We start from the raw sequence: 57,671 nt of genomic DNA, 5'->3' as shown, positions 1-57,671 counted from the left end.
CACTGCTCACTCCTCCCGGGCCAGCTCGGCGCGGAGCCGGCGGGACTGCTCCAGCAGATCCCGCGTCGGTTCCGCGAGCACGTGCGCGAACAGTTCCTCCGGCGGGACGTCCGGTGCGTCGAACACGGCGTCCCGCAGCCCGGTGCACATCCGCGCGGCCCGGGCCTGCGCGCGCTCCTCGTCCCGCTGGTGCCAGATGCCCAGGTGGGTGAGGTAGCGGCGGTAGCGTGGCAGGGGGTCGAGCCGTTCCCAGCGGTCCACCTCCTCCTGCGGGCGGTACCGGGTCGGGTCGTCGGAGGTGGTGTGCGGGGCGAGCCGGTAGGTGACCGCCTCGACGAGGGTCGGGCCGCCGCCCTCCCTGGCCCGGCGGACGGCCTGTTCGGTGACCGCCCGGCAGGCGAGTACGTCGTTGCCGTCGACCCGCACCCCCGGCATGCCGTAGCCCACGGCCTTGTGCGCGAGGGAGGGGGCCCGGGTCTGCTGGGACAGGGGCACGGAGATCGCCCACTGGTTGTTCTGGATGTAGAACACGCACGGCGCGGAGGCGACCGCGGCGAAGTTCAGCGCCTCGTGCACGTCTCCCTCGCTCGTCGCGCCGTCGCCGATGAACGCGACGGTCACCGAGTCCTCGCCGAGCCGGGTCGCCGCCATGGCGGCGCCGACCGCGTGCAGGGCGTGCGTGCCGATGGGGATGGACATCGGTGCGCAGGCGTGCTCGGGAAAGCCCCAGCCAGCGTGCCAGGTGCCGCGCCAGGCCGAGCCGACCGCGGCGGCCGGCACCCCGCGCACCAGGAACACGCCGAGTTCCCGGTACTGCGGGAAGAGCCAGTCGTCGGGGCGCAGGGCGGCGGCGCAGCCGATCTGGGCCGCCTCCTGGCCCCGGCACGAGGGGTACAGGGCCAGCTGCCCCTGCCGCTGGAGGTTGACGAACTCCTCGTCCACGGCCCGGGTGACGACCATCCACTCGTACAGGCCGGTCAGTTCCTCCGGTGACAGCGCCGCGTCGAACGGCGGGTCGTGCACCGGCAGGCCCTCGGGGGTGAGGAGCGCGACCGGTTCCGGATCGAAGGTGCTGGGTGCTGCCTGCATGAAGGCCCTCCTTGGGCGCTCGGTGCGCTCCCCGCGCGGCACAGGTTCCGGTTCTCCGGGCGGTCGCCGGTGAGGAGGCCGACGAGGTTCCTCATCTGCGCCCGGGTGTAGGCGTCCTCGTCCTCGTCCTCGCTGTGGCAGAACTCGTGGAAGCAGTTCCGCCGGCGCGCCGGCCGCGTGGGTGCGTGCCACGGGCCGGCGGCCGGGGGCGTGGTCATCCCAGCGGGGGCCAGGTGAGGACCGCCTCGTTCTGGCTGGTGAACTTGGACAGGGGCGCGAACCGGAAGTAGAGGTCGCGCATCGGGGCGGCGACCGGGCCCTCCAACTGTTCGGTGAGGCTGAGCGCGCGGGCCGCGGCGACCAGTGCCTCGGTCCGCGGCCGGCGTTCGTCCTCGTAGCCGCGCAGCGCCGCGGACAGGTCCGGGGCGTCCTTGAGGTGCCGGGCGAGGACGACGGCGTCCTCGATGGCGAGCGCCGCGCCCTGGCCGAGGCTCACCAGCATCGGGTGCGCCGCGTCCCCGAGCAGGGTCATGCGTCCGCTGCCCCAGCGCGACAGGAACGGACGGTCCTGGGCGGTGATGCTGACGATCGTCTCCTCCGGGGTGATCCGGATCGCCTCCCGCACCTCGTCGGCCCAGCCGGCGAAGAGGCGGGTGACCCCGGCCTTGCCGGGCCGCCGGCTCGGGGAGATCCCGGCGGGCACGTTCTTCGTCGCCCACCAGTAGGCGCGGCCGTGGCCGATGTCGGCGAGACCGAACCGCTGGCCCCGCCCCCAGTAGTGCGCGGCGTAGCCCTTGGTCATCCGGGGATGGCTGAAGGGGACCGTGGCCAGCCAGCACACATAGCCGCCGGGCCGCGGCTCGTCGGCGGCCGCCACCTGCCGGCGGAGGGCGGAGTTGAAGCCGTCCGCGCCGATCAGGAGGTCGCCCGTGGCTTTCCGGCCGTCCTCGAAGGTCACCTCGACCCCGTCGTCACCGGTGACGAACCCGGTGGCCGTGGCGCCGAGTTCGATGGCCAGGCCGGGTCCGGCCGCGTCCAGCAGTGTCTGCTGGAGGTCGGCCCGGTGGACGGCGTAGTTCGGTGCGCCCAGCTTGTCCGCGAGTCCGCGGAACGGCAGCGCCCTGATCAGCCGGCCCCGCTTGGTGAGGAACCTCAGCTCGTCGAAGACCACGGCGCGCTTGTCCAGGCCCGGGGTGATGTCGATGCCCGCGCTGCGCAGTGCCAGGATCGCGTTGGCCATCAAGGAGACCGCCGTGGTCCCGGGCCGCAGCTCGGGGGCCCGTTCGAAGATCTGGACCTCGACGCCGGCCCGGCGCAGCGTGGCCGCGGCGGCCAGCCCGCCGATCCCGGCCCCGATGACGAGGGCCTTGCGTGTGGGGTGCTGGGTCATGTCCCGCTCCTCTCGGCCTGCCGCCCGTCGGGGCGGCCGTCCACCACTTCTGCGACTCGTCGGGCGACGTCGTTCACGTGCGGTTCGTCCAGGAGGACCAGGTGGTCGCCGGGCACGTCCACCACCTGGAGCCGGCCGGTGGTCAGGGCTCCCCAGCCGTTGGTGGGGTCCTCGTGCAGGCTCTGTGCGGCTCCGTGCATCGGCCGCAGGATCTCCGGGAGTTCGGAGGTGGCGCGCAGCAGGACCACGTCCTCGTCGCCCGGTCCGGGCTGGTAGGTGAGGATCGCCCGCCAGTGCGCCTTGAACATCGTGAACAGGCGCCGCACGGTGGTGCGGGAACTGCCCGTCGGCAACACGCCCGCGCGCGTGGCGTGTTCGACGATGAAGTCCAGCTTCGCCTCGTCGTCCAGCCCGTCCGGCAGCGAGACCACCGGCGCGGTCCCGTCGCGTCCCGTCCACAGCAGCTCCCAGAAGAACCACTCCAGCAGCGAGTGGTCGGCGACGTCGGGCCGCTCGCCCTGCCGGACGAAGATCGGGTCGATCAGCACGGTGCCCTGGAGCGCCTCCGGGTCGGTGCGCCGTAGCTGACGGGCCATCTCGAAGGCGACGAAGCCGCCGAACGACCAGCCGCCGATGACGTACGGGCCGTCCGGGCAGGCCCGGCGCATCGCCTTCAGATAGCTTGCGGCCAGCTCGGATACGGAGTCGAGCGGTTCGGTGCCGGGGACGGTCCCGGCGGCCTGCAACGCGTAGACGGGCTGGTCGTCCGGCAGGTGGCGGGCGAGCCGTACGTAGCACAGCACATGGCCGCCGAGCGGGTGGACCAGGAACAGCGGCGGCTTGCCGCCCTCGGTGCGGATCGGCACCACGGGGTCGAACTCCGCCGCCGGGTTGCCCGACCGCAGCCATTCCGCCAGCCCGGCCACGGTCGGCGCCGCGACGAACGCGGAGAGCGGGACGGTGACGCCGTACCGCTTCTCCAGGGTCATCACCAGCCGCATCGCGGTCAGCGAGGTACCGCCGATGTCGAAGAAGTTGTCCCGCACCCCGAGCGTGGGCAGCTCCAGCAGTTCCGCCAGGATGCCCACCAGGGCCTTCTCGTGCTCGTCGGCCGGCGGGGTGGCGTCCGTCGCGGGCGCGGCGAGCGGCATCCGGCGCAGCAGCGCGTCGTCCCGCTTGCCGCTGGGCGTCAGGGGCAGGCGCGGCAGCCACTCCAGGTGCGAGGGCACCATGTAGTCCGGCAGCGCCGTGCGCAGCCGGGTGCGCACCTCGTCCAGGTCCACCGCGTCCGGGTCGCCGACGAGGAACGCGGCGAGGAACGCGTCGGCGCCCTCCCGGCGCCGGGCCACCACCGCGGCCTCCCGGATACCGGGCTGCTCCTCGGCGATTTTGGCGATCGCGAGCTCCACCTCGGCCAGTTCGACCCGGAAGCCGCGCACCTTCACCTGGGAGTCGGCGCGGCCCAGCCACACGAGGTTCCCGTCCGGCATGACCCGGGCCAGGTCTCCGGTGCGGTAGAGGCGGGCGCCCGGCGCACCGGAAGGGTGCGGGACGAAGCGCTGCTCGGTCAGGTCGGGCCGGTTGCGGTAGCCGTGGGCCAGGCACACCCCGCCGATGTAGATCTCCCCCTTCGCGCCAGGCGGCACCGGCCGCATCAGCCCGTCGAGCAGGTGGATCTCGATGCCGTCGACCGGGATGCCGATGGGCGGCAGGTCGGGGAAGCCGGCCGGGTCGCCGGTCATCGTGTGATGGGTCAGCAGATGCGTCTCGGTCGGCCCGTACTGGTTCTCCAGCACGGTGCCCGGCAGCGCGGCGCAGAACCGCCGGATCTCCTCGGTGATCCGCAACTGCTCACCGGAGGAGATCACCACCCGCAGCGCGCGGGGCCGGATGCCCAGCGCCTGGGAGGTCTCCGCGAGCTGCTGGAGCGCGACGCACGGCATGAAGGCCCGCTCCACCTCCTCGCGGTCCAGCAGGCGCAGCAGCGCCGGCATGTCGCGCCGCTCCTCCTCGGAGATCAGCTGGAGGGTGCCGCCGCCGCACAGCGTGGAGTAGATCTCCTGGAACGCCACGTCGAAGCTGAGCGGCGCGAACTGGAGGGTCTTGCCGCCCGCGGCGCCGCTGGCGGAGGGGATCTGCCACTCCATGTAGTTGGCGAGCACCCGGTGCGGGAGTTCGACGCCCTTGGGCTCGCCGCTGGAGCCGGAGGTGAACAGCAGGTAGGCGACGGTCTCGCCGGTGATCTTGGGCAGTGGCGGGCCGTCGGGTGCGGGCTCGGCGGCGAGCAGGTCGTCCACGGACAGGAGCCGGTCGGAGTCCGCGAACAGGTGCGCGTGGGTGTCGTGGGTGATGATCCGCAGCGGGTCGGCCTGGGCGACCATCGCCGCGAGCCTGGCCGGCGGGTAGCTGACGTCGAGCGGGACGCAGGTGGCGGCGGCCTTCCCGACTCCGAGCACGGTGGCCAGCGTCTCGGGCGAGCGGTCCATGGCGATGCCGATGGTCGATCCGGGCCGGGCACCGGCCGCGATCAGGCCGCGGGCGATCCGGTGCGCGGCCTCGTCGAGCTGGGCGTACGTCCACTGGCGCGCACCGCAGGAGACGGCCACCGCGTCCGGGGTGCGGGCGACGTGCTCGTCGATCCGCCGGATGACGTCGGGAAGCGCGTCCCCGGCGGCGCCGGGGGCGGAGCCGGTCCGCAGTGCCGCCTCGTCCCGTGGGTCGCACAGGAAGGCGAAGTCCACGTCCGCGTCGGGGTGGTCGGTGATCTGCCGGAGCACGGCGAGGTACGTCCGGCCGATGCTCTCCACCTGCGCCCGGGAGAAGGTGCGTCCGTCGCCGTCCATGCGCAGCCACAGGCGTTCGTCGACCGGGTCGACCACCGCGTTGACCAGGAGCTTGAAGTTGGTCTCCTCCCAGGTCCGGAAGTCGGTCAGCTCCAGGCCGGTGTCCTTCAGAAGGGAGTTGAGCACGCGCAGGTGGACGTAGTTGAAGGCGGTCTCGAAGATGACGTCCCCGCCGCGGTCCTCCTGGATCGCGCTGAGCGGGTAGTGCCGGTGCGGGTGGCTGTCCCGCTCCTGCCGGTAGACCTCGCGCGCCGCGTCCAGCCAGGTGCGCGGCCGGGTGTCCAGGCGCAGCGGCAGCGTTTCGAGGAAGAGGCCGGTGATCCGTTCGGCGCCGGCCTGTTCCGGCCGGCCGCCGGTGACCAGGCCGGTGGTGATGTCCCGCGTGTCGGAGAGCAGCCGCAGGGTGAGGCAGTGCGCCGCGAGCAGCAGGGCCTTCACCGGCAGGCCGTGGGCGCGCGCCAGGTGGCGCACCCGGGTGCCGAGGCCGTCCGGCAGCTCCACGTGGTGGACGATGAGTTCCTGGTCGCCCGCGGGCTCGTACGGCCGGAATCCGTCGATCTGGACCAGTTCGGCGCCGGTGAGGAGCCGTTGCCAGTAGCGCCGGGAGTCCTCGGAGGCGAGGGCCCGCCGTTCCTCGCGCACGTAGAGGGCGGGGGACGGCAGGTGGCCGGTCGGGACGGCGGCGACGGGCCGCCCGGCGTGGTGCAGGTAGTCCTGGAGCAGTTCGCTCACCAGGGTGGCCACGCTCCAGCCGTCCAGGATCGCGTGGTGGAAGCTGAACACCAGTTCCACGGAGTCGCGCAGGACGTGCGCGCGGAACAGGTACAGCGGCGGGCGGTCCAGCCGGTACGCGTGGTACCGCCGTTCCTCGACGTGCCGGGCGACCTCGGCCTCGGCCTCCTGGTCGCCGAGGCGGCGCAGGTCCGCGATCTCCAGTCCGCCGTGGGCCTCGCGGTGGACGAGTTGCAGGGGTTCGGAGTAGCCGCCCAGGTCGAACGCGGAGCGCAGGACCGGGTGGCGGCCGACCAGGCCGTCGAAGGCGCGGCGCAGCGCCTCCTCGTCCCAGACCGTCTTCAGGGAGTAGCGGAAGACGTCGTGGTACACGGCCGACCGCTCGCGTTCCCGGCTGTGGTAGAGCAGGCCGAGGTGCAGCCGGGTCGCCGGGTAGGCGTCCGCCAGGCCGGCCAGCCGCGCGCGGTCGACCCCGGACACGAGCGCGAACGGTTCCAGCGGGGCGTCCTGTCCGTCCGGCGAGGTGGTGGTCGCCGTCGCGGCGAGCGCCGCCACGGTGGGATTGCGGACCATGTCGGCCAGGGTGAAGTGGACGCCCGCGCGCCGTGCCTCGGCCTGGATGCGGAGCATCATGATCGAGTCGCCGCCCAGGGAGTAGTAGTCCTGGTCGACGCCGATCACGTCGGTCTCGAGGACGGCCGACCAGGCGGCGGCGATCTTCGCCTCGATCTCGTTGGCCGGTGCCGCCGTCCGGGTGTCCGCCTCCACGGCGGGCGCGGGCAGCCGCCGCCGGTCGGCCTTGCCGTTCGCGGTGAGGGGGATCCGGTCGAGCCGGACGAAGAACGCCGGGATCATGAACTCCGGTAGTACGTCCAGGAGTTGGGCCCGCAGGTCGGTGAGCGGCACCTCGTCGTCCGCGACGTAGTAGCCCACCAGGTGGACACCGCGCGACGGTGAGGTCCGGTCCACGACGAGGGCGTCCCGGATGCCCGGGAGGGCGGCCAGCCGGTTGCGCACCTCGCCCAGTTCGACCCGGTTGCCCCGGATCTTCACCTGGTCGTCCAGCCGTCCCAGGTAGGCGAGGGTGCCGTCCGCGAGCCAGCGCGCCCGGTCACCGGTGCGGTACATCCGCCCGCCGGGGGTGAACGGGTCGGGCACGAACGCCGCCGCGTCCAGTTCGGGCCGGTCCAGGTAGCCGCGCGCCACGCCCACGCCCGCGATGCACAGCTCACCGGGCACCCCGGTGGGCTGGAGGTCGCCGTGGGCGCCGACGACGTAGAGCCGTATGTTGTCGATCGGCCGTCCGATCGGTACGCGCCGTATCTCCTCGGCCGCGTCGCCCGGGCAGTCGTAGTAGGTGACGTCGACCGTGGCCTCGGTCGGGCCGTAGAGGTTGACCAGCCGTGGCGCGTCGGCGCCGGCCGCGGCGAAGACCCGGTTGAACCTGTTCACGTGGGCGGGCGTCAGCGCCTCGCCGCTGCAGAACACCAGGCGCAGGGACGCGAGGTCGTGCAGCAGCGCCGGGGTCTCTTCGAGCAGGTCGAGGAAGGGGCCGAGCATCGAGGGCACGAAGTGGGCCACGCTCACGCGGTGGGTCTTCACCGTCTGGAGGATGGCTCCGGGATCCCGCTCGCCGCGGGGCGGGAGCAGTGCGAGTCCGGCGCCGGTGATCGCCCACCAGAACAGCTCCCACACCGAGACGTCGAAGGTCACCGGTGTCTTCTGCAGCAGGACGTCCCCGGCGCCGACCGGGTAGCCGCGCTGCATCCACTCCAGCCGGTTCACCACGGAACGGTGCTCGACCTGCACGCCCTTGGGCCGCCCGGTGGAGCCGGAGGTGTAGATGACGTAGGCGAGGTCACCCGGGCCGCCGGCGGGTGCGGGCGGTGCGGGCGCGGCCTGCGGGGTGCTGTCCAAGCGGCGCACGGGCACCGCGTCGCCCACCAGGGAAGCGGGCACGGTGCTGCCGAGCAGGACGGCCTTGGCCCCGCTGTCGGCCAGCAGGAACCCGACCCGTTCCGCGGGGTGGCCCGGGTCGACCGGTACGTACGCGCCGCCCGCCTTGAGCACCCCGAGGACGGCCGCGATCAGGTGCGGGCCGCGCTCGGCCACGACGGCCACCCGGTCGCCGGCGCCCACGCCGTCGTCGCGCAACCGGTGCGCGATGTGGTTCGCCCACGCGTCCAGCTGTGCGAAGGTCAGTGAGGCGGCGGGGTCGTCCGCGACGACGGCCGGCCGGTCGGGCGTCTCGGCCGCCTGCCGCTCGAACAGCGCGTGCAGCGTGGTGTCGTCGGAGAAGCCGGTCACCGGGCCGCTGCCCGTCGCGATCAGGGCGGCGCGCTCGGTGTCGCCGATCATGGGGATCTCCGCCAGCGGGCGGTCCGGCCGGGCCAGGGTGCCCTTGAGGATCGCCTCGATGTGGGTGGCCACCGACTCGATGGGGAAGTCGGCGTCGAAGACGTCGAGGGCGTAGTCCATGTCGACCAGGACGTCGCTGACGTCGTCCAGTTCGTTGACGACGACCGCGAGGACGTCGTCGTCGTGGGCGCGGGCCTGCACGACGGTCTCGTACGTCACGCCCTGCACGTCGAGCGGGCTGGGCCAGCGCAGATAGGCGATGGTGGTGTCGAACAGCCGCTTGGGGCCGCTGTCCTGGAGCGGTACCGAGCGCAGCAGGTCGCCCAGGGAGAAGCGCTCGTGGGACTTGAGGGTCCGGGTCGCGCTCTGCACCCCGGCGACCAGGTCGCTCATCGTGCGCTGTCCGCCGGGAGCCACGCGCAGCGGCAGGGTGTTGGCGAAGTGGCCGACGGTCTGCTTCTGCCCGGCGGTGGGCCGGTTCAGCAGCGGCACGCCGAGGACGACCTCGTCGCTGCCGTGGATCCGGGACAGATAGACGGAGAAGGCACTGGCGACGAACGCGAAGACCGAATGGCCGCGCTCCCGGATGGCTTCGATGACGGCGCGCTCGATGAGGAAGCTGTGGCGGGCGCTGCGCCGGGAGCCGGCCGGCGCGGACCGGCGGAAGAAGGCCGGGGCGACGTCCCGCAACTGCTCCTGGAAGTAGGCGCGGTCCTGTGCGTGGTCGTCCGACGCCTGGTAGCGGCGCTCCTCCTCGACGAAGTCCAGGTACGACGGCACGGGCCGGTCGTCGAACCGCCCGGTCCGCCGCACCTGGTCGTACTCGGCGCGGACCTGGGACATGAACAGGTTCAGGCCCCAGGCGTCGGCGACGATGTGATGCACCTTGACGTAGGCGTGGACGACGTCCTCGCGCTCCTTGAGGACCGCGATCCTGAACAGCCGGCGGCGCTCCACCTCGAACGGGACGTCGAACTCGTCCCTGATCCAAGCCTCGCAGGCCGCGCGGGGCTCCTCGGCTCCGGAGAGGTCGATGGTCGGGATGTCGTACGTCTCGTCCTCGGCCCACTGGCGCGGGGTGCCGTCCTCCGGGTCGATCCGGAGCCGGAACGCGTCGTTGCGGTCGGCCGCACGGCGCAGGCACTCCTTGAGCAGGTCGACGTCGACCTCACCGGTGAACCGGTCGGTGATGAAGCAGTTGAACTGCGGGAGATCCGGGAACAGCGAGTTCGCCGCCCAGATGTCCTGTTGATAGGCCGTGAGAGAGCTGCGCCCCCGGAGATTCACGATCGCTCCATTTTTCTCGGCTTTTCTCGGCTTTTCTCGGCTGTTGCCTTCGGTGTCCGAGCCGTACGACTGCCTCAGCCGGCCTGCTCCGCGGCGATGGTGCTGCCGTGGTACCAGGGGTTTCCGGCGGCCTCGGAGATCAGGTTGCGCGACTTCGTCTCCCGCGCCTTTCCGAGATCAAGGGTCATGTACTGGACGAATTCCAGCGCGGTGAAATACTGGCGCATGAACGTCGGCTGGTCGAGTTCGATCTCCGTGACGGTGACGTTGGCGTTCTGCGGGATCGGAGCGGTCAGCAGCGCCACCAGGTTCTTGCGCTTGGCGCGGGTGTAGTCGTCCTCGTCCGGGTCGGTGAAGAGGAGAATGCTGTGCCGGCGCTCGGGGTCGGTGAGCGTGGCCACCTCGCTGTGGCAGAACTCGTGGAAGTAGTTCCGGGTGGCCGGCACCATGGCGATCTCGTTGAAGTGCATCTTGGCCAGCTTCAGCAGGCTCTCGTGCCACTTGGGCGACCCGAGCATGATGATGTTGGCGTTCTCGCTGCGCGCGGCGGCGTCGGCGGCCAGCTCGCGCAGGGCGGGTGTGAAGTCGGTTTCCAGGGTCTTCGCCAGGGCCCGGACCTCGGGACCGTGGTCGGTGTCGAGAAGCCCCAGCTTCAGGAACATGTCGACCAGGATCGAGAAGTACTGGCCGACGTGGAACAGCGGGTACTCGCGGTCCGGCTTGCTGAGGGTCCAGCGCGCGATGGACACCCCGTTCTCCTCGCCCAGTTCGCCGAGCCGGCCGCCGGAGGTGAGCAGCAGGACCCGGTCGTGCATCGGGCGCAGTGCGTGGAAGGCGCGGATCGGCTCGTTGGAGTGACCGCTGTAGGAGCTGAGGATGATGAGCGTGCGGTCGTCCTCGATCACCGAGCGCGGGATCAGGTACTCGAAGTCGTAGTCGTTGAAGACATGCACTTCGAGGCCGCTGCGGATCGAGGTGAAGAAGACCTTGATCACGTCCGACACGATGGCCGAGCAGCCCATGCCGCTGAACACGATGCGGGTGAACCGGCCGTTGCGCAGTTGTTTCGCCAGGTCCTCCGATATACCGGAGATGTCGTACTCATCGTACTTCGTGAAACCGGAGCGGTACTCCTGCTCCAGGAACTCCTGGTAGCGCTCAAGGCGTGATCGCATGACTGTGCCTCTCTTCCTCGGTTGCCGGTGCTGTCAGATGGTGCTGATGCGCGGTCTCCAGGGAACGGCCGGAGGTCTTCACCACATGAACTGGCCGCCGTCCACGATCAGTTTCTGGCCGGTGACATAGGCGGCGCCCTCGCCCACCAGGAATTCCAGGGCGTCCGCCATCTCGTCGGTGGTGCCGATCCTGCGCTGCGGAATCTCGTCCAGCAGCGCGCTCAGGTATTCCGGTTCGGCCACGCGGTAGCGGGTCCGCATCTCCTCCGTGTCGATCATTCCCGGGATGAGGCAGTTCACCCGGATGTCCGGCGCGAGTTCCATGGCCAGGCATTTGGTCAGATGGAGCAGACCCGCTTTGCTCGAACAGTAATTGGCGCCGTTCAGCCGGGGACGGATCGCCGTGGTGGCGCCGATGTTGACGATGGAACCGCCGCCGCTCTCCCGCATGGGCGGAGCGAACGCCCGGGTCATATAGAACGGCCCCGAGAGATTCGTGTCCAGTACCCGGCGCCAGTCCGAGTCGGAGATGTCGAGCACCGGCCGGTCGATGTTCAGGCCGGCGTTGTTGACCAGCACCCGCGGAACTCCGTGTTCGGCCCGCACGAGTTCGGCCAGCCGTGCCACCTCGTCGGGGTCGGACACATCCGACCGGACGACGGACAGGCCCTTCTCCATCTCCCTGACGGCTTGGTCCGCGGACTCCTGGTCACTGTGGAACGTCGCCACCACCCGGTATCCCAGCCGGACGAGCCGGCGGCTGAACGCGAGCCCGATCCCCTTCGTTCCGCCGGTGACGACGGCCAGCTTGTCGGGTGTTCCACTCACACTCTGTCGCATCAAACACTGCCTTCCCGTCGATATGTCCGTCTTCCAGGAAGTGAGCGCTCCGGCCCGGCGCCGGCAGGGCGCACCGTGGAACGCCGTTCGGGCCCTCCGGTGGCGCGGGTGGGGCGGCGCGGCCCCGGCACCCGGGCGTCCGCGCCGGCGGCGCGACCCGGACCCGGCGTTCCGTGCCGTCGCAGCGTGTGGCGCGTGCTCCGCGGCCCGTGGCGGGGCATCACAGCGGCCCGGGTGCGCCTGCCGCACCCGGCCGTGAGCGGTGCGCCGGCCGTGGCGGAACGCCCCCGCCACGGCGCCCCGGCCGCCGGCGACGCGGTCAGGGGCGGTGCGCTCCTCCCGTCGGTGGCTCATCCCGGTCGTGCGGTCCTCACGTGGGCATGGAGACCGTTGGTGTGTCCGCCGCCCGGCCCGGAGGGCGCCGCCCTGTCCGGCCGGCCGGCGTGACCTGCACTGGTGCGGGCCGCGGCGGCTCAGCCGGCCAGGGGCTTGCGGGCGCGGAGGATGACGTCGAACCGCCCGGGGTACTGACGGTCCAGGGGCTCGAAGCCCGCTTCGGTGTACCACTGCTCGAATTCGCGGGGCGTGTAGATGCGGCCCTCGGGCGACGCGACCGTCTGGACGTACGCCGACATGAACGCGGCGTGGGCGGGACCGGTCTCCTCGTCGTTCTGGGCGCAGGCCACGATCACCAGATGGCCGCCCGGCTCCAGTGCCCGGTAGCTCTTGGCGAAGAGGTCGCGGACCTGCTCCGGGGACCAGATCTCCAGGAACCGGGAGAACACGACGCAGTCGTGGGACGTGTCCGGCGTCGGGAACGCGTCGTTCATGACGTCGGTGCCTATCGCGCGGACCCGGTCGGACAGGCCGGCCTCGGCGATCCGGTCGTTCGCCATCGCGGCCACGTTCGGCAGTTCCAGGATGGTCGCCTGGAGCTGCGGCCACCGCTCGGCGAAGCCGATGGCGTTGGTCCCGGTCCCGCCGCCGACGTCCAGGACGTGGTGGTACGACGAGAAGTCCACGGAGTCGACGAAGTCCTCGACCACCGAGCGGCTCTGGTGCTCCATCATGGCCGTGAACACCTGCTCGAGGTTCTTGTCCTCGGCGAGGAGTTCGTAGAGCGTCGTCGCCGACGATCCGGCGAGCAGCTCACGGTGCAGACCCTGGTTCTCGTTGTCCACCAGCGATTCGTAGAGCCAGCTCATCGGCCGGTACAGCATCTCGTGGGTGTAGCGGACGATGACGGGCATGAAGCCGTCCGGGTCGCCCGCCAGGAGATCGGTCGCGGCGGTGTTGTGGTACCCGTCGCCTTCCTTGCGTACGAGTCCGAACGCGCTGCATCCCAACAGCAGTACGTGTCCGGGGCGTTCTTCGAGGCCCAGTTCGCGGGTGATCTCGTCCAGGGTGCTGCCCGGCCGCTCCTTGAGCAGGGTGAACAGTTTCAGACGGAGTGCCGCGTGCAGGAACGGGAAGCGGAAGCTGGTGTACACCAGCTGCCACAGCTCGTCCAGGGCGGTCGCCGACGGTTCGGTCATGATGATCCCCTTCACGGTTTCGCGGGCCTCGGGTGCGCACACCGTCGGCCGAGTCGTGGTGAAGTCCAGCATCGTCCGGTTCTGCTGATCGATCGCCGTTCGGGACATTCGGGAAAGTCGGGAAAGAGGACGGGAGCGGGCGCCGCGGACCGCCGTCCGCGGCAGGCTGTCCTACCGCTCCGTTTCGGACATGGAGTACGCCTTGTGCGTCATCCGGCGGGCCGGCGGGCGGCGTTCGCCCTCACAGGTACGCGCCGCGGCCGCGGCATCGTCGGCCCCGGCGATGTGCGGTGGCCCGTACAGCGGCGTCTTCTTCCGGGAGCCCGGTCCCCCGGTCCGGCGACGCCGGCGCCGAACGAGTGGCGCCGTCTCTCCATGGTCTGCTGCATCGCCGCCACCTCCCCCGCCCAAGAGGCAACAGCAAACCTGGAGGTCACACAAGGCCTCTCCAGCCACCACCCCGCCCCCGGGTGGCGTGAAACGTGCGGTACTCGCGTCTGCCTGCCTCCCCTTCAGGCCGCCGGGAGCGCCGAAGACGACCAGAACCCGTTCGGTTACAAGGCCGAAATCTTTCCCTCGAAGAAAACGGGGGGAGCTGGACCATTTTCCTGACCCGGACAGAACGCCGGAACGACGACGGCCGGCAATGCGCTAAACGCGGTGGTGACAGGGGCTGCCGGCCGGACCGCGACGGCCTGCGGACCCGCACCCCGCCGGATACGCCGGACACAGGGGCGACTATGGCACGAGGCATCCCATAAGGGACCGGACCGCTCTCGCACCATGGGTCCGGAACAAGCCGATCGCCCGCATGGCCGGAACCGAGCCCGGGGCCGGGGGCGGATCCGCCGACGACATCGATCACCGCGCCAACACGTCCTGACGTACCGTCAGATAAGGCAAGATCAATAAGCGCGGGGACCGGCGAGGACGGACGCCCTTACCCTGCGCGCACCCAGGATGGGCAAAGCTCTGCGACATCTGACTGAAATGCATCGCTGTTCGTCCGAGACCTGATGGCACCCGTCGGCGATTTGCGGTCAAACCCCCAACGGCCCGTGCGCGCAGGGACGTTGAGGCCCTGCCTCCGCTCTCAGCGAACGGCAGGCGGAGCCGCTCTCCGTGGCGTGTGAGCGTGTTAGCTTCGAACGAGGCTGGGGCAGGCGATTTCGATCACCGCTTGCCCAACGCAGTTCCCCGGGGCGCCTGGGGCTCGGTCAAGAACAGGGGAAAGACATGAGTGACGCGAAATTCCACCTCCCGGCATCGTCGATGGCACCGTCGGCCTACAGCCCCAGCGGCGGCGTCGCGTTCGGTGACCAGATCTTCAACCGCCTGCTCGGTGACCGCATCATTTTCCTGGGCAAGGAAGTCGACGACGAGATCGCGAACCAGATCACCGCGCAGATGCTCACGCTGGCGGCCGATTCGGAACAGGACATCTACCTTTACATCAACTCCCCCGGCGGCTCGGTGATGGCCGGTCTCGCGATCTACGACACGATGCAGTACATCCGCAACGACGTCGTCACCATCGCGATGGGTTTCTGTGCGTCCATGGGCCAGTTCCTGCTCACGGCCGGCACCCCGGGCAAGCGGTTCGCGCTGCCGCACACCCGGATCCTCATGCACCAGCCGTCGGCCGGGCTCGCGGGCTCCGTCACGGACATCAAGATCCACGCCAAGCAACTGCTGGAGACGAAGCGGGAGATGGCCGAGCTGATCGCCCATCACTCGGGTCAGACCTTCGAGCAGATCACCAAGGACTCGGACCGGGACCACTGGTTCACGCCGGCCGAGGCCAAGGCGTACGGCCTCATCGACGAGATCATGACCCATGCGTCGGGCGCACCGGGCAGCGGTGCCTACCCGAGCACGCCCGCCGGCTGACCGCGCGGTTGGAACCACAAGCCCGTTCGCATGGAGGTGTCACGCTCAGTGAAGCCGATTGATTTCTCGTCCCCAGACCGAGGCCTGCCCATGGAAGGCCGCTACGTCGTTCCGAGCTTCGTGGAGCGCACCTCACAGGGAACCAGGGAACTGGACCCGTACGGCAAGCTCTTCAGCGAGCGGGTGATATTCCTCGGACACCAGGTCGACGACGTGTCGGCCAACGACATCATGGCGCAGCTCCTCTGCCTGGAAGCCATGGACCCGGACCGGGATATCTCCCTCTACATCAACTCGCCGGGAGGCTCCTTCACGGCCCTCACGGCCATCTACGACACCATGCAGTTCGTCAAGCCGGACATCCAGACCGTCTGCCTGGGCCAGGCGAACTCCGCCGCCGCGGTGATCCTCGCCGCGGGCACGGCAGGCAAGCGGCTGGCGCTGCCGAGCGCTCGGATCCTCATCCACCAGCCGTACAGCCAGGGCAGCCAGGGTCAGGTGTCCGACCTGGAGATCCAGGCCGCGGAGGTCGAGCGGCTGCGTGTGATGATGGAGCGGGTCCTGGCGCAGCACACGAAGCAGCCGCTGGAGCGGATCTCCCAGGACGTGGAGCGGGACAAGATCTTCACCGCCCCGGAGGCCAAGGAATACGGACTGATCGACCACGTGGTGATGCCGCGGTCGATCGCCGGGGTGTCCTGACACCCGTCCGGTTCCCTCCGGTTCCCTCGGGTTCCCTCGGGCGTTGACGCACCGGGGCCGGGACAGCGTGTCCCGGCCCTGTTCCTGCCGTTGCCGTGCGCGGACGGCGCCGTACGGAGTCGTACGCCGTCAGCGGTAGTCGGTGTCGGCGATCACGTGCATCGCCGCTTCCTCCGCCGACGCACCGGCTCCGTCCAGCCCGACGTCGGAGGCGAACACATCCGACTCGGTGTTCTCGCGGCTGCCTTCGTCCGGGGCGACCAGCCGTCCGGCACGCGCGTCGCCGACCTCGTCGTCGAGCAGTTCGCCGTCCCCGCCCCACAGGTCGCCTAGCCCGTCGCCCTCCGGGACCCGGAGGTCGGGCACCTCCTCCGAGAGGCGCTCGTCCAGGCTCTCCCCGCGCCGCCGTTCGGACGCCGTGACACCGGTGTGCTCCGCGCCCCACGGCCTCTCCGGCGGGGAGTAGCCCTCGTCCAGGACCTCGTCGCCGGCCCCGTAGTCCAGGGTGTCGGACGCGTCCAGCAGACCGGCGTCGTCCTGCACCTCCGCCCCGTCCGGCTGGTAGACCTCGTCACCCGTCATCTCGGCAGTCATCTGTGCTTCCTTCTCGTTCGGGCCTGGTGCGGCGGGGCCTTCCCCGGCCACCGGAGCGGCGGTGGTCCCGTCCGCCGTCATGCGTCGCCGTGCCGCGCCGGATCAGGCGCCGTCGCCCGGTCGCAGCGGGCTCACCCGGGGCACGGACGCCTTGCCCGTGTTGGACACCTCGCCGCCGCTCCAGCGGACCCGGATCGCGGCCGTCTCGTCGGGCGGCGTGACGAGGACCGAGGCCGGTGTCACGGTGGTGACGCCGGTGATCTCCGGATTGGCGTACGTCAGCGCCGACCAGGCGTGGCCCCCGGGGGACAGCGTCACGGTCTCCGCCGCCTCGCCGGTGGCCCGCTCGGGATCCGGGGTGACGGCCTGGCCCGCGCCGTCGACGAACGCCACGCCGGGGAAGCCGTGCACCGTGCAGGTACGGCCGGAGGTGTTGGTCAGGACGAGGGCGAAGTTCGCCTGGCCGGCGCCCGGGTGGTCGGCTCCGACGGACGCCTTCAGTTCCGCGGTGTGGCAGCGGCGTCCCGTGCTCGGTACGGCGGTCCCCGATGACGCGGTGCCGGCGCCGGGCGACGGTGGCGGTGTGGCGTCCGTCCCGTCGGCCGGGCCGGAGGTGCCGGTGCCGGAAGCTCCCCCGGCGGTGGCGGCCGCCGGTGTCGACGGTGCGGGCCCGCTCGGGCCGGGGTGCGCGGTGCCGTCCGTGCTGCCGCCCGCGCACCCGGCCAGCACGGCGCAGCAGAGGAGGGCTCCGGGCAGGAGAATGCGGTGGGTCACGTCTCTTCCCCTGCTCACCGGCGCCGCAGCAGGTACGTGTGCTCACCGGACAGCACGAGTTCGCCGCGCTGGTTGTGGAGGGTGGCGGCCACTGGCAGGCCGTGCACGACCGGTGCGCGGTGGCCGTGCCGGCGTGCCCACTCCGCGTCGTAGTGCACCGGGTGGTTGTCCGCGGAGAGGGTCTGGAAGGCCGCGGCGTGCGCGTCCGTCAGGGTGCGGCCGGGCGCCCGGAACACCTCGCCCACACGCAGGTCCTCGAACGTCCTGGCCGGTACGACCAGGAAGGCGTCGGGGTGGAAGGCCTCCGGCGGCACCGGTGGCACCGGTGCCGTGTCGGGCTGTGTCATCGAGTCGTCCTCTCGTGGGATGGGGGCCGCCGCCCCGGGTGGGCGGCGGGAGCCGGCCTACTCGCCCGGGACGATCCGGGCGGCCAGGAGGTTGGGGTCGTCGTCGGTGAAGTAGGCGCCGCTGGCGATGTACGCGGTGGTGCCCCGTACGGCGAGCGACGTCGGGTTCTCCAGCCCGTCGGCGCCGGTGAGCACGGTCCGGTGCCGGCCGCCGGGCTCCACCAGCGCGACGTCGTTGTCCGCGTTGATCGCGGCCAGGAGCGTGTCGCCGCGGCCGGTGAACGCGAAGTCGTCGATGCCGGGCAGACCCGTGGCCCGGGTCTCGACCGCGCCGGCCGTTCCGTGCCGGGTGACCGGGATGCGGAGCACGGTGCCCCGGTCCAGGTTGGACACCCAGACCGCGCCGTGGTGGACCTTGATGCCGTTGGCCCCGAGGAAGCCGCCGGCGGCCAGCGCGGGCGCGGTGGCCCAGCGGGTGGGCGTGCCCCCGGTGACGGGCACCCGCCAGACGGTGCCGAGGACCGAGTCGGCGACGTACAGCCGGTGTTCGTGCCGGTCGAGGGCCAGGCCGTTGGGCAGGCCGTCGGCCGGGAGCGCGGCGATGCGCTGCGGGGTGCCGCCGGGGCGCAGGCGCCACAGGCCGGTCAGATCGCTGCTCCCGGTGGCGTACAGGAAGTACAGCGTCCCGTCGTGGGCGCGGACGATGCCGCCGAGGAAGGGGGACGACAGGACGGGGGTGGCGGAGCCGGCCGGCGGTTCGGGCAGGGTGGCCAGGACGCGCACCCGGCCCTCGGGGCTGATGCGGGCGACCTGGCGGCTGTAGGCGAAGGTGACGACGGCGCTGCCGCCGGGTTCCAGGGTGATGTTCTCCGGACGCTGACCGGCGGCGATGTCCAGGTGGGCCACGAAGCGCACGTCCGGCCGGGGGCCGGCGGCCGCCGGGGTCGCGGGGCCGGCCGCCGTCACGGCGAAGGCCGCCGCCACGGCGGAGGCGAGGACGCCGGTGCGCGTCCTGGTCAGGAATGCGGGCATGCGGGCTGTGCCTTCTTTCTTCGGGTCGTTCTTCGGATCGTTCTTCGCACCGCACGGGAATGAGGACCGCCGCCGGGTGCCGGGGCGGTCCGTGCAGCCGCCGCGGTCAGGGCCGGTGACCGGAGCGGACGGAGCGGACGGCGCTCAGGATCAGGTCGGTGACCGGCCCGGGGTCGCTCACGGACACCGCGTGCGGGGCGCGGACGGCGACGGTGCGGGCACGGGCGCGCTCGGCCATCCACCGCTCCGCGGCCGGCGGGATGTTGCGGTCCTCGGTCGCCACGAGGTACCAGCTGGGGATCGTCTTCCAGGCGGCGGCGGTGGCGGGCTCCTGGAGCGCGGCGAGGGTGATCGGCCGCTGTCCCGCGGCCATGACCTGGGCGGTCCGGACGGGCACACCGGCCGCGAACTGCTCGCGGAACCGGTGCCTGGCGATGACCAGTTCCTCCCCCTCTCCGCCGCCGGGCAGCGGGTAGCGCTGGGTGACGGTGGCCTGTCCCAGGGTGCTGCCGGGGAACCGGTCGGTGAGCTGGAGCGCGCTCTCGCCGACCTCGGGCACGAAGGCGGCGACGTAGACCAGGGCCTTGACCCGCGGGGCGCCGGCCGCGGCCTGACTGATGACCGCTCCGCCGTAGGAGTGCCCCACCAGCACGACCGGCCCGGTGACGCTGTCCAGCACGCTGCGGATGTAGGCGGCGTCGCTCGCCAGTCCGCGCAGCGGCAGGGCGGGGGCCAGCACGCGGTGGCCGTGCCGGTGCAGGCGTGCGACCACGCCGCTCCAGCTGGAGGCGTCGGCGAAGGCGCCGTGGACGAGGACGACGGTGGGTGTCTCCGGGCGGCCGTGCGGGCCGCCCGGGCGGTCGGCCGCCGTTGCCGGCGCGGAGTACGCGGGGCCCGCGGTGCCCAGCGCGGCGGCGCCGGCCAGGAGGGACGCGGTCACGGTACGACGTGAGATCGGTGCGTTCATGGTTCGCTCTCTGCGGAGGGAGGGGGCCGTTCCCGGACGGCCGGGTGGACGGGCGTGGCCGGCAGCGGGTCTCAGGCGGAGGTGGCCCGGACGGCTTCCTCGATCAGCTCGACGACCCGCTCGGGGTGGGAGAGCATCACCAGGTGGGAGGAGTCGACCTCGACGGTGGTCATACCGGCCCGCTGGTAGCCGTAGCGCTCCACGTCCGGGTTGATGGTGTGGTCGGAGGAGGCGACCAGACCCCACGAGGGCTTGGTCTTCCAGGCGGCGGCCGGTGCGGCGTCGGCGAACGCCTGGGCGGCGAGCGGGCGCTGGGAGACGGCGAGGACCTCGGCGCGGCGGACGTCGACGTCGGCGGCGAAGATCGCCGGGAACCGGTCCGGCCGGACGGACACGTCGGTGCCGGTCTCGTCCGGGCCGTCGAGGGGGAAGGGCGTGTAGACGAGTGCGGCGGCGAGGTCGGAGTCCGGGAAGCGGCCCTGGAGCTCGCCGAGGCTCTCGCCCTGCTCCAGCGCGTAACCCGCCAGGTAGACCAGCGCCTGCACGTTGTCCTCGGTGCCGGCGACCGTGATGACGGCACCGCCGTAGGAGTGGCCCACCAGGACGACGGGACCCGGTATCTGCCGGACGACCGAGGCGACGTACGCGGCGTCGCCGATCAGGCTGCGGTTGGGGACGGCCGGGGCGACCACGTCCAGACCGCGGGCGAGGAGCCGGGGGATCACCTCGGCATAGCTGGAGGCGTCGGCGAACGCGCCGTGGACGAGGACGACGGTCGGCTGGGGGGAACGGGACATGGGGGTACTTCCTTACGGGTGTCGTGGTGGGTACGCGGGTCGGGTGTCGTGGTGGGTGCGCGGGACGGTCCGCCGGTCCGGCGGCGGGTCGCGGTGCGCGGGATGCCGTCACCGCCGGCTGGTAGGCGACTCTAGGGACGGCGGGCGAGGTGTCCTTGCCCGTCCGTGCCGCGCTGGTGGCCTGTCCGTGCAGCGGCGGGGTACGGTCCGGCGGGGACGCCGGGAGCGGCGCCGGGGCCGTGGGTCCGCTCAGGGACGCGGTACGTTGCGGAGGTTGGCCCGGGCCAGGTCGATCATGCGTCCGACGCCGCCGGTGAGGACGGTGCGGCTCGCCGACAGCGCGAAGCCGGTGACCTGCCCGGTGGTGATCTTCGGCGGGATGGCGAGGGCGTTGGGGTCGGTGACCACGTCGACCAGGGCCGGCCCGTCGTGGGCGAACGCCTCGCGCAGGGCTTCGCGCACCTGGGCGGGCTTCTCGACCCGGATGCCGTGTGCGCCGGCCGCGGTGGCGATGGCGGCGAAGTCGGTGTGCGGGTAGCCGGTGCCGTGCGGCGGCAGCCCGTCGACCATCATCTCCAGGTCGACCATGCCCAGCGAGGAGTTGTTGAAGACGACGACCTTGACCGGCAGGCCGTGCTGGACCAGCGTCAGGAAGTCGCCCATCAGCATCGAGAAGCCGCCGTCGCCGGAGAGCGAGACGACCTGGCGCGAGCGGTCCAGGAACTGCGCGCCGATGGCCTGCGGCAGCGCGTTGGCCATGGAGCCGTGCACGAAGGAGCCGAGGATGCGGCGCCGGCCGTTCGGCGTCAGGTAGCGGGCCGCCCAGACGCAGCACATACCGGTGTCCACGGTGAACACCGCGTCGTCGGCGGCCTCCTCGTCGAGCACGGACGCCACGTACTCGGGATGGATCGGGGTGTGGCGGCCGGCGTCGCGGGTGTAGGCGCCGACGGCGCCCTCCAGGGCGCGGACGTGCCGGTGCAGCATGCGGTCGAGGAACCGGCGGGACGGCTTCTCCCGCACGGCGGGCGTCAGGCACCGCAGCGTCTCGCGGACGTCTCCCCACACGGCGAGGTCGAGCTGCGTGCGCCGTCCCAGCCGCTCGGGCTGCACGTCGATCTGTACGGTCCGCACCCCGCGGGGCAGGAAGTCCGTGTACGGGAAGTCCGTGCCGAGGAGCAGCAGCAGGTCGCACTCGTGCATCGCCTCGTAGGCGGCGCCGTACCCCAGCAGGCCGGACATGCCGACGTCGAAGGGGTTGTCGTACTGGATGTGTTCCTTGCCGCGCAGCGCGTGGCCCACGGGGGCCTTCACCTTCTCGGCGAACGCCATCACCTCCGCGTGGGCCCCTTCGACGCCCCGGCCGCAGAAGACCGTCACCTTCCCGGCGGCGTCCACCAGCTCGGCCAGCCGGGCCAGTTCCCCGTCGCCCGGGCGGACCGCCGGCCGGTCCAGCGGCGTGGCGAGTTCCGCCCGGTCGGCCGGGGAGTCCTGGGCGGCCACGTCGCCGGGCAGGGTCACCACGGACACTCCGCGCCGGCCGACCGCGTGCTGGATCGCGGTCTGCACCACCCGCGGCATCTGCCGGGGCGAGGAGATCAGCTCCGAGTAGTGACTGCACTCCTCGAACAGCCGGTCGGGATGGGTCTCCTGGAAGTAGCCGGTGCCGATCTCGCCGCTCGGTATCTGCGCGGCCAGGGCGAGGACCGGTGCCATCGAGCGGTGCGCGTCGAACAGGCCGTTGATCAGGTGCAGGTTGCCCGGCCCGCACGACCCGGCGCACGCGGCGAGCCTGCCGGTGAGCTGGGCTTCGGCACCGGCGGCGAAGGCCGCGGCCTCCTCGTGCCGGACCTGGATCCACTCCAGGCGGTCGTGCCGTCTGACCGCGTCGACGACGGGGTTCAGGCTGTCGCCGACCACCCCGTACATGCGGCGCACGCCGGCGCGTGCGAGGAGGTCGACATACTGCTCGGCGACGGACTGTCCGGCCATGGTGCTCCTCTGGTGGTCGCTCACGGGGGCCGTGGCCAGGCTAGGAAGGCGCCGGGCGGGCCGGTTGCTCCTGTGTGCACCGTTCGGAGCCCGTCAGCGCACCGCCCACGGCCGGGCGGACCCGGGGTGGGGGCGCGCGGAACGGCGGGCGGCCCGCGGGGCGTGTCCGGCCGCGTGGTCAGCCCGCGGCACCGGACCCGTCCGCCGGCGCGAGGAGTACGGCCGTACGGCTGTTGTGGACGACGGAGTCGGTGACCCGGGGGCTGACGAGCGCCTGGAGCAGGCCGCGGTGATGGGGGCCGAGGACCAGCAGGTCGGCCTGCCGCTCCTCGGCGACGGCGGAGATGGTGGTGGCTATCTGGGTCGTCAGGGCGTTGGCGATGAGGCCCTCGGCCTCGACGCCCGTGTCCCGCAGCGAGGTGACGGCCTCGTCGAGGACGGCCTTGGCCTGCGCGTCGTCCTCCAGGGACACGATGGTGGCGAGCGTCGCGGTGGACGCGGCGACGTGCAGGACGCCGACCGCGGCCCCGGTCAGCCGGGCCATCTCACCGGCCAGGCGGACGGCGGAGTGGCGGGCGGGACTGGAATCGACGGCGACGAGAATGCTGCGGAACATGGCGTGGGTGTCCTTTACGCGTGGGTGTCGAGGCGCCCGTCGAACGCGGGGCCTCACGGACGCGATCAAGCATCCCCCCGGCCACCGGGTGCTCCCGCTCCGTTCGGCGTGGATCCGCCCAACCGTGCTCCCGGGGACAACGGTCCGTGCGCTGCGGGACAAGCTCTGCCGGTCACCCGTTCCTAGGTTCGTGACGAGTGAATGACACATCCGCACTCTTCCGGGGGTCGCCCATGGAACAACGTCCCAGCACGGTCAGGTGCGCGGTGACGGCACAGGTCAGCGTGCTGAAGGGATCGTCCCTGCCGTTGCCGGCCGAGCTGCTCTACGGGACCGCCGACCCCTACGCCGTACGGCTCTCCCTCGGCTCGTCGACCGGACCGCCCGTCACCTGGGTGTTCGCCCGGGAGCTGCTCGACGAGGGGACGAGGCGGCCCGTCGGCCCCGGAGCCGTCCTGGTCGTGCCCCGCTACTGCCACCGTCCCCGCTCCGTGCGCGTCGTGCTCAGCGACGACATCGGTGCGGCACTGGTCGAGCTGCCGGCCGCGGAGGTGGCCGCGTTCCTGCGGCAGACCTTCGCCCTGGTGCCCGCCGGCACCGAGAGCGACCACCTGGACCTCGACGGCGCCCTCGCCGAACTCATCGGGAGAAGCGGCTGACGCGGCGCCGACCCGCTGCGCCGCGACGGTCGGTCCCGTCCGCCGCAGGTGGCGGCCCGGACCGGGTCGTCCCACGGGTCACATCCGTCCCGTCTGTCACCGCGCCGCAGGGGTAGACGGCCGTGGTGACTACTCCCTCCGTGAAGACGTCCGGCGGCGCGCCGCAGGGCGCGACCACCTCGCTCAAGAAGGCGCTCACCACGCCTCTGCTCTACTTCTTCATCCTCGGTGACGTGCTGGGCGCGGGCGTCTACGTCCTCGTCGGCCAGGTGGCCGCGGAGTCGGGCGGCGCCGTGTGGGTGCCCCTGCTCCTGGCCCTGCTGCTGTCGCTCCTGACGGCCGCCTCGTACGCCGAGCTCGCCACCAAGTACCCGAGGGCGGGCGGCGCCTCCCACTACGCGACCCTCGCGTACGGGCCGTTCACCGGTTTCCTCGCCGGATTCTGCATGCTCGCCGCGGGCATCGTGTCCGTGGCGGCGCTGGCGCGGGGCTTCGCCGGCGACTACCTGACCGCCTTCGTCAGCCTGCCCGTCGTCCTGGTGGCGGCCGTCTTCCTGTGCGCCCTGGCCCTCCTGAACGCCCGGGGCATCAGCGAGTCCACCCGCGCCAACGTGGCGGCGACGGTCGTCGAGGTGGGCGGTCTCCTGCTCATCGTCGGCCTCGGGGCGTGGCTGTTCCTGCGCGGCGACGGTGACCCCGGCAGACTCGTCCGGCTCGGCACCCCCGACACCGGTGCCGCCGCCGGCGTCCTGGGCGGCACGGTGCTCGCGTACTACTCCTTCGTCGGCTTCGAGACCTCCGTCAACGTCGCCGAGGAGACCCGCGACCCGCGCCGCTCGTATCCGCGCGCCCTCTTCGGCGCCCTGGTGACGGCGGGAGCCGTCTACGTCCTGGTCGGCATCGTCGCCTCGGCCGCCGTCCCCACCGGTCGGCTGGCCGGTTCCAGCGGGCCGCTGCTCGAAGTGGTGGAGGCGGCGGGCGGCGTGCCGCCGAAGCTGTTCAGTGCCATCGCCCTCGTCGCCGTCGCCAACGGCGCGCTGCTCACCGGCATCATGAGTTCCCGGCTGGCCTACGGCATGGCGCGCGACGGCCTCCTCCCCCGCTTCCTGACCCGGGTGCTCCCCGGGCGCCGTACGCCGTGGGCCTCGATCGCGGCCACGACCGTCCTGTCCTTCCTGCTGGCGCTCACCGGAGACGTGGCGAGCCTCGCCTCCACCCTCGTGCTGCTGCTCCTCGTGGTGTTCTTCATCGTCAACACCGCGGTCCTCGTCCAGCGGCGCGACCGCCCGGAGCGGCCCCACTTCCGGGCGTACACCGCCGTCCCCGTCCTGGGCGCGCTCTCCTGCGTGGTGCTCGCGACGCAGGTCGAGGCCGAGGTCTGGACCCGCGGGCTGATCGTGATCGCGGTCGGCGTGGCGCTGGGGGCCGTCACCACGCTGCGGCGCCGCCGGGCCGGGTCCTGAGGGCCGCGGCCGTGGAGCCGCGCACCACCAGTTCCGGCATGAACACGAACTCGCTGTGCGGTGCGGGCGTCCCGCCGATCTCCTCCAGCAGGGTGCGCACCGCGGCCTGGCCCATGGCCGGCACGGGCTTGCGGATCGTCGTCAGGGGTGGGTCGGTGAAGGCGATCAGGGGCGAGTCGTCGAACCCGACGACGGAGAAGTCCCGGGGGACCTCCAGGCCGCGCCGGCGGGCCGCCCGGATCGCGCCGAGCGCCATCATGTCGCTGGCGCAGACCACCGCCGTGCAGTCCCTGTCGATGAGGGCCGTCGCGGCGGCCTGGCCGCCCTCCAGGCTGTAGAGGGAGTGCTGGATCAGCTCGGACTCGATGACGCCCGTGGGCAGGTCCAGGTGGGCCTGCATGGCTCGGACGAACCCGTCGGCCTTGCGCTGGACCGGGACGAAGCGCCGGGGGCCCACCGCCAGCCCGATGCGGGTGTGTCCCAGGGACGTCAGATGGGCCACCGCCAGCGTCATCGCCGCCCGGTCGTCGGGCGAGATGAACGGCGCCTCCACCTTCGAGGAGAAGCCGTCCACCAGGACGAACGGCACCCCCTGGGCGCGCAGCCGACCGTACCGTGCCATGTCGGCGGTGGTGTCCGCGTGCAGCCCGGAGACGTAGATGACGCCGGCCACCGCCCGGTCCACCAGCATCTCGGTGAGTTCGTCCTCCGTGGACCCGCCGGGAGTCTGTGTGGCGAGCACCGGGGTGTAGCCCTGCCGGGTCAGCGCCTGCCCGATGACCTGGGCGAGCGCCGGGAAGATGGGGTTGTCCAGCTCCGGGGTGATCAGCCCCACCAGTCCCTCGCTGCGCTGTCTCAACCGTAAGGGGCGCTCGTACCCCAGCACGTCCAGGGCGGCCAGGACGGACTGCCGGGTGTGGGAGGCGACACTCGGCTTCCCGTTGAGGACGCGGCTGACGGTGGCCTCGCTCACCCCCGCCTGGGCCGCGATGTCGGCGAGCCGGATGGTCACCGGCACGGTCTGTACCGGACGCACGTCAGACTGCCCACCAGACGGCGGACTCCGCCGGCAGCGCCGTGGTGCCGGCGCCCGGTTCGACGTCGGCGCTCGCCAGCAGCAGCGTGCCGGGCGTGGGCAGGGCGACGGGGGCGGCGGTGAGGTTGACCGTGCAGACGAAGGAGCCGTTGCCGCTGTCCCGGCGGAACGCCAGCACGCCTTCCGGACTGTCCAGCCAGGTGATCTGGTGGCCCGCGCCCAGCGCCGGGTGCGCGCGGCGGACGGCGAGCGCGCTGCGGTAGAACTCCAGCGTGGAGGCAGGGTCGCCCTGCTGCGCCTCGACGGTCAGGTGGGCCCAGTCCGCGGGCTGGGGCAGCCAGGTCTGCCCGCCCTCGGCGCTGCCGAAGCCGTACGGGGGCGCGACGCCGGACCACGGCAGGGGCACCCGGCAGCCGTCACGGGTGCCGTCCTGGCCGGTGTTGCGGAAGAACGCGGGGTCCTGCCGCACCTCGTCGGGCAGGTCGACCACCTCGGGCAGGCCGAGTTCCTCGCCCTGGTAGAGGTAGGCCGAGCCCGGCAGGGCCAGCATCAGCAGGGTCGCCGCCCGGGCCCGGCGCAGCCCGCGCTCCGGGTCGCCCTCGGCGAGCCGCGTGGAGTGGCGGACCACGTCGTGGTTGGACAGCACCCAGGTCGCCGGCGCGTGCACGGCGTTCACGGCGCGCAGCGAGCGGTCGATGACCTCGCGCAGTTCGGTCGCGTTCCAGGCCGTGCCGAGGAAGTCGAAGTTGAACGCCTGGTGGAGTTCGTCGGGACGCAGGTACAGGGCGCTGCGCTCCACGGTCGGCGTCCACGCCTCGGCGACGGCGATGCGCTCGCCCGCGTACTCGTCGAGGATGCGGCGCCAGCCGCGGTAGATGTCGTGGACGCCGTCCTGATCGAAGTAGGGCACGGCCTGCGCGCCCAGCAGCCGGACCTGTCCGGTGTGGCCGACGTCCGGCAGCCCGGCGGCCTTGACCAGGCCGTGCGCCACGTCGACGCGGAAGCCGTCCACACCCAGGTCCAGCCAGAACCGCAGGATGGAGCGGAACTCGTCGTGGACGGCGGGGTGCTCCCAGTTGAAGTCGGGCTGTTCGGGCGCGAAGAGGTGCAGGTACCACTCGCCCGGGGTGCCGTCCGGTTCGGTGACCCGGGTCCAGGCGGGGCCGCCGAAGATGGACTCCCAGTCGTTGGGCGGCAGTTCGCCGCCGGCACCGTTGCCCGGGCGGAAGTGGAAGCGGTCCCGCAGCGGGGAGCCCGGGCCTTCGCGCAGCGCCTGCTTGAACCACTCGTGCTGGTCGGAGCAGTGGTTGGGCACCAGGTCGACGATGATGCGCAGGCCCAGTGCGTGCGCGTCGCGCACCAGGTCGTCGGCGTCGGCGAGCGTGCCGAACATCGGGTCCACGGCGCGGTAGTCGGCCACGTCGTAGCCGCCGTCCGCCTGCGGGGAGGCGTAGAACGGCGAAAGCCAGACGGCATCGACGCCGAGTTCCTTCAGGTAGGGCAGGCGGGCGCGGATGCCGGGCAGGTCGCCGGTCCCGTCGCCGTTGCTGTCGGCGAAGCTGCGCGGGTACACCTGGTAGATGACGGCGTCGCGCCACCACTCGCGGTGCCCGGGGGCGGCGGTGGGGGCTTCGCTGGGAACTGTGTCGGTGACGTGCTGGGTCATGGATTCCCTCCCTTGGGGGGCGGCGGGCAGGACGGCGGCGGCGCCCGCCCGGTCGGCGGGAGCCGGTCGTGCGTGGGTGGGGGCCGGTCAGGACTTGGTGCCGCCGGCCGTCAGCCCGGAGACGAGGCTGCGCTGCACCAGCATGAAGACGAGGGCGGCGGGGAGGGTGATGATGATGGCGGTGGCCGAGGTCCACGCCCAGTCGGGCCGCTGGTCCTGGGCGAAGGTGCGGATGCCGACGGCGAGCGTGTAGTGGTCGGACTGCATGAACTGGGTGGCGTAGGCGACCTCGCCCCAGGCGGTGAGGAAGCTGTAGAAGGCCGTCACCGCCAGGCCCGGCCTGGCCAGCGGCACGATCAGCCGCCAGAAGGTGCCGAGGGGGGTGAGGCCGTCCACCCGGCCCGCCTCGTCTATCTCCTTGGGGATGGTGTCGAAGTAGCCCTTCATCATCCAGGCGCAGAAGGGCACCGCGGTGGTCGCGTAGGCCAGGATCAGTCCGAGGTAGTTGTCGAGCAGGTGCAGTTCGGACATGAGCAGGTACAGCGGCACGATCAGGACGATGCTGGGGAACATCTGGGTGACCAGGAAGGTCCACATCAGCTGCCGGCTGCCCGGGAACCGCATCCGGGACACGGCGTAGCCCGCGGTCGCCGCGAGGAAGACGCCCAGCGCGGTGGTGCCGGCCGCCACGATGACCGTGTTCAGGAACCACTGCATCAGGTCCGAGTGCGCCAGCACGTCGGCGTAGTTGTGCAGGCTGAGGTTCTTCAGCACCTCGCCCGGCTGCTGCCAGGCGTTCTTCGGGCCCAGGGAGATGAACAGGATCCACACCACGGGAAAGGCCGCGATCACGGTGGCGAGGATCAGTGTGCCGTGCAGGACGACGGAGGCCCCCACGCCGCGTTCCTCCCGGCCGCGCACCCTGCGGGTGGGTGCGGGGGCGGGGACGGGACGCGGTGCCGTGTCGCGGGGCGCGGCCGCGGTCTCGGGCGTTGCTGCGGTCATGGCGATAACTCCTTTACGCCTGCTCGGACTTCAGGGTGCTGCGGCGGTAGAAGGTCGAGAAGGCCAGCAGGAGGGCGAGGATGATGATCCCGTAGGTGGCCGCTCCCGCGTAGTCCGAGATCCCGTTGAAGGCCTTGTGGAAGGCGAAGGTGACGAGGATGTCGGTGTCGCCGGTGGTGTTGTTGCCCAGCAGCAGGTAGATGACGTTGAACATGTTGAACGTCCAGATGCAGCCCAGCAGGACCACGGTGTTGGAGACCGGGCGCAGCCCGGGCAGCGTGACGTTGACGAAGCGCTGCCAGGGTGAGGCGCCGTCCATCTCGGCCGCCTCGTAGAGCTCCTTGGGAATCGACTGGAGTCCGCCGAGGAGGGCGACCATGTTGAAGGGGATGCCGATCCAGACGTTGACCATGATGACGGCGATCTTCTGGGCCAGGGGGGTGCCGAGCCAGTTCTGCGCGGGCAGGCCGACCGCCTGGATGATCTCGTTGAAGACGCCGTACTGGGAGTTGAGCATCAGCCGCCAGGCGAAGACGCCGATGAACGACGGGACGGCCCACGGCAGGATCAGCATCGCGCGGTAGAAGCCGCGCAGGCGCATCTTGCGGTTGAGCAGCACCGCGAGCGCCATGCCGAGCCCGACCTGGAGGACGACGCAGGACACCGTCCACACGATCGTCCACAGCAGGCGCGGGTAGAAGTCGCCGTCCGCGCCCGACAGGACGTGCCAGTAGTTGTCCAGCCCGACGAAGTCGTAGGTGGCCGGACGGTGGAAGGCACCGATGGTGGAGGCGACGTTCGACTCGTTGGCGTTGGTCAGCGACTGGTAGAAGCCGTAGCCCAGCGGATACAGCACCAGCAGGGTGATGACGAGGGCGACGGGGGCGACCATGGCCCAGGCGTACCAGTACTTGTCCCAGGAACGCCGGAGCGCCGGGACACGGGGGCGGGTCGGGGATTGGCGGCCGCGTGCCGTTTCGCCGGTCTTTCCGGTGTTCGATGCCATCGTCATACTCATCGGCTCTTTCGCGAACGAGGTCGGGTGGTTCCGCAGCCCCGGGGAGCCCCGGACGGGGCGTTAGCGGGGAATCTGGTCCCCGGGGCTGCGTGTCCTGCGGTGACCGGGGGCGGTGCCCGCCGGGTCAGCCGATGGAATAGCCGGGCAGGAGGTTCTTGAACTCGTCGGCGGTGGCGTCGAGGCCGCCCTTGACCGACTCGTCGCCCTGGAGGATCTTCACGTAGTTCTGCGCGAGCGGGGTGAAGAGCGAACCGACCTGCGGGAGGGCCACGCGTGCGCGTGCCGTGTGCTCCAGGATCGGCTTGAAGCCGGCGATCTTGGCGTCCGCGGTGACCTCGCTGGTGTAGGCGGACTTGCGGGTCGGCAGGGTGCCGGTGCCCTCGGCGATGGCGATCTGGCTCTGCGTGGACGTCATGAACTGCGTGAACAGGTAGCTGGCGTCCATGTTGCTCGAACCCTGGTAGACCGCGAGGTTGTGGCCGCCGGTCGGGGCCTGGGCCTTGCCGCCGGCGCCGGCCGGGACGGCCGCGAAGCCGAGGTTGCCCTTGTCGTCCTTGAACGCCGGGCCGGTCAGGTCGTCGCCCACCGACCAGGGCCCCTGGACCAGCATGGCGACCTTCCCGTTCTTGAAGGCGGCCTGCATGTTCTGGTAGGCGTTCGCGTAGTCGACCTTCATCGACGCCTCGTCGTTGATCTTCTTGGCGACGGTGAGGGCCTTGACCGCGGCGTCGTTGTTGATGGTGATCTTCTTGGCCGACGGCTCGGCCAGGTCCGCGCCGTTGCTGTAGAGCAGCGGGAGCAGGAAGTACGAGTCGGGGTTGAGGTACGTGCCGTAGGCCCCGGTCTTCCGCTTGATGGTCTTCGCGTCGGCGATGAACTCGTCCCAGGTCACGGGCGGCTTGGCGATGCCGGCCTGCTTCAGCAGCTTCTTGTTGTACAGCAGGCCCAGGGTGTCGGTGACCGACGGGACGCCGTAGGTCTTGCCCTGGTACTTGGCGGTGTTCAGCGGGACGGCGTTGTAGTCGGCGGTGTCCTGGAGGGCCGGGGTGCCGTCGAGCGGGGCGATGTAGCCCAGCGAGGCGTACTCCGCCATCAGGCCCACGTCGGTGCGCACGACGTCCGGGGCGCCCTTGCCGCTCTTGGCGGCCGACTTGAACTTCTGCTCGATGTCGGTGAACGGGACGTTCTGGTAATCGACCTTGATCTTGGGGTACTTGGTCTCGAACTTCTTGACCAGCGCCTTGTACGTCGGGGCTTCGGTCGCCGCGTCCGAGGTGTCCCAGTACGTGATCGTCCCGCTGATGTCCTTGGGGTCCTTCGGCTTGCCGGACGCGTCACCATCCGAGCCGGAACAGGCGGAGGCGGTGAGTGCGACCACGGTGACTGCGGCGGCGATCGAAAGGCCACGTCGCATGTGAACTCCTTGAAGTGGATGCCCGGGTCATCCCTTGAGGGGACCGGGGTGCCGTCTGTCCCAATCGACGGCCGCCGGGCGCGACTTGAACATAACAAGGTTGCAATCCCTTGCGAAAGACATTGCAGGGAGATTTCCCCAAGATCCCGCGACCGTGACAACTTCGCGACCTACGGCGGAGGTTGTGCACCGGGACCACTCGGCGGCCCGTCCGTGCAGGTCAGTCGGCGCTCTAGCGCGCTCTACGGCATCTCCCGCCCCTTCTCTCAGCAGACACCCCGCCCTCCGCCGGGCCCGGACCCGAAGCGCCGGGCCGCCACCGCCCGTATCGGCACTCGCATGATCTGATGTGCCGTCAGCTCCAGTGGTGAAGATTCTTGCTGGGGCTTTCACGACCCTTGCTGTAACCGTCCCGGCGTGGATACGGTCGCGCCGGCGTCCCGGCGCCGAAGCCGCTCGCCGGCGCGCCGCCGGGCCCGCTCAAGCCATCCCTCGACGCGAGGAGTCGACACTCGTGACAGCCAACCGGCCGGCCCCAGTGCGGGGCGGCCTCCTCCGGTCCGTGCGCAGGAGAGGCATACGACGGCGGGCGGCGGCGGTCACCGCCGTCCTGCTCGCCACCGCCGCCCTCCAGTCGCTCGCCGCGCCCGTCCGCGCGGCCGCCGGCGCTCCCGGCGCGGCGGACACCGCCGCCGTGAACCTGACCACCTCCAGGGCGATCTGGATCGACCGGGACACCGTCGCCTGGAACGGCGTCGACGGCGCCGCCTCCACCCAGTTGCTGGCCTCCGAGGACGGTTCCCTCACCGTCCGGGACGGGACCCTGAGCGGCGACGACGAGCGCTGGATCAGGCTGGGGAGGACCGCGCTCACGGACGCCCAGAAGGCCAGGTTCCCGCACCTGAGGGACTACACCGCTTGGTCGGTGGACCCGCGGGACCGGGACCGGGTGCGCGCCGCGCTCCGAGGCCAGCTCGTGGCCGCGCAGCGGGCGGCGGACGGAACGGTGCTGGCCGCGACCGGGGTGCAGACCGCCGGTGTGCTCGACGACCTCTACCGTGGCGCGGCCAAGGCGGAGCTGGGCCCGGTCTTCCACCACGGCCGGCCCGCCCTGAACGTGTGGGCGCCGACCGCGCAGAGCGTCTCACTGGAGCTGGACGGCTCCACCGTGGCCATGCGCCGCGACGACGCCACCGGTGTCTGGTCCGTGACGGGCCCGGCGTCCTGGACGGGCAAGTCCTACCGGTACGTGGTGAAGGTGTGGGCGCCGAGCGTGCGCGAGGTCGTCACCAACAAGGTCACCGACCCCTACTCCGTCGCCCTCACCGCGGACTCCGGACGCAGTCTGGTCGTGGACCTGGACGATCCGTCCCTGGCGCCGGCCGGGTGGGCGGGGCTGCGCAAGCCCCGGGCCGTCGCGCTCAGGGACGCGCAGATCCAGGAGCTGCACATGCGGGACTTCTCGGTGGAGGACCGCACCTCCCGGCATCCGGGCACCTATCTGGCGTTCACCGACAAGGACAGCGACGGCTCCCGGCACCTGCGGCGACTGGCGCGGGCGGGCACGTCGTACGTGCATCTGCTGCCCGTCTTCGACATCGCCGGGATCCCCGAGCGCACGGCGGACCAGGCGGTCCCGGCGTGTGCTCTGCCGTCCTATCCGGCCGACTCCGGCCGGCAGCAGGAGTGCGTGGCGAAGACCGCCGCGCAGGACGCCTACAACTGGGGTTACGAGCCGTACCACTTCACCGTGCCCGAGGGCTCCTACGCCACCGACCCGGACGGCACCGCCCGCACCGTGGAGTTCCGGCGGATGGTGCAGGCCCTCAACCAGGACGGTCTGCGGGTCGTCATGGACGTCGTCTACAACCACACCGCCGCCGCGGGCCAGGCCGGCACCAGCGTCCTGGACCGGATCGTGCCCGGCTACTACCAGCGCCTTCTGGCCGACGGCTCGGTCGCCAACAGCACCTGCTGCGCCAACACCGCGACCGAGAACACGATGATGGGCAAGCTGGTCGTGGACTCCGTCGTCACCTGGGCGCGGCAGTACAAGGTCGACGGATTCCGCTTCGACCTCATGGGCCACCAGCCCAAGGCCAACCTCCTCGCCGTCCGCCAAGCCCTGGACGCCCTCACTCCCGCGAAGGACGGCGTGGACGGCAAGAAGATCATCCTGTACGGGGAGGGCTGGAACTTCGGCGAGGTCGCCGACAACGCCCGCTTCATCCAGGCCACGCAGGCGAACATGGCCGGCACCGGCATCGCCACCTTCTCCGACCGCGCCCGCGACGCCGTGCGCGGAGGCAGCCCCTTCGACGCCGATCCCCGCGTCCAGGGCTTCGGCTCCGGCCTCTACACCGACCCCAACACCTCCCCCGCCAACGGCACGACGGAGGAACAGAAGGCCCGGCTCCTGCACTACCAGGACCTCGTCAAGGTCGGCCTGACCGGCAGCCTGAAGGACTTCACCTTCACCGACACCAGCGGCGAACGGGTCAGCGGCGCCGGCGTCGACTACAACGGCGCGCCCGCCGGTTACGCCGACGCGCCCGGTGACGCCCTCGCCTACGCCGACGCCCACGACAACGAGTCCCTCTTCGACGCCCTGGCCTACAAGCTGCCCGCCGGCACCTCCCCCGCCGACCGGGCCCGGATGCAGGTCCTCGCCATGGCCACGGCCACCCTCTCGCAAGGCCCGGCGCTCTCCCAGGCGGGCACCGACCTGCTGCGCTCGAAGTCCCTGGACCGCAACTCCTTCGACAGCGGCGACTGGTTCAACGCCATCCACTGGAACTGCGCCGACGGCAACGGCTTCGGACGCGGACTGCCTCCCGCGGCCGACAACCAGTCCAAGTGGCAGTACGCCAAGGCGCTGCTGACCACCGTCAGGGCCGGCTGTCCCCGGATCACCGCCGCCTCCGCCGCCTACCGCGACCTGCTGCGCATCCGCACCACCGAGGACGCCTTCTCCCTCCGCACCGCCGCCCAGGTGCAGGACCGCCTGTCCTTCCCGCTGTCCGGCACCCACGAGACCCCGGGCGTCATCACCATGGCCCTCGGCGACCTGGTCGTCGTCTTCAACGCCACCCCGCAGCAGCAGCGGCAGCGGATCGGCCGGCTCGCCGGTACCCCGTACCACCTGCACCCGGTGCAGGCCGCCGGTGCGGACCCGGTGGTGAAGACCTCCCGTTACGAGCGGCGGACCGGCACCTTCACGGTGCCGGCCCGTACGGTCGCGGTGTTCCGCTCCTGAACCCGCCCACCCCTCCTCACGAGACCGAGAGGTCTCCGGCCGGCGGGTGCCTCCCGGCAGTACGGGAGGCACCCGCCGGCCGGCGTGTGAGGGGAGCGGTGTCAGGAGACGGCGACCGAGGTGGCGGCCAGCAGCGCGCCGTTGGCGGCCCGTTGCGTGGCGATGAGCTGGGCACGCAGTGCGGCCGGGACGCGGTCGCGGTCGCGGGCGTCGACCCGGAAGGCCGGGGCGTCCGCCAGCTCCGGGTGTGCCTTCTTCTGCGCGTCGGTCAGTGCGGCCGGGATCAGACGCAGCCAGTGGCCCTCGTCGGACAGCGCGCCGTCCTTGACGGTGATGCCTCCGTGCGGGGAGTACACCAGTTGCTGGCTGGTGGAGTCCGTGACCTTCACCGGCCACACCACCGTGTCCGCGTCGATCCAGCGGGCCTTCGCCGCGCCGAGGTCCAGGTCGGGGGCCGCGCCCACGGTCGGCAGCAGGTAGTCGTCGTCACCGCCGACCAGCCAGACCTCCTTGCCGTAGGTGCCGAAGTCCAGCGACCGGTCGGCGCTGATGTCCTTCTGGTCGCCCTTGTGGACGATATAGCTGAGCGAGGTCGCGCCCTGGGCAAGAGGGACCTCGAAGGTCACGCCGAAGGAGTCCCGGCCGGCCGGTGTGAGCGGGGTCGTCCAGTCGGTGGGCCGGGCGGCACCGGTCCAGGTGTGCAGGCCCCAGCCGTCGTAGTCGCCGTCGGCCCGGTGGTAGTGGATCACGGCCTTGCCGGGGTCGAGGGGCGGGTAGGCGCCCGCCGGTGCCGTGTCCGAGGCGGTGTCCTCGCCCTGCCGGAGCCAGACCTCGCCCGTCCGGTCCAGGTCGATGGTGCGCTGGGGGCCGTCCGCGGTGCCGTTCCCGGTGACCGTGTACGTCAGGCTCTTCACGCCGTCCTGGGGCCTGACCCAGGCGAAGGCGCCGTAGGCGTCGCGTCCGGTGAACGCGGCCGACTGCCCGGCGGCGTCCAGCGTCCAGCCGGTGTAGTCGCCGTCCGGGCGCAGGTAGTGCACGACGGCGTAGTCGCGGTGCACGGCGCTCGGCGGCTGCGGCGCCGGCGGCCGGCCCGCCGTGGTCGTGGCGAGGTCGCCGTCGGTGCGGCCCGCCAGGTCGACGGCCACGGCCTTGTACGCCAGCGGGGTGCCCTCGCGCACCGTGCCGGGCAGGTGCTGGGTGACCTTGTAGGGGGCGTGGTCGGCGGTGCCGAGCGTGTGCCAGGCGCCGTTGCCGGTCCGGGCGGCGAAGACGACCCGGTTCAGGCCGCCGCCGCTCACGTCGGCGCTGACGTCGACGTCGCCGGTCGCGCCCGGTGCCGGGGCGTGCAGCGTGAGGGAGGGCGGGGTGGCCGGGGTGGCGAGCGGCTTCGCCGCCTTCAGGACCACGGCCGACAGCGCGGGGACGGTGACGGTCACCCGGGTGTCGGCGCCGCTGGTCACCGTGGCGGTGGTGCCGTACAGGCCCCGGTAGGCCAGCCCGGCCGACCCGGTGGGCACCCGCACGGTCTTGGCCTCGGTCGCGTTGTTGAAGGCGACCAGGTAGTCGGCGCGGCGGCGGACGTCCGTCCGGGAGAACGCGTACACGGAGCCCTCGGCGTAGCGCTCGGTCTGGACGCCGTCGCGCAGGGCTGGGTGCTGCCGGGTGAGCCGGGAGAGCGTGGCTATCGCGCGGTACAGCGGGTGGGAGGTGTCGTACGCGTCGGAGGCGGCCGTCCGGTCGGTGCCGATCTCGTCGTCGTCCAGGTAGTCCGGCACCTTCGAGGCGAACATCGTCTGCCGGGCGTCCTTGTCGCCGCCGGCGCCGGTGAAGCCCTGCTCGTCACCGGCGTAGACGACCGGGTTGCCCCGGGAGAGGAACATCAGCTCGTGGGCGAAGCGGTCCCGGCGCAGCAGACCGGCGTCGTCCGCGCCGGGGTTGTCCTTCAGCAGGAACCCGCCGATGCGGCCCATGTCGTGGTTGCCGAGGAAGGTCACCTGCTCATAGGCGTTCGCCTTGTCGGTGGTGTAGCGGTGGTCCTGGGCGAAGACGTCGGCGAGCCGGTCGGCGCTGCGGCCCTGGGAGGCGTACTGCCGGATCGCGTCCTGGAGCGGGAAGTCCAGGGTCGCGTCGAGGCGGCCCCGGCGGACGTACGGCGAGGTGACGGACGGGTCGGAGGAGAGTGTCTCGCCGAAGATGAAGAAGTTCTTGCGGCCCTTCTTCGCGGCGTAGGCGTCGAGGGCCGTCGCCCACTGCGTCCAGAAGGGCAGGTCGACGTTGCGGACGGTGTCGACGCGGAAGCCGTCGACACGGAAGTCCCGGACCCACTTCTCGTAGATCTCCTCCATGCCGTGCACGACTTCGGGGCGCTCGGTCCACAGGTCGTCCAGGCCGGTGTGGTCGCCGTAGAGGCCGCTCTCGCCGACGAAGGTGGAGTCACCGCGGTTGTGGTACATCGTCGGGTCGTTCAGCCACGCGGGGGCCTTGGCGTTCCGTTCGGCCGGGCTGGTCACCGGGGTGTAGGGCAGGCCGCGTGCGTCGATCCTGCGCATACCTGCGGCGTCGTCGAACGGGCGGCCCTCGGTGTCCAGGTAGGGGTAGGCGCCCTTGCTGCGGTACGCGGTCGTCTTCTCGGCGTTCGTGAGGGTGTCGGCGGTGTGGTTGGTGATGACGTCGAAGAAGACCTTCATGCCCTTGGCGTGGGCCTTGCGGATGAGTTCAGCGAGGTCGGCGTCGGTGCCGAAGTGGGGGTCGACGTGGGTGAAGTCGGTGATCCAGTAGCCGTGGTAGCCGGCGCTCTCGCCGTTGCCCTGCACCGGCTTGTTCTTGAAGATCGGGGCCAGCCAGACCGCGGTGGTGCCGAGTCCCTTGATGTAGTCCAGCTTGTTGATCAGGCCCTTGAGGTCCCCGCCCTGGTAGAACCCCTTGTCGGTGGGGTCGTACCCGGTGCTGGTGCGGTCCCCGGGCAGGCCGCCCCGGTCGTTGGCGGCGGAGCCGTTGGCGAAGCGGTCCGGCAGGAGGAAGTAGAACTGCTCCCGGGTCAGGTCGTGCCGTGCCGCCACCGCGGCGAGCCGGCGGTCCGACGGCGGTGCGGAGTGCCGGGCGGTCGCGCTCGCCGGCTGGGCGGCGTGCAGGGCCGTGGCGAGGAGGGCGGCGGCGACGGCCGCGGTGGCGGCGCGGGGCGCGGCGGCCGGGCGGCCGCGGCGCGGGAGGCGGGCCGGTCGTCCGCCGGGGTTGCCTCTGCCGGTGGGTGAAGGGGTCACGGTGCGGCTCGTTCCTTTCGGTCGGTGCGGGTGCGGTTCAGGGCTGGACGGGGTGCACGGCGGTGGCGCCGAGCAGGGCCCCGTCCGCCCCGCGCTGGGTGGCGATCACCTGGCGGCTCGTCCGGGCCTCGGCGATCCGGCCGCGGTCGCGCGGGTCGACGGTGAAGACCTGGTGGTGTGCGAACTCCGGATGGGCGGCCCGCTGGTCCCCGGTCAGCTCGGAGGGGTTCAGGCGCAGCCAGCGGCCCTCGTCGGACAAGGCCCCGTCCCGGAGGGTGATGCCGCCGTCCGGCGCGTACACGAGCTGCTGGCTGGCGACTCCGGTCCCGGTGCCCGGCCAGACGACGGTGGTGTCGTCGAGCCAGGTCGCGGCCGAGGTCCCCAGGTCCAGGCCGAACGCGCCGCCGAGGGACGGGGCGAGGTAGGCGGGATCGCCGGCCACGCGCCACACTTCGTGCCCGTAGAGGGAGAAGTCAAGGGTCTCGTCGGTGGGGACGTCCTTGTCCTCCTTCTTGTGCAGGAGGTAGCTGAGCGAGTCGGTGTGGCCGGTCAGCGGGACTTCGAAGACGAGACCGAAGGAGTCCCGGCGCACCGGGCGCACCGGGTCGTTCCACTCCGGCGGATTCGCCGCTCCGGTCCAGGCGTGCAGTCCCCAGCCGTCGTAGTCGCCGTCGGGGCGGTGGTAGTGGATGACCGCCTTCGCCGGGTCCTGCGCGGGGTAGTCGGCCGCCGGTCGGGTCCGCGTCACGGTGGCGCTGTGCTGTTCCGTCCACACCTCGGGCGCGGCGGCGAAGTCGAGGGTGCGTGCGGGGCCGTCGGGGGTGCCGTCCTTCTCGACGGTGAAGGGCACGTCGGTGCTGCCCGGGGGCGGGGTGAACCACGCGAAGGCTCCGTAGGCGTCCCGGCCGGTGAACTCGGCGGTGCCGCCGTCCGCCGTACGCAGCCGCAGGCCGTCGTAGTCGCCGTCGGGGCGCCGGTAGTGGACGACGGCCCGGTGGCGTGCCGCGGTCGGTTTCCCGGCCGCCGGCGCGTGGCCGGCGACGGTGGCGGCGAGGTCGCCCGCGGTCCGGCCGGCGCTGTCGACGGCGACCGCCTTGTACCGCAGGGGCGTGCCGGCCGGGATGTCCCCGGTGATGGTCTGGGTGACCCGGTAGGGGGCGTGGTCCGCGGTGCCGAGGGGCGTCCAGGGGCCGTCGCCCGCCTGTGCGGCGAAGACGACCCGTTCGGGTCCGCCGCCGCTGACGTCGGCGGAGATCTCCACGGTCCCGTGGGCGCCCGCGGCCGGCGGGCGGAGGGTGAGGGAGGGCGCGGCCGCCGGCGCGGCGGGCGGGCGGGCCGCCTCGTACACGACCGCGGACAGGGCCGGGACGGTGAGGGTGAGCGCGCCGGTGCCATCGCTCCGGGTGTGGCCCGTGGTGCCGTACAGCGCCCTGAAGCCCGTGCGCGGTGAGCCGGTGGGCACGGTGACCGTCCGGTCCGCGGTGGCGTTGTTGAAGGCGACCAGGTAGTCCCGGCCCCGTCGGACGTCGGTGCGGGAGAAGGCGTACACGGAGCCCTGCGAGAGGCGTTCGGTCTGTACGCCGTCGCGCAGCGCGGGGTGGTGCCGGGTCAGCGCGGACAGGTGCGCGATCGCCCGGTAGAGAGGGTGGGCGGTGTCGTAGGCGTCGGAGGCCGCCGTCCGGGCGGTGCCGATCTCGTCGTCGTCCAGGTAGTCGGGGACGTGGGAGGCGAACAGGGTCTGGCGGGCGTCGACGTCGCCGCCGGCGCCGGTGAACCCCTGCTCGTCGCCCGAGTAGACCACCGGGTTGCCGCGCGAGAGGAACATCAGCTCGTGGGCCAGGCGGTCGCGGCGCAGCAGTTCGGCGTCGTCCGCGCCCGGGTTGTCCTGGGCGAGGAAGGTGCCGATGCGGCCCATGTCGTGGCTGCCGAGGAAGGTGACCTCGCTGTAGGCGTTGGTCTTGTCGGTGCTGTAGCGGTAGTCCTGGGCGAAGACGTGGGCGAGGTCGTCGGCGGGCCCGCCGCGGGAGGCGAAGTTGCGGGCGGCGGCCTGGAAGGGGAAGTCGAGGGTCGAGTCGAGCCGGCCCTGGGTGACGTAGGGGGCGGTGACGGCCGCGTCGGCCGAGAACGCCTCGGCGAAGAGGAAGAAGTCCCGGTGCCCGTGGCGGGCCGCGTACCGGTCGAGCGCGGTGGCCCACTGGGTCCAGAAGGGCATGTCGACGTTCTTGGCGGTGTCGACGCGGAAACCGTCCACGCCGAAGTCGTCGACCCACTTCTCGTAGATCTCCTCCATGCCGTGCACGACCTCGGGCCGCTCGGTCCACAGGTCGTCCATGCCCATGAAGTCGCCGTCCAGGGCGCTCTCCCCGGCGAAGGTGGAGTTGCCCCGGTTGTGGTACATGGCCGGGTCGTTGAGCCACTCGGGCACCTTGCGGTCCCGTGGGTCGGCGGAGACGCGCGGGGTGTAGGGGGCGCCGTCCGCGTCCACGGGGCGCATGCCGGCGCTGTCGTCGAACGGGCGGCCCTCGGTGTCGAGGTAGGGGTAGGCGCCCTTGCCGCGGTAGCCGTAGCGCGCCTCGGCGTAGTCGACGGTGTCCGCGGTGTGGTTGGTGATGACGTCGAAGAAGACCTTCATCCCCTTGGCGTGCGCCTTGCCGATCAGTTCCGACAGGTCGGCGTCGGTGCCGAAGTGGGGGTCGACGCGGGTGAAGTCGGTGATGGCGTAGCCGTGGTAGTTCGCGGTGGCCCTGCCGTCGCGGACCGTCACGGGTTTGTTCCGGAACACGGGGGCGAGCCAGATGGCCGTGGTGCCGAGGCCCTTGATGTAGTCGAGGTGGTCGATGACGCCCCGGAGGTCGCCGCCCTGGAAGAAGTCCTTGTCGGTGGGGTCGTACCCGGTGCTGGTGCGGTCGCCGGTCAGGCCGCCCCGGTCGTTGGCGGCCGAGCCGTCGGCGAAGCGGTCGGGCAGCAGCAGGTAGAACTGCTCCCGGCTCGCGGCCGGGCGGTCGGGTTGCCCGGCGAGCCGGGCGTCCGACGGCGGCGGGGGCGGCCCCGGCACGGCCGACGCCCGGGGCGTCAGCGGGGGCAGGGCCGCCGTCAGCAGGGCGACGGCCAGGGTGGTTGCGTAGTGTCGGGATCTGCCGGCCACGGGAGCCTCTCCTTGAGAGCTGGGTGACGGGCAAGGACGGGGCCCCGCCGGGCGGGCGGGGCCGCGGGCCGCCCGGCACCGGGGAAGGGGCCGGACGGTCCGCCGGGGCGGTCACGGTGTGCCGTGGGCGGGCGCCGTCGCCGTCGGGTACGGCGGTCAGCTGCGCCAGGTGTCGTTCAGCGCGACCAGGCCGGCGGAGCCGACCGTGGCGGTGCGGTTGGCGCCGCTCTCCCAGGTGACGTTGCCGCTGCCGTCCTTGCGGAGGTACTTGTACTCGAACGACGTGCCCGCGGGCAGCGGGACGTCCAGCTTCCAGACCGGGTAGGCCGCGGGGTCCAGCTTCAGGGCGCCGGCCGGGTTCCAGTTGCCGAGGGCGGAGTTGTTGCCGACGACGTAGATGTTCTGGCCCGGCTGGGTGGTGGCGTTGACGTGGAACGACGCTCCGGTGGCGGTGTCGCCGCCGTTGCCGGGGTCGCTGTCCGAGCCGCCGCCGCAGGTCTTGGCGCCGACGTGCAGGGCCAGGGCCGAGTTGGCCGCGAGGGTGGCGGTGAACCGACCCGAGGAGTCGACCGTGACGCCCTTGCCGCTCTGCACGTCGCAGTAGCCGCCGGCGGGCAGGGAGGTCTGGAAGGTGCGGGTCAGGGCGGTGCCTTCGTGGTTGATGGCGACGTACGCCTTGGCGCCGCGCCCGAAGGCGATCTGGTTGTTGCCGTTGTCCCACCAGTCGGTCACCGCGCTGCCGGCGGCCGTGTTGCGGAACTTGACCATGCTCGCTATCTCGCGCCAGGCGTGCTGGCACTTCCACCCGTCGCTGTAACAGGCGTTCACCTGGCCGTTGTTCGGGCCGCCGGCGGACGTGTCGCTGAACTCGTAGCCGGAGTGGACGTCGGGCGAGCCGTAGGGCCAGGCCAGCATGAAGACGTGCGCGAGGGTGTAGTCGGCACCGTCCTTGTAGGTGAGGGTGTTGCCGTTGCGTTCGGTGTCGTGGTTGGTGACGAAGACGGACGCCTTGCCGCTGGAGACGTAGCCCCAGGCCTCGCCGAAGTTCTTCAGCTCCGCCAGCTTCTCGTTCCTGAAGACCCGCTTGAGGTCGTAGGCGTAGCGGAACTCCTGGACGTCGCCGGTGTTGTAGAACTCCGGCGGCTGCACGGCCTCGCCGGGGGCCCCGATGGTCTCCTGCTTCCAGTAGACGCCGGGGTTGGTGAGCCGGGACTTGATGTTGGTGAGGTCCTCCTCGGCGATGTGCTTGGCCCCGTCGATACGGAAGCCGTCGACGCCGAGGGAGAGCAGGTCGTTCAGGTAGCCGGCGATGGTCTTGCGGACGTACTCCTCGCCGGTGTCGAGGTCCGGGAGTCCTCCCATCTCGCAGTGCTGCACGTCCCAGCGGTTGCCGTAGTCGCTGATGCTGGTCTTGCAGTCGTCCATGTCGGCGGACGAGTAGGTGCCGGGGTAGTCGTACTTGCTGAACGACGACCCGGCGGTGCCGGTGCCGGAGGCGTTGGCCATGTGGTTGATGACCGTGTCGGCGACCACCTTGACGCCCGCGGCGTGACAGGTGTCCACCATGCTCTTGAAGTCGGCCCGGCCGCCCAGCTTGGTGCCGATCTTGTAGCTGACCGGCTGGTAGGCGGTCCACCAGGAGGTGCCCTGGATGTGCTCGTTGGGCGGGGAGACCTGGACGTATCCGTACCCGTCCGGGCCCAGTTCGTCCGTGCACGCCTTCGCGACGGACGCGAAGTTCCACTCGAACATCACCGCGGTGACGTCCTTGCCGCCGGGCGCACTGGCCTGCGCCGGCGTCGGTGCCGTGACGGCCACAGCGGCTCCCGCCAGAAGGGCGAGTGCAGCGGCCACGGGCTTCTTGGCCATGGTGTCTCCAGTTTGGGGAGTGGGGTGATACCGGAGGACAGCCTCGGTTGACAACGCGCCGTGCCAGGGGAAGGCCGTTCGTTGGTTCTTGCTGCAAGAAATTGCGATCGAGACCGTACGGCGCCGCTTACCGCAGGTCAACCCCTGGGGACGAATGACCAGTTGATCAGGCAATTGTTGAAGCCCGTGTGCGTAATCCCTTTCGCAAGAGTTTCAGCGGTGTTACCTTCGTCGGACTCCGGCCCCCGGCCGCGGGGTGCACCACCCGTGCCCCCGACGCGCCCGGCCGTCCGGGCCGGAGCCCCTGACCACCGCGGACCGGACCTCGCGCCCCGACGGGGCGGAAGGGGCGTCGGATGGCACACTCCCCGGCGGACCGGCACGGACGTCCCGGCCGCTGCCCGCCCCCGTTCAGACCGCCACGAGCAGTGGCTCCCACCACGACCGGTGGGTCCGGTACCAGTCCACCGTCGCGGCCAGCGCCGAGGCGAAGTCGGTCCGCGGCCGGTAGCCCAGCTCCGCGGTGATCTTGCCGTGGTCCACCGCGTACCGGCGGTCGTGGCCCTTGCGGTCCGCGACGTGCGTGATGCGGCCGGGGCCGGCACCGCACCGGTCGAGCAGCTGCCGCGCCAGCTCCAGGTTGGTCAGCGAGGTGCCGCCGCCGATGTTGTACGTCTGGCCCGGCCGCCCCGCCGTGCGCACCAGCTCCACCGCCCGGACGTGGTCGTCCACGTGCAGCCAGTCGCGCACCTGCCGGCCGTCGCCGTACAGCGGCACGCTCCCGCCGGTCAGGAGCGTGGCCACGAAACGCGGGATCGCCTTCTCCGGATGCTGGAAGGGGCCGAAGTTGTTGGAGCAGCGGGTCACCCGGACGTCCAGGCCGTGGGTGTGATGGTGGGCGAGCGCGACGAGGTCCGCGGCCGCCTTGGACGCGGCGTACGGCGAACTGGGCCGCAGCAGGTCCTCCTCCCGCGCGGCGCCCTCGGGTATCGAGCCGTAGACCTCGTCGGTGGAGATCTGGACGAAGGTCCGCACACCGTGCCGCAGCGCCGCGTCCAGCAGCGTCTGCGTGCCCACCACGTTGGTCCGGGTGAAGCCGGAGCCGTCCTCGATGGAGCGGTCCACGTGCGACTCGGCCGCGAAGTGGACGATCTCGTCGTGGCCGGCGGCCAGCCGCCGCACGGTCGCGGTGTCGCAGACGTCGCCCTGCACGAAGGCCAGGCCGGGATGGCCGCGCACCGCGTCGAGGCGGGCCAGGCTGCCCGCGTAGGTCAGCTTGTCCAGCACGGTGACCGTGACGCCGGGCGGCCCGGACGGGCCGAGCAGCGCCCGGACGTAGGCGGACCCGATGAAACCGGCTCCGCCGGTGACGAGGATGCGGGAAGTCATGACGTGAGCAGCACCTTGCTGTGGTCGCCGAGGACGAGACGGTGGGCTTGCGGAGGCCGGGGCGCCGCCGCCACGACCGCTTCCCGGCCGATGAGCGACTGTTCGATACAGGGAGCGCCCTCCACGCGCGCGCCCCGCAGGAGGACCGAGAAGGAGATCGCGCTGTCCTCGATCCGGCAGTCCTCGCCGATGGCGGTGTACGGCCCGACGCTGGAGTTGCTGATGACGGCCCCGGGTCCGATCACCGCCGGCCCGACGATCCGCGAGCCCTTGACCACGGCGCCCTCGGCGATGCTGACCCGGCCCACCAGGACGCTGTGCGCGTCGACCTTGCCGTCGACGCGTCCCTCCAGCCGGTCCAGGACGTGCCGGTTGGCCTCCAGCAGGTCCTCCACGCTGCCGGTGTCGCGCCACGGCATGGTGGTGGTCTCCGCGCGCACGCCGAGGCCGCGGTCGATCAGCCACTGGACCGCGTGGGTGAGTTCCAGTTCGCCGCGGCCGGAGGGGGCGATCGCGCGCACCGCCTCGTGCACCGCGGGGGTGAAGGCGTAGACCCCGATCATGGCGAGGTCGCTGCGCGGCTGTTCCGGTTTCTCCTCCAGCCGCCGCACCAGTCCGTCGCCGTCGACCTCCGCGACGCCGAAGGCGGTGGGGTCGGGGACCGCGGTGAGCAGCAGCCGGGCGGCGTCCCGGCCCGCCCGGGAGCGCCGGACGAACTCGGTGACACCGCCTTCGAGGTAGTTGTCGCCGAGGTACAGCAGGAAGTCGTCGTCCTGGAGGAAGTCCCGGGCGATCAGCACCGCGTGCGCGAGACCGAGCGGTTCGGGCTGGTGCAGATAGGTGACGCGCAGGCCGAAGGCGGAGCCGTCCCCCACCGCGCGGCGGATGTCGTCGGCGTGGCCGCCGACCACCACTCCCACGTCCTCGATGCCGGCGTCGGCGATCGCCCGCAGGGCGTAGTGCACCACCGGCTGGTTGGCGATGGGGAGGAGCTGCTTGGCGCGGGTGTGGGTGAAGGGCCGCAGTCTGCTGCCCGTGCCGCCGGCCAGGACCAGGGCCTTCACGTCGGCCACCGGAGTCGCGGAGGGGGCTGGGTCTGTGGTCTCACGGATCTCTCCTCGAACGGAAGTCGCGGTGTCACCGGTGGAGCTGGTCCTGACTCAAGCAGAGGACACCGACCCCACGCAAGAGACAACTGAAACTTTCAGCAATCTCTTGCAAGGAGCTGCGCTTCGGTGTTTGACTCACTCCCGGCACCGCTCAAAGGCGGTGCCCCGCACAGCAGTTCGCACCAGAGGTGGGGAGCAGCAGTGACAGGACGGCACCAGCGGGAACGGCTGGAGCGCGAGGCCGGACATCTGGCACCGGGCGCCTCCGAGGAGGCGGCCGTGGGACGCCGGGTGTTCGCCGAGGGGCGGGGGCCGGTCCTCACCGATCTCGACGGCAACCAGTACCTGGACTTCGCCGCGGGCACCCTGACGCAGTCCCTCGGACACGGCCATCCCGAAGTCGTCGAGGCCCTCACCGCGCAGGCCCGGCGGCTGTGGAACGTGCACGACTCGGCGACGCCCGACCGGGCCGGCCTGCTGGAGCTGCTGGCCCGGCTGCTGCCCGAACAGCTCGACACCTACGCCCTGTTCTCCACCGGCGCGGAGGTCGTCGAGGCCGCGCTGCGCGTGGTGCAGGCGACCGCCGCACCGGGCCGCAACCGGATCGGCGCGCTGCGCGGCGGGTTCCACGGCAAGACGATGGGTGCGCGGATGCTCGTGCACTGGGACATCGGCCACCAGGCCTTCGCCGGCAACTCCGTCCTCGGCTACGCGCCCTACTGCTACCGCTGCCCGCTGGAACTCACCTACCCGTCCTGCGGGGTGCGGTGCGCCTCGCTGGTGCGCAAGCACATCGCCGACAAGCCGAACGTCTCGGCGCTGGTCTTCGAGCCGGTCCTCGGCGCCGCCGGGGTCATCGTCCCGCCCCCGGGCTACTGGGAGCAGATCGCCGACGCCTGCCAGGCCAACGGGGTGCTGCTCGTCGCCGACGAGGTGCTCACCGGCGGTGGCCGGACGGGGACGTTCCTGGCGAGCGAACAGTTCGGCGTGGAACCGGACCTGGCCGCCCTGTCCAAGGGCCTGGCCAGCGGGTTCCCCTTCGCCGTCCTGGCGGGACGGGCGGACCTGCTGCACCATCCGGCGGCCTCCGGGGCGGGCGCCTACGCGTCGACGTACGCGGGCAACCCACTCGGCATCGCGGCCGCCCGCGCCACCCTGGAAGTCATCGAGCGCGACCGGCTGCTGGAGCGCGTGCGCGTCCTCGGGGACGTGCTGCACGAGCGGCTGACCGCGCTGGGTGACCGCTTCGAGAACCTCGGCGAGGTGCGCGGCCTGGGGCTGCTGTACGGGCTGGAGTTCGTCACGGACCGGCACAGCCGCACCCCGGCGCCGCACCTGGCCCGGGCCGTGTACACCACCGCCCTCGACCTGGGGCTGCGCGTGGCCCTCGGCGGGCACATCCTGCGCCTGGCACCGCCGTTCAATATCGACGAGCCCCTCCTGGAGGAGGGCGTCGGGCTGCTCGAAGAGGCTCTGGAGCGGGTGCTGTCGTGATCGTCGCCGAGAACCTCGTCAAGGAGTTCCGGCTCGCCGAGCGCAAGCCGGGCCTGGCGGGCAGTCTGTCCACCCTGTTCACCCGGCGGCACCGGATCGTGCGCGCGGTCGACGGCGTGTCCTTCACGATCCCGGCCGGCTCGAAGACGGCGTACATCGGCGCCAACGGGGCCGGCAAGTCCACCACGATCAAGATGCTGACCGGCATCATGACGCCCACCAGCGGGCGCTGCGTGGTGCGCGGCATCGAGCCCTACCGGCACCGGCAGGCCAACGCCCGCGGCATCGGGGTCGTCTTCGGCCAGCGCAGCCAGTTGTGGTGGGACCTGTCCGTGCCGGACTCGTTCCGCATCCTGCGGCGTATCTACGACATCCCCGACCCGGTGTACCGCCGCAACCTCGCCCTGTACCGGGAGCTGCTCGACATCGACGCCCTCGGCACCACGCCCGTGCGCCAGCTCAGCCTGGGCCAGCGGATGCGGGCGGAGATAGCGGCGAGCCTGCTGCACGATCCGCAGGTCGTCTTCTGGGACGAGCCCACCATCGGCCTCGACATGGTGCTCAAGGACGCGGTGCGGCACCTGGTCAACCACGTCCACCGGGAGCTGGGCACGACCGTCGTCCTCACCAGCCACGACATCGCGGACATCGCCGCGATCTGCGACAGCGCCCTGGTCGTCGACCGGGGCCGGGTGGTGCACCAGGGCAGCCTGCGCGACCTGCTGCACACCGCCGGCCGGCGCTGCGTCCTGTTCGACCACCGCGGCGGCCCCGGACCCGGGCAGGCCTGCGCGGACATCGAGCGGGGGCTTCCCGGGGTGAGCGCGTCCGCCACCGAGGACGGCCGGATCCGGGTCGACTACCCGGCGGAGGCGTTCACCTCCCGCCAGGTGCTCGCCTTCCTGCTCGACCACTTCGACCTGGCGGACTGCTACGCGCCCGAACCCGACCTGGAGGACGTCCTGCGGCGGATCTACGCCGGCGAGCACCGCGCGCCGGCCACGGCGGACGCTCCGGGCGCGCGCCGGGAGGGTGCGGTATGAGCGCCTCCCCCGCCCGGCCGCTGGCGGTTCCCGGACCCGTGCCGCCGGCCGCGCGCGTCCGGCGCTACCTGCCCTTCGCCACCGGTGGACTGCAGTCCCTGCTCCAGTACCGCTCGACGTTCGTGACCACCGGCATCACGGCCGCGGCCGGCGCGGCGGTCACCGTCTTCCTGTGGCGGGCCGTGTACGCGGGCTCCCCGCCCGGCGGCGGACCGGGCGGCTTCACCACCGAGGGCATCACCACCTATCTGCTGATGGCGCAGGTGCTGCAAGTCCTGCACGCCAACCGGGTGGACGACGAGGTCGCGGCCGACGTCTACCGCGGCGACGTGGCCGTGATGCTGGTGCGGCCCGTCAGCTACCCGGTGATGCGGTTCTTCGCCTGCCTGCCGGTGGTCGCGGCCAACGCCGTCCTGGTCGGCGTTCCCGTGCTCGCCCTGTTCGCCCTGATCGTGCCGCTGTCCGTGCCGCGGCCCGGGGACGTGGTGCTGTTCCTGGTGTCCACCGCGCTGTCCGTCCTGCTCGCCTTCCTGGTGAACCTGCTGACCGGGATGACGGGTTTCGTGACCACGAACACCTGGGGGGTGCGCATGGTGAAGCAGAGCGTGGTCGCCTTCTTCGCCGGGCAGTTGGTCCCCCTCGCGCTGATGCCGGGACCGCTCGCCGCGCTGGCCGCCGCGCTGCCCTTCCGGGGCATGGTCGACGGCCCGCTCACCCTGCTGCTCGGCCGCTACGACGGAGTGGCCGGCGCGGCCGACGTACTCGCCCGGCAGCTCGGCTGGGCGGCCGGCCTCACGCTGCTGAGCGCCGTCCTGTGGCGGGCCTCGCTCAGCCGGCTGGAGGTGCTCGGCGGATGACCGGCACGGTGTGGCGCCATGTGCGGCTGGCCTTCTTCCTCGGCGGGGTCGGGCTGCACCGGCTGAGCGCGTACCGCATGGACTTCGCCCTCGGGGCGGGCGCCTTCCTGGTGCGGGTGGGCCTGCAGACGGCGGTGGTGGGGCTGGTCTTCCGCCAGGTGCCCGCGGTGGGCGGCTGGAGCTACCACGAGGTGCTGTTCCTGCTGGGCTTCTCGCTGCTGCCGCGCGGCCTGGACCACCTGTTCACCGACCAGCTCTGGGAGCTGGGCCGCAAGCTGGTCCAGCGCGGTGAGTTCTACCGCTATCTGATCCGCCCGGTGAACCCGCTGTTCTCCCTGCTGTCGGAGCGGTTCTTCCACCCCGACGGGCTCGGCGAACTGGCGGTCGGCGCCGCTCTGGTGGGCTGGTCCGGCAGCGCGATCGGGCTCGACCTCACCCCGGTGCAGTGGGCCGTCGCCCCCTTGCTGGTGCTGTGCGGCGCGCTGATCCACACCTCGGTGAAGCTGTTGTTCGCCTCGCTGTCGTTCTGGACCGTCACCAGCCTGCCGTCGATGTACGCGGCCGGGCAGGTGTCCGAGTTCGCCGCCTATCCGCTGGACATCTACCACCCCTCGCTGCGCGCCCTCCTCACCTGGGTGCTGCCCTTCGCCTTCACCTCGTACGTGCCGTGCGTCTACCTGCTCACCGGTGCCACCGGGCGGGTGGTCTGGCTGCCGGTGGTGACGGCGGGCGCCCTCGCCGTCGCCCTGACCGTGTGGCGACGCGGTATCAACGCCTACGAAATGACCGGGAGTTGATCACGCCCGTGATCCGCGACGAACAGCTCGAACCCCTGCTGCGCACCGCGCCGTGGATGCCGCACGACCTGCGCGCCGCCCACCGCTACGAGGTGGTCGACCACGCCGGGCCCGGACCGGACGAACTCCTGCTGATCGTGGCGGCCGTCGGCGGCCCCGCCTCCGGCGAGCGGTTCTTCGTCCCCGTGCACACGGATGCCACCGGCGGCCTGGGCACGGCCCGCGGCGACGGGTCCTCCGGTCTCGCGGCCGTGCGCCGGGTGCTCACCGGCGCCCGGCTGCCCACGGCGCGCGGCGGACACGTGGACTTCCGCCGGTCGCCCTCGGCGCCGGCCGGTGAGCCGCGGTGGCTGCCGTTCGACCAGGGGTGGTCCTCCAACGCCCTGTCCCTGGTCGAGATCGGCGGCTCCGCGTACCTGCACAAGACCTACCGGCGCCTGGACGGGACGATCCGTGAGCCGGAGCTGCTGCGGCTCATGAGCGGCACCGGGCACACCTCCGAGTGGGCCGGGGACTACACGTACACGGCTCCCGGCTCCGGGACCCGGCATCCGCTGGGTGTCCTCTACCGCCGCGCGCCGGGGCACGGGATCGACGTGCCGCTGCGCGAGAACCTGCGCTCGCTGTGGCCGCGGCTCACCGACGGCACCGCGCCGGACCCGCTCGTCCGCGCCCATCTGCGCCCGCTCCACGACGGGCTGCGCGCCGCCGGACGTTTCCTGCCCGCCTTCCACCGGGACCTGGCGGCACGCCTGGGCGGCCCCGCCGCCGGTTACCCCGTGGCCGACGCCCTGCGGCGGGCCTCGGCGCGACTGGCCGGGCTGGCCCGGGCCGACATCGCTCTCCCGCCCGCCGCCCGGAGCGCGGCCTTCCACGCCCTGGACGCCGAACTCGCCTCGCTGAACGCCGAGTTCGGCGACCAGGAGACGGTCCCCGGCGCCGGTCCCTGCCACGGCGACCTGCACCTGTCCCACCTGCTGTGCGCCGAGGAGGCCGACGGCACCTGGCGGATGCGCGTGATCGACCTGTCCACGCCCGCCCTCTCCCCGGACGACCCCGGGTACGCCGCGCAGTCGCCCCTCCAGGACCTGGTGGCCGTGCAGCGCGCGCTGGAGTACTTCGCGGCCGACGAGGCGGCCTTCGAGAGCGCCCGGCGCCTCGGCATCGACTCGGCCGAGACCATGAACGGCTCCCTGGACGGCGCTCCCGCCCTGTCCCCCGCCCGCCGGGCCGTGCTGGAGGGCGTCTTCCGCACCGCCGACACCTGGCGCCGGCAGGTCCTGGACCTGCTCCTCGGTCCCACCCCCGACAGCCCGCTGCGGCGGCTGCTGTATCTGCGCCGGCTCCTGCACGAGCTGGGCTACAACCACGACCACGCCCGGCCCTACCACGCCGCGATCGACCTGCGCCACGCGCTCGCGCTGGCCTCCCCCGCCCCTTCCACCCACGCGAGGACATGACCGTCGTGAACGCGCCCCGGATGCACATCATCGAGACGTATTTCGAGTGCTGCGGATTCGACCACACCTTCCTTCAGGGCGGCACGTCCGTGTACCTGTGGAACCTGTCGAAGGCCTTCGCCGCACGCGGCCACCGGGTCTCCATCGTCACCCCCGCGCACGGCAGGCTCGACGACCTGCGCCGGCGCTACGAGGTGGAGGACCTGCCCTACGAGGACGCCTACACGCTGCCGGTGGCCCTGGACCCCCGCGTCTGGCGGGAGTTCCCGGCGCAGGTGGAGCTGGAGCTGCGCACCACCGCCCACCGCATCCGCCTGGCCGGTGTGGACCTGTACTTCCTCTCCAACGAGTACCTGAACCGGCTGCCCGACACCTTCTACCCGCCGTACTCGGCCAAGGGCCGGGACCTGGTGTTCCTCAAGCCGCTGGTGTTCCAGGCGGACAGCGTGCGGTTCCTGCGCGGCTGGTTCGGCGACGAGAAGGCCGTCGTCCACGCCCACGAGCCGTACTACCACTACCTGCTGCCGGCCGCCCTGCGCGACGACCCGACGAAGCTGGTCGTCAGCAACGTGCAGAGCAACATGCCGATCGCCAAGAAGGTGTACGCGCCCGAGGTGGAGGGGCTGTTCGAGCTGCTCGACGTGGACGTCAAGCTGCCGGGCGCCGATCCCGCGCACGGCGTGCCCGAGGCGGTCGTCCAGTACCAGCAGCTCACCCACCTGCACTACACCTACCCGCCGGACCACGTCGCCCTCTACGAACTGACCGCCGAGCACGCCGACCTGATCGACTTCCTGTCGCCGGGCCAGCTCGACTTCTACGCCGGCTTCGCCGACACGCCGTTCGAGCCGTTGTTCCGGCACCTGCCGATCGCGGACGTGGTGCGCCGCAACGCCCACAAGATGTTCGTCGGCGGCTGTGCCATCTCCGACCAGTGGCTGGCCTGGGACCCGGCCGGGGTGGACCGGGCGGAGGTGCTCGGCGGCCTCGGTCTCGACCCGGCGCTGCCGACGTTCTTCCACAACGCCCGCTACGCCGTCCACCACAAGGGCCAGGTGGAGCTGATGCGGGCCGTGGACCGGGTGCTGGGCGAGGGCCTGGCGGCCAACTTCGTCATCCGCTGCATCTCCGCCGACGGCGTCGACGACCCGTTCTTCCACGAGGTCGCCGCCCGCCACCCGGGCCGGCTGCACTTCGAGTGGGAGCGGGTGGAGGAGGCCCGGGTGTTCTCCTTCGCGGCCGCGTCCGACTTCGCCCTGTTCCCCTCCAAGTTCGAGATGGACACCTTCCTGATCGCCCAGGGCGAGGCCATGGCCGTGGGCGCCGTGCCGATCGCCACCGACCAGCGCGGCATGGAGCACTTCCGGCACGCCGACGGCCCGGAGACGACGACCGGCTTCGCCGTGAACCGCTCCTTCGCCGAGGACGACGAGCTGCTCACCGCGGCGCTCGCGGACCGCATCCGGCAGGCGGCGGCCCTGTGGACGAACGACCCGGGCCGCTACCGCGAGCTGTCCGAGCGCGCCGCGGCCGTCGCCCGGACCTTCACCTGGGACCACTGCGCCGACCTGCACCTGGCGGCGTTCACCCCGCTGTGGGAGGGCCGGCCCGCCGTCCTCTCCCCCGAACTCGCCCTGCGCCACGGCTGGTTCGACCTGCTTCCCGACGAGCAGGTCACCACGGCGGCGGCCGTCGCGCACGGGGACATCGCCGCCTACGAGCGCAGCGCCCCGCTCGACGCGGACGCGGCGCTGCGCATGTTCCGCGCCGCGTGGGAGCGGGCCGACTTCGCCGCCTGCGAGCGGGTCCTCGCCCGGCTGCCCGAGGCGGTGCCCGCCGCGGAGACCGACCGGCTGCGCACCCGCTGCCGGGTCCTGGCCGACGGCCGTCTGGAGTACCGCCTCCCGCACGCCGAACGGGTGGAGGCCGTCGAGGCACGGCCGGGCTCGGCCAGAGCCCTGCCCGCCGTACGCACCCTGGAACGCACCGGGCCGGGAGTCTTCACGGGCCCGGCGCCCGAGGCCGGCGGCCTGCTGCTGCTCACCCTGTCCTCCGGCCGTGTGACCTGGGACGAGGTGCGTCATGGCTGATCTGCGCACCGTACGCGCGGTGCTGCTCGCGGGCGGCGAGGGGCGCCGGATGGGCCCGCTCGGCACCGGGCGGCTCAAACCGCTGGTCCCCTACGGCGGCACCTGCCGGCTCATCGACTTCAGCCTCGCCAACGCCCGCGCCTCGGGTCTGCCGGAGGTGCTGCTGCTCTCCCAGTACGAGGAGCGGCTGCTGATGGACGACCTGCACCGGGTGTGGAACACCGGGCCGGACTTCCGTGTGCACTTCGGGCCGTACGACGTGGCCTACCGCGGCCGGGAGCTGCCCGGGGAGCTGCCGGAGCGCACCTGGCCGCCGGAGCGCGGCACCGCCGACGCCCTGATCCGCAAGGCCGAGTACGTGTTCACCGAGGGCGTCGAGGACGTCCTCGTCCTGCACGCCGACCACGTCTACCGCTACGACTACGGCCCGCTGGTGGCGGCGCACCGGGCGTCGGGCGCCGCGCTGACCGTCGCCTACCAGCGCATCGACCCGCGCTGGGTGCACCTGTTCGGCATGGTCCGCTTCGACGGCGGCGGCCGGCTCGCGGAGTTCGTGGAGAAGCCCGCGCACCCGACCTCCGACCTGGTCTTCGCGGCGTTCTGCGTCTTCGACGCCGGGGTGCTGCGCCGCTACCTGACCGACCTGGACGGCACCGACTGGCAGCACGACATCAGCCGGGACGTGATCCCGGCGATGCTGGCGGCCGGAGAGCACATCCGCGGCCACGAGGTGCGCGGGCACTGGGAGGACATCGGCACCGTCGAGCGCTACCACCGCGCGCACCTGGCGCTCGCCGCCGGGCCGCGGGCGCCGCTGCCGGTCGGGCGGATGCCGTGGACGCTGCGGCCCGGCACCGGCCGGAGCTGGGTCGCCGAGGCCCCCGGGGTGCGGGCGTCCGTGGTCCCGTCGGACCTCGTCAACGCCGGGCTCGTCACGGACAGCGTGCTCTTCCCCGGGGTCCGGGTCGGCGCCGGGGCCCGGGTGCGGCGCAGCGTGGTGCTGCCCGGCGCGGTGATACCGCCGGGCGCCGACATCGACGGGGCGGTCGTCCTGGAGGACGGACACATTCAGCACGTTGCCGAAGGAGTGAGCGCATGACCCTGCCCGAACACCACAGCGGTGCCCGGCGTCCGAGCGACTACGACGTCCTGGTGGTCGGCGGGGTCGGGGTGGACACCATCGTGCGCGTGGACGAACTGCGCGTGCCGCCCGGCGACTCGGTCTTCGTGGAGCCCTTGCGGGACTACGTCGGGCACACCGGCAACGGCGTGGCGCTCGGCTGGCACGCGCTCGGCCTGCGGACCAAGTTCATCGACTTCCTCGGTGACGACCCGCAGGGCCGGATGGTGCTGGAGCACTACGCCCGCCAGGGCCTCGACTTCAGCCATCTGGTCTCGCCGCACGGCACCCCGCGCTCGGCGAACCTGGTGGACCCGCAGGGCCGCCGGTTCTCCTTCTACGACGGCCGGCACCCCGCCGACCTCAGGCTGCCCCGGGACTTCTACCTGCCCTTCCTGGAGCGGTCGGCCCACGTCCACCTGTCGATCATCGGTCACAACCAGGACATGTACGAGGACATCCACCGCCTCGGCGTGACCAGCTCCACCGACCTGCACGACTGGGACGGCCGCAACCCGCACCACCGCACCTACGCCCTCGCCTCCGACTACGTCTTCCTCAGCGCGGCGGCGATCCACGACCGCCTGCCCACCGTGCTGCGCTCCGTCGTCGACGAGGGCCGGGCCCGTTTCGTGGTGGCCACGGACGGCGCGGACGGCTGCTACCTGCTGGAGCGGGGCCGGGACGAGATCCGCCACTTCCCCGCCGTACGCCCCGAGCGGCCGGTGGTGGACACCAACGGCGCCGGTGACGCGTTCGTCACCGCCTTCCTCCACTCCTACCTGGAGGGACGCGCGCCGGAGGAGTGCGTGCTGGCCGGCTCGGTGGCCGGGGCGTTCGCGTGCGCGAGCGCGGGCACCCACACCGAGTTCATCGATCTGCCGGAGCTGCGCGCGGCGAGTGCGCGCGCCGCGGCGAGCCGGTGAGGGGCGGACGCGTGCACATCATCCATTTCGCCTTCGAGTGCGGCGGGTTCGACAACCGCCTGATGCGCGGCGGGCTGTCGCCGCTGGTGTGGAACCTGTCGCGCGAGTACGCCGCGCGCGGTCACCGTGTCTCGGTGGTCACGCCCGCGCACGGACTGCTCGACAGCCTGCGGCGCGACCACCCGGTCGAGGAGCTGTCCTACCGCCACGAGCACCGCGTGCCGCTGGTGCCGGACCCCAAGGTGTGGCCGGACCACCCGGCCGAGATCACCCTGGAGCTGACCACCCGGGCGCACCGTCTGCGCAAGGACGGCGTGGACGTGTACTTCCTCTCCGACGCGTATCTGGACCGGCTCCCGGACCGGCTGTACCCGCCGCCGGGCATGGAGGGCAGGGACCTGGCGTACTTCAAGCCGCTGGTGTTCCAGGTCGCGGGCGCGCACTTCATCCAGCGGTGTCTGGCGGACGGGGAGGCGGTGGTGCACGGCTTCGAACCGTACTACCACTACCTGCTGCCGGCGCTGTTCGCCGGTGATCCGTCGCTGCGGACCGTGAGCACGGTCGCGGCCAACGCGCCCGTGACGCAGGCGGTGTACCGCCCGCAGGTGGAGCGGCTGCTCGACCTGTTCGGCGTCCGGGCGGACCTGGACGCGCTCGACGATCCGCCGCCGGCCGAGGACAGCCCGCGGGCGACGATGGCCCGGGTCCTGGCGGGCACCCGGATGCACGCCGAGCACGGCCCGGACCACGTGCCCTTCCTGCCGCTGATCCTGGCCCACGCCGATCTGGTCGACTTCGTCTCGCCGGGCCAGCGGGACCACTACAGCACCTTCCGCGACACCCCGTTCCAGGACCTGTTCGACACGCTGCCGGTCTCCCGGATGCTGCGCGAGCAGGCGCACAAGCTGCTCGTGGGCGGCTGCGGGATAGCCGACGGCTGGCTGGCGCGCGACCCGGCGGCCGTCGACCGGGAGGCGGTGCTCGGCGCCCTGGGCCTGGACCCGTCCCTGCCCGTCTTCTACCACGCCGCCCGCTACGCGGTGCACCACAAGGGGCAGGTGGAGCTGGTCCGGGCCGTCGAGGAGGTGCTGGCGGACGGTGTCCAGGCGTCGTTCGTGCTGCGCTTCGCCACCGGCGGGGGCGGCGGCCGGACGGCGCCCGCCGCCAACGCCTACTTCCAGAGCGTGGCGGACCGCTATCCCGGCCGCGTCCACCTGGACTGGCGGCTGGCCGACGAGGACACCCTGTTCGAGCAGGCGGCCTGCGCCGACTTCTGTGTCTTCCCCTCGAAGTTCGAACTCGACGGGTTCCTCATCGCGCAGGCCGAGGCGATGGCGTGCGGGGCGGTGCCGATCGCGACCGCGCAGAGCGTCACCGCGCACTTCGGGCACGCCCTGCCCCCGGAGGATCCGCGGGCCACCGGGTTCTCGCTGCCCGGCTCGTTCCGGGACGACGACCCGGCCCTCGCCGAGGCGCTGGCCGAGCGCATACGCCAGGCCGTCGCGCTGCGGCGCACGGCCCCCGACGACTACGCGCGGCTGTCGGCCAACTCCCGTGCCACGGCCCGGGCGTTCACCTGGGCGCGGAGCGCGGACCGGCGCCTTGCGGCCTTCGCGGACGTGCTGCGCGGCCGGCCCCGGCCCTTCCCTGCCGAGGACGCGATCCGGTACGGCTGGTTCGACGTCCTGCCCGCCGCCGACCGGGTCCGGCACCGCGCACTGCTGGCCCGGCACGCCGAGGCGCTGGGCGACACGGCGGCCTACGCGCGCTGCGCGCCGCTGGACGAGGAGGCGTACGAGCGTCTCTTCGAAGCGGCCTACGCGCGGGCCGACTTCGTCCGGTGCGCGCAGACGGCCCGGGCCGCCGGACGGGCGGACTGGGCGGCGCGGGTGCGCGGACGGTACCGGCTGCACCGGGACGCCGCGGGCCGCCGGCACCTGGAGTACCGGCACCCGCACGCCCGGCACGTGGAGGTGGCGGTGCCCGGTGCCGCGGCCGCCCGCCCGGGCCCGGAGTCACCCGCGGAGGCCGTCGCCTCCGACGAGGCGGTGCCCGCCGGCAGCGGTATGGTCCTGGCCCCCCTGACGCCGGCCGGCGAGGGCGTCTTCCGGACCGTCCTGGCCGGGCCGCCCGCCGGGGACCACCTGCTCGTCATGCTGACCCTGGCCTCCGGGCGCGTCACCTGGGACACGGTGCCGTGCGAGGACCTCACCGGCCCGCCGCCCTTCCGGCTGGTGGCGACCGACCTCGACGGCACCCTGCTGCGCAGCGACCAAAGCGTCTCCGACCGCACCCTGCGCGCCCTCGCCCGGGCGGCCGAGGCCGGGGCACACCACCTGGTGGTCACCGGAAGACCGGCCACGGCCTGCAAGCAGTACCTGGCCGCCCTCGGCTACCGCGGCCTCGCCGTGTGCGGGCAGGGCGCGCAGCTCTACGACGCGGGAGCCGACCGGCTGCTCAGCTCCGCCTCGCTCGACCTCGACCTCGCGCGTGAGGTGGTGGCGCGTGTCGAGGCGGTGCTGGGGCCCCTGGAGCTGGGTGTGGTGACCGCGCCGCCGGAAAGCCGCTTCAAGGTCACTCCCCGGTTCGGGGAACGGGTGAGGCACGGCTGGGACGTCACCACGGACCGCCGGCT

Annotated in this window: 37 protein-coding genes and 2 pseudogenes (2 of these 39 cut by a window edge); 14 read left to right on the top strand and 25 right to left on the bottom strand. The window is 72.2% G+C overall.

The window, feature by feature from the left end; all coding sequences use genetic code 11:
* The 7 genes from ACZ4SV_RS09910 to ACZ4SV_RS09880 all read right to left on the bottom strand — a co-directional run.
* On the bottom strand, nucleotides 1-3 hold the start of the coding sequence (locus ACZ4SV_RS09910; RefSeq protein ID WP_468002985.1) for an alpha-ketoacid dehydrogenase subunit beta. Its footprint begins 981 nt before the window's first position; only the first 3 of its 984 coding nucleotides appear in the window; the start codon lies at nucleotides 1-3; its stop codon lies off the left edge, out of view.
* A gap of 3 nt (nucleotides 4-6) precedes the next feature.
* Nucleotides 7-1,089 (bottom strand): pyruvate dehydrogenase (acetyl-transferring) E1 component subunit alpha, encoded by a 1,083-nt coding sequence (gene pdhA, locus ACZ4SV_RS09905; RefSeq protein ID WP_468002983.1) that lies wholly within the window; start codon nucleotides 1,087-1,089, stop codon nucleotides 7-9.
* Between the two features lie 214 nt (nucleotides 1,090-1,303).
* Nucleotides 1,304-2,479 carry an FAD-dependent monooxygenase gene (locus tag ACZ4SV_RS09900; protein ID WP_468002981.1) on the bottom strand — a complete coding sequence of 392 codons (1,176 nt, stop codon included), beginning with the start codon at nucleotides 2,477-2,479 and terminating at the stop codon, nucleotides 1,304-1,306.
* A complete protein-coding gene (locus tag ACZ4SV_RS09895) occupies nucleotides 2,476-9,699 on the bottom strand; it encodes an amino acid adenylation domain-containing protein (RefSeq protein ID WP_468002979.1) in 7,224 nt (2,407 codons plus the stop codon). Before ACZ4SV_RS09895 ends, ACZ4SV_RS09900 begins: the two co-directional genes overlap by 4 nt.
* A gap of 74 nt (nucleotides 9,700-9,773) precedes the next feature.
* Nucleotides 9,774-10,874, bottom strand: coding sequence for an SIS domain-containing protein (locus ACZ4SV_RS09890; protein WP_468002977.1), 1,101 nt, complete (start codon nucleotides 10,872-10,874; stop codon nucleotides 9,774-9,776).
* 78 nt (nucleotides 10,875-10,952) lie between these two features.
* Nucleotides 10,953-11,702 carry an SDR family NAD(P)-dependent oxidoreductase gene (locus ACZ4SV_RS09885; protein ID WP_468002975.1) on the bottom strand — a complete coding sequence of 250 codons (750 nt, stop codon included), beginning with the start codon at nucleotides 11,700-11,702 and terminating at the stop codon, nucleotides 10,953-10,955.
* 485 nt (nucleotides 11,703-12,187) lie between these two features.
* Nucleotides 12,188-13,249 (bottom strand): methyltransferase, encoded by a 1,062-nt coding sequence (locus tag ACZ4SV_RS09880; protein WP_365878178.1) that lies wholly within the window; start codon nucleotides 13,247-13,249, stop codon nucleotides 12,188-12,190.
* Between the two features lie 1,272 nt (nucleotides 13,250-14,521).
* On the opposite strand from ACZ4SV_RS09880, the gene ACZ4SV_RS09875 reads away from it, so the two are divergent.
* Both ACZ4SV_RS09875 and ACZ4SV_RS09870 read left to right on the top strand, forming a co-directional pair.
* The gene (locus ACZ4SV_RS09875; RefSeq protein ID WP_365941947.1) at nucleotides 14,522-15,139 is read left to right on the top strand and encodes an ATP-dependent Clp protease proteolytic subunit; all 618 of its coding nucleotides are present in this window, start codon (nucleotides 14,522-14,524) and stop codon (nucleotides 15,137-15,139) included.
* Nucleotides 15,140-15,169: 30 nt separating this feature from the next.
* Nucleotides 15,170-15,841, top strand: coding sequence for an ATP-dependent Clp protease proteolytic subunit (locus ACZ4SV_RS09870; protein ID WP_397937326.1), 672 nt, complete (start codon nucleotides 15,170-15,172; stop codon nucleotides 15,839-15,841).
* Nucleotides 15,842-15,970: 129 nt separating this feature from the next.
* Here the strand turns inward: ACZ4SV_RS09870 and ACZ4SV_RS09865 are convergent, their stop codons facing one another.
* The 8 genes from ACZ4SV_RS09865 to ACZ4SV_RS09830 all read right to left on the bottom strand — a co-directional run bounded on the left by ACZ4SV_RS09865 (nucleotide 15,971) and on the right by ACZ4SV_RS09830 (nucleotide 22,960).
* Nucleotides 15,971-16,435 carry a DUF5709 domain-containing protein gene (locus tag ACZ4SV_RS09865; RefSeq protein ID WP_468002972.1) on the bottom strand — a complete coding sequence of 155 codons (465 nt, stop codon included), beginning with the start codon at nucleotides 16,433-16,435 and terminating at the stop codon, nucleotides 15,971-15,973.
* Nucleotides 16,436-16,537: 102 nt separating this feature from the next.
* On the bottom strand, nucleotides 16,538-17,209 hold the full coding sequence (locus ACZ4SV_RS09860) for a DUF4232 domain-containing protein (protein WP_468002970.1): 672 nt from the start codon (nucleotides 17,207-17,209) through the stop codon (nucleotides 16,538-16,540).
* Nucleotides 17,210-17,223: 14 nt separating this feature from the next.
* A complete protein-coding gene (locus ACZ4SV_RS09855) occupies nucleotides 17,224-17,556 on the bottom strand; it encodes a MaoC family dehydratase (protein WP_468002968.1) in 333 nt (110 codons plus the stop codon).
* Nucleotides 17,557-17,613: 57 nt separating this feature from the next.
* On the bottom strand, nucleotides 17,614-18,588 hold the full coding sequence (locus ACZ4SV_RS09850) for a hypothetical protein (protein ID WP_468002966.1): 975 nt from the start codon (nucleotides 18,586-18,588) through the stop codon (nucleotides 17,614-17,616).
* Nucleotides 18,589-18,694: 106 nt separating this feature from the next.
* Complete coding sequence (locus tag ACZ4SV_RS09845; RefSeq protein ID WP_468002964.1) at nucleotides 18,695-19,555, bottom strand: alpha/beta fold hydrolase; 861 nt, start codon at nucleotides 19,553-19,555, stop codon at nucleotides 18,695-18,697.
* A 71-nt stretch (nucleotides 19,556-19,626) separates the two neighbouring features.
* Nucleotides 19,627-20,352: an alpha/beta fold hydrolase gene (locus ACZ4SV_RS09840; RefSeq protein ID WP_365879066.1), complete on the bottom strand. Its 726-nt coding sequence runs from the start codon at nucleotides 20,350-20,352 to the stop codon at nucleotides 19,627-19,629.
* Between the two features lie 249 nt (nucleotides 20,353-20,601).
* Nucleotides 20,602-22,344: a pyruvate dehydrogenase gene (locus ACZ4SV_RS09835; RefSeq protein WP_468002962.1), complete on the bottom strand. Its 1,743-nt coding sequence runs from the start codon at nucleotides 22,342-22,344 to the stop codon at nucleotides 20,602-20,604.
* A 178-nt stretch (nucleotides 22,345-22,522) separates the two neighbouring features.
* Nucleotides 22,523-22,960: a universal stress protein gene (locus ACZ4SV_RS09830; RefSeq protein ID WP_397937315.1), complete on the bottom strand. Its 438-nt coding sequence runs from the start codon at nucleotides 22,958-22,960 to the stop codon at nucleotides 22,523-22,525.
* Nucleotides 22,961-23,193: 233 nt separating this feature from the next.
* On the opposite strand from ACZ4SV_RS09830, the gene ACZ4SV_RS09825 reads away from it, so the two are divergent.
* Nucleotides 23,194-23,619: an SsgA family sporulation/cell division regulator gene (locus ACZ4SV_RS09825; protein ID WP_468002959.1), complete on the top strand. Its 426-nt coding sequence runs from the start codon at nucleotides 23,194-23,196 to the stop codon at nucleotides 23,617-23,619.
* A gap of 125 nt (nucleotides 23,620-23,744) precedes the next feature.
* On the top strand, nucleotides 23,745-25,082 hold the full coding sequence (locus ACZ4SV_RS09820) for an APC family permease (protein WP_468002957.1): 1,338 nt from the start codon (nucleotides 23,745-23,747) through the stop codon (nucleotides 25,080-25,082).
* Here ACZ4SV_RS09820 and ACZ4SV_RS09815 read toward each other — a convergent pair.
* The 5 genes from ACZ4SV_RS09815 to ACZ4SV_RS09795 form a co-directional block, all read right to left on the bottom strand.
* Nucleotides 25,048-26,094 (bottom strand): LacI family DNA-binding transcriptional regulator, encoded by a 1,047-nt coding sequence (locus ACZ4SV_RS09815; RefSeq protein WP_468003392.1) that lies wholly within the window; start codon nucleotides 26,092-26,094, stop codon nucleotides 25,048-25,050. The two genes, ACZ4SV_RS09820 and ACZ4SV_RS09815, sit on opposite strands and share 35 nt — an antisense overlap.
* Nucleotides 26,095-26,119: 25 nt before the next feature.
* Nucleotides 26,120-27,784 carry a glycoside hydrolase family 13 protein gene (locus ACZ4SV_RS09810; protein WP_397981091.1) on the bottom strand — a complete coding sequence of 555 codons (1,665 nt, stop codon included), beginning with the start codon at nucleotides 27,782-27,784 and terminating at the stop codon, nucleotides 26,120-26,122.
* 87 nt (nucleotides 27,785-27,871) lie between these two features.
* Nucleotides 27,872-28,789 carry a sugar ABC transporter permease gene (locus ACZ4SV_RS09805; RefSeq protein ID WP_365879078.1) on the bottom strand — a complete coding sequence of 306 codons (918 nt, stop codon included), beginning with the start codon at nucleotides 28,787-28,789 and terminating at the stop codon, nucleotides 27,872-27,874.
* 13 nt (nucleotides 28,790-28,802) lie between these two features.
* Entirely contained in the window at nucleotides 28,803-29,801 is a 999-nt protein-coding gene (locus ACZ4SV_RS09800) for a carbohydrate ABC transporter permease (RefSeq protein ID WP_468002954.1), read from the bottom strand.
* 130 nt (nucleotides 29,802-29,931) lie between these two features.
* A complete protein-coding gene (locus tag ACZ4SV_RS09795) occupies nucleotides 29,932-31,221 on the bottom strand; it encodes an extracellular solute-binding protein (RefSeq protein ID WP_365879082.1) in 1,290 nt (429 codons plus the stop codon).
* Between the two features lie 562 nt (nucleotides 31,222-31,783).
* Between ACZ4SV_RS09795 and pulA the strand changes: the two genes are divergently transcribed.
* Nucleotides 31,784-34,477, top strand: a complete 2,694-nt coding sequence (gene pulA, locus ACZ4SV_RS09790; RefSeq protein WP_468002952.1) for a pullulanase-type alpha-1,6-glucosidase — start codon at nucleotides 31,784-31,786, stop codon at nucleotides 34,475-34,477.
* A 113-nt stretch (nucleotides 34,478-34,590) separates the two neighbouring features.
* On the opposite strand, the pseudogene ACZ4SV_RS09785 reads toward pulA, so the two are convergent.
* The 5 genes and pseudogenes from ACZ4SV_RS09785 to ACZ4SV_RS09765 form a co-directional block, all read right to left on the bottom strand.
* A pseudogene (locus tag ACZ4SV_RS09785) lies at nucleotides 34,591-37,608 on the bottom strand (alpha-amylase family glycosyl hydrolase); the annotation flags it as partial.
* A gap of 184 nt (nucleotides 37,609-37,792) precedes the next feature.
* Nucleotides 37,793-40,882, bottom strand: a pseudogene (locus ACZ4SV_RS09780) (alpha-amylase family glycosyl hydrolase); the annotation flags it as partial.
* 156 nt (nucleotides 40,883-41,038) lie between these two features.
* The gene (locus ACZ4SV_RS09775; protein ID WP_468002950.1) at nucleotides 41,039-42,751 is read right to left on the bottom strand and encodes a carbohydrate-binding module family 20 domain-containing protein; all 1,713 of its coding nucleotides are present in this window, start codon (nucleotides 42,749-42,751) and stop codon (nucleotides 41,039-41,041) included.
* Nucleotides 42,752-43,162: 411 nt separating this feature from the next.
* Nucleotides 43,163-44,140, bottom strand: coding sequence for a dTDP-glucose 4,6-dehydratase (rfbB, locus tag ACZ4SV_RS09770; protein ID WP_468002948.1), 978 nt, complete (start codon nucleotides 44,138-44,140; stop codon nucleotides 43,163-43,165).
* Nucleotides 44,137-45,204 (bottom strand): glucose-1-phosphate thymidylyltransferase, encoded by a 1,068-nt coding sequence (locus tag ACZ4SV_RS09765; RefSeq protein ID WP_468002946.1) that lies wholly within the window; start codon nucleotides 45,202-45,204, stop codon nucleotides 44,137-44,139. Before ACZ4SV_RS09765 ends, rfbB begins: the two co-directional genes overlap by 4 nt.
* A gap of 246 nt (nucleotides 45,205-45,450) precedes the next feature.
* Here ACZ4SV_RS09765 and ACZ4SV_RS09760 point away from each other — a divergent pair, with 246 nt between their 5' ends.
* The 9 genes in view from ACZ4SV_RS09760 to ACZ4SV_RS09720 are tightly spaced (at most 11 nt apart) and all read left to right on the top strand, a layout consistent with a single transcriptional unit that may run on beyond the window.
* On the top strand, nucleotides 45,451-46,743 hold the full coding sequence (locus ACZ4SV_RS09760; protein WP_468002944.1) for an aspartate aminotransferase family protein: 1,293 nt from the start codon (nucleotides 45,451-45,453) through the stop codon (nucleotides 46,741-46,743).
* Nucleotides 46,740-47,786, top strand: coding sequence for an ABC transporter ATP-binding protein (locus ACZ4SV_RS09755; RefSeq protein ID WP_468002942.1), 1,047 nt, complete (start codon nucleotides 46,740-46,742; stop codon nucleotides 47,784-47,786). The genes ACZ4SV_RS09760 and ACZ4SV_RS09755 overlap by 4 nt, the downstream gene beginning before the upstream one ends.
* The gene (locus tag ACZ4SV_RS09750) at nucleotides 47,783-48,643 is read left to right on the top strand and encodes an ABC transporter permease (protein WP_468002940.1); all 861 of its coding nucleotides are present in this window, start codon (nucleotides 47,783-47,785) and stop codon (nucleotides 48,641-48,643) included. Before ACZ4SV_RS09755 ends, ACZ4SV_RS09750 begins: the two co-directional genes overlap by 4 nt.
* Nucleotides 48,640-49,440, top strand: coding sequence for an ABC transporter permease (locus tag ACZ4SV_RS09745; protein WP_397937299.1), 801 nt, complete (start codon nucleotides 48,640-48,642; stop codon nucleotides 49,438-49,440). Before ACZ4SV_RS09750 ends, ACZ4SV_RS09745 begins: the two co-directional genes overlap by 4 nt.
* Nucleotides 49,437-50,900 carry a hypothetical protein gene (locus ACZ4SV_RS09740; protein ID WP_468002937.1) on the top strand — a complete coding sequence of 488 codons (1,464 nt, stop codon included), beginning with the start codon at nucleotides 49,437-49,439 and terminating at the stop codon, nucleotides 50,898-50,900. Before ACZ4SV_RS09745 ends, ACZ4SV_RS09740 begins: the two co-directional genes overlap by 4 nt.
* A complete protein-coding gene (locus ACZ4SV_RS09735) occupies nucleotides 50,897-52,990 on the top strand; it encodes a glycogen/starch synthase (protein WP_468002935.1) in 2,094 nt (697 codons plus the stop codon). The genes ACZ4SV_RS09740 and ACZ4SV_RS09735 overlap by 4 nt, the downstream gene beginning before the upstream one ends.
* The gene (locus ACZ4SV_RS09730) at nucleotides 52,983-54,089 is read left to right on the top strand and encodes a sugar phosphate nucleotidyltransferase (RefSeq protein WP_365874430.1); all 1,107 of its coding nucleotides are present in this window, start codon (nucleotides 52,983-52,985) and stop codon (nucleotides 54,087-54,089) included. Before ACZ4SV_RS09735 ends, ACZ4SV_RS09730 begins: the two co-directional genes overlap by 8 nt.
* Nucleotides 54,086-55,036: a carbohydrate kinase family protein gene (locus ACZ4SV_RS09725; protein WP_468002933.1), complete on the top strand. Its 951-nt coding sequence runs from the start codon at nucleotides 54,086-54,088 to the stop codon at nucleotides 55,034-55,036. Before ACZ4SV_RS09730 ends, ACZ4SV_RS09725 begins: the two co-directional genes overlap by 4 nt.
* An 11-nt stretch (nucleotides 55,037-55,047) precedes the next feature.
* Nucleotides 55,048-57,671: the 5' portion of an HAD-IIB family hydrolase gene (locus ACZ4SV_RS09720; RefSeq protein ID WP_468002931.1), read on the top strand. Its footprint extends 394 nt past the window's final position; 2,624 of the gene's 3,018 nt are visible here — the first part of the coding sequence; its start codon is at nucleotides 55,048-55,050; the stop codon falls past the right edge of the window.

It is taken from the genome of Streptomyces sp. NPDC027672 (genome assembly GCF_055566335.1).
This window is presented reverse-complemented; position numbering and strand designations above follow the sequence as displayed.

Excerpts from the sequence above, each read along its gene's own strand:
- ACZ4SV_RS09725 (WP_468002933.1), top strand. The coding sequence starts at position 54,086 with ATGACCCTGCCCGAACACCACAGCGGTGCCCGGCGTCCGAGCGACTAC.
- ACZ4SV_RS09825 (WP_468002959.1), top strand. The coding sequence starts at position 23,194 with ATGGAACAACGTCCCAGCACGGTCAGGTGCGCGGTGACGGCACAGGTC.
- ACZ4SV_RS09880 (WP_365878178.1), bottom strand. The coding sequence starts at position 13,249 with ATGACCGAACCGTCGGCGACCGCCCTGGACGAGCTGTGGCAGCTGGTG.
- ACZ4SV_RS09830 (WP_397937315.1), bottom strand. The coding sequence starts at position 22,960 with ATGTTCCGCAGCATTCTCGTCGCCGTCGATTCCAGTCCCGCCCGCCAC.
- ACZ4SV_RS09850 (WP_468002966.1), bottom strand. The coding sequence starts at position 18,588 with ATGCCCGCATTCCTGACCAGGACGCGCACCGGCGTCCTCGCCTCCGCC.
- ACZ4SV_RS09775 (WP_468002950.1), bottom strand. The coding sequence starts at position 42,751 with ATGGCCAAGAAGCCCGTGGCCGCTGCACTCGCCCTTCTGGCGGGAGCC.
- ACZ4SV_RS09845 (WP_468002964.1), bottom strand. The coding sequence starts at position 19,555 with ATGAACGCACCGATCTCACGTCGTACCGTGACCGCGTCCCTCCTGGCC.
- ACZ4SV_RS09890 (WP_468002977.1), bottom strand. The coding sequence starts at position 10,874 with ATGCGATCACGCCTTGAGCGCTACCAGGAGTTCCTGGAGCAGGAGTAC.
- ACZ4SV_RS09810 (WP_397981091.1), bottom strand. The coding sequence starts at position 27,784 with ATGACCCAGCACGTCACCGACACAGTTCCCAGCGAAGCCCCCACCGCC.
- ACZ4SV_RS09875 (WP_365941947.1), top strand. The coding sequence starts at position 14,522 with ATGGCACCGTCGGCCTACAGCCCCAGCGGCGGCGTCGCGTTCGGTGAC.
- ACZ4SV_RS09805 (WP_365879078.1), bottom strand. The coding sequence starts at position 28,789 with ATGACCGCAGCAACGCCCGAGACCGCGGCCGCGCCCCGCGACACGGCA.
- ACZ4SV_RS09745 (WP_397937299.1), top strand. The coding sequence starts at position 48,640 with ATGACCGGCACGGTGTGGCGCCATGTGCGGCTGGCCTTCTTCCTCGGC.
- ACZ4SV_RS09855 (WP_468002968.1), bottom strand. The coding sequence starts at position 17,556 with ATGACACAGCCCGACACGGCACCGGTGCCACCGGTGCCGCCGGAGGCC.
- ACZ4SV_RS09750 (WP_468002940.1), top strand. The coding sequence starts at position 47,783 with ATGAGCGCCTCCCCCGCCCGGCCGCTGGCGGTTCCCGGACCCGTGCCG.
- rfbB (WP_468002948.1), bottom strand. The coding sequence starts at position 44,140 with ATGACTTCCCGCATCCTCGTCACCGGCGGAGCCGGTTTCATCGGGTCC.
- ACZ4SV_RS09735 (WP_468002935.1), top strand. The coding sequence starts at position 50,897 with ATGACCGTCGTGAACGCGCCCCGGATGCACATCATCGAGACGTATTTC.
- ACZ4SV_RS09900 (WP_468002981.1), bottom strand. The coding sequence starts at position 2,479 with ATGACCCAGCACCCCACACGCAAGGCCCTCGTCATCGGGGCCGGGATC.
- ACZ4SV_RS09730 (WP_365874430.1), top strand. The coding sequence starts at position 52,983 with ATGGCTGATCTGCGCACCGTACGCGCGGTGCTGCTCGCGGGCGGCGAG.
- pdhA (WP_468002983.1), bottom strand. The coding sequence starts at position 1,089 with ATGCAGGCAGCACCCAGCACCTTCGATCCGGAACCGGTCGCGCTCCTC.
- ACZ4SV_RS09795 (WP_365879082.1), bottom strand. The coding sequence starts at position 31,221 with ATGCGACGTGGCCTTTCGATCGCCGCCGCAGTCACCGTGGTCGCACTC.
- ACZ4SV_RS09870 (WP_397937326.1), top strand. The coding sequence starts at position 15,170 with ATGGAGGTGTCACGCTCAGTGAAGCCGATTGATTTCTCGTCCCCAGAC.
- ACZ4SV_RS09865 (WP_468002972.1), bottom strand. The coding sequence starts at position 16,435 with ATGACTGCCGAGATGACGGGTGACGAGGTCTACCAGCCGGACGGGGCG.
- ACZ4SV_RS09800 (WP_468002954.1), bottom strand. The coding sequence starts at position 29,801 with ATGACGATGGCATCGAACACCGGAAAGACCGGCGAAACGGCACGCGGC.
- ACZ4SV_RS09835 (WP_468002962.1), bottom strand. The coding sequence starts at position 22,344 with ATGGCCGGACAGTCCGTCGCCGAGCAGTATGTCGACCTCCTCGCACGC.
- ACZ4SV_RS09840 (WP_365879066.1), bottom strand. The coding sequence starts at position 20,352 with ATGTCCCGTTCCCCCCAGCCGACCGTCGTCCTCGTCCACGGCGCGTTC.